The organism is Serratia sp. CY84636, assembly GCF_052166245.1.
Lineage (GTDB): Bacteria > Pseudomonadota > Gammaproteobacteria > Enterobacterales > Enterobacteriaceae > Serratia > Serratia nevei.
In genome coordinates this window covers 444,833-501,452 of the sequence record NZ_JBJNOX010000002.1, presented here as the reverse complement: position 1 = coordinate 501,452, position 56,620 = coordinate 444,833, and the positions used below count along the sequence as shown (strand labels likewise).

The window sequence follows — 56,620 nt, the reverse complement described above, 5'->3', positions numbered from 1 at the left end:
GACGCGCTGCACGCCATTTTCAAAGCGGTGCGCAAAGGGCTCAAGGATCGCGGTTGCAACCGGGCCATTATCGTGGCACACAACGCCAACTTCGATCACAGCTTCCTGATGGCCGCAGCCGAGCGCGCCGGCCTGAAGCGCAACCCGTTCCATCCGTTCGCCACCTTCGACACCGCCGCGCTGAGCGGCCTGGTGCTGGGCCAAACGGTGCTGGCGAAAGCCTGCATCGCCGCCGGCATGCCGTTCGACAGCAACCAGGCGCACTCCGCCCTGTACGACACCGAACAAACCGCCCTGCTGTTTTGCGAGCTGGTTAACCGCTGGAAACGTCTCGGCGGCTGGCCGCTGCCCGCCGGCGACCTCGCCGAATAAGCCCAATAAAAAAGGCGGCCCAGTTTGCACTGGCGCCGCCCATTGCGCGATAACCGCAAGCCTGTCGATTAAGACTGTTGGTCTTCCTGCGCTTTATACTTTTCCGCAGTTTCTTTGATCAGCTGCTGCAGTTCGCCGCGCTGATACATCTCGATGATGATATCGCAACCGCCGACCAGCTCACCGTCTACCCACAGCTGCGGGAACGTCGGCCAGTTGGCATATTTTGGCAGCTCGGCGCGGATGTCCGGGTTTTGCAGAATATCCACGTAGGCGAAACGCTCGCCGCAGGCGGACAGCGCTTGCACAGCCTGTGCGGAGAAGCCGCAGCTCGGCAGCTTAGGCGAACCTTTCATGTACAGCAGAATCGGGTTTTCAGCGATCTGGTGCTGAATTTTTTCAAGTGTCGTCGTCATTTATTGCTTCCTCAAGCCACATTTCATGGCTACAACATGCATCACGCGGGCTATTGTAGCGGCTGGAACAGTCGCAAGAAAACGCCATCTTTTGCAAGGATATTCGCCCGCCGCCGATCGCGTTTCACCGGCCACGTCATTCCGGTCAAAACATACGTCGAGAATAACATTTTTAATCCGACCATTTCACTAATATATTGCGTCGCGATGACGGCGCGGATTAATTATATCCCCACCGCCAACTGGCGCTTTTTCATACATCAACAGGCTGATTTTGAACCAAAAAAAATGTCATTAACGTTTTCTCACAATATGGATTATTATTTATGAGTTCTTCGCTGTTTTATATGGCGAAATTCGGGAATACTGTAACTCTTTCGATATCCGTTTCGGGGCCAAGGTTGGTGACGTCGACATGCGTTTAATTCTTACGCTCTTTGCGCTGCTGTTTACGCAGCTCTTCTTCAATTTGGCGCACGCTGCGCCACAGGCGCGTGTCGCCGCCGAGCAGCGTAAAAGCCATGCTAATGAAGCGCGGCCCGATGACCGCAGAAAAAAGAAAGCGGACAAAGCCGCCAAAAAAGCCAAAGTGACGGCCCCCGAGAAAAAAACCAAGACCGCCAAGGCAAAAAGCGAGAAAAGCGCGAAAAAGATCGTCAGCGCCAAACCCAAGGCCAAAGCGCAGAAAACCGCCAAGATTAAAGTCACCCCGCCGAAAAAAGGCTATAAAAAAGGCTATGGTCGCCACCGCGAAGCCGGTATGGCCACCGCCAAACTGGCGCGTGAAGAAAAGCCGTTGAAACTCAGCCCCGCGCACAAAAAACGCTACCAGCACGCCAAGCAGACCGCGATGGCCAAGCTGATGGGACAGATGGGCAAACCTTACCGCTGGGGCGGCAGCTCGCCGCGCACCGGCTTCGATTGCAGCGGCCTTATCTATTACGCCTATAAAGACGTAGTGAAAATCAAGATGCCGCGCACCGCCAACGAGATGTATCACCTGCGCGATGCGGCGCCGATCAAGAAAAGCGAACTGGAAAGCGGCGATCTGGTGTTCTTCCGCATCAACAACCGCGGCGTGGCGGACCATGTCGGCGTCTACCTCGGTAACGGCAAGTTCATCCAGTCGCCGCGCACCGGTGAAGAGATCCGCATCAGTCAGCTCGACAACGACTATTGGCAGAACCACTACATCGGCGCACGCCGCGTAGTGACGCCGAAAACCATTCGTTAATGCCCTGTTCTGCGCGGTTGCGGCCCCGGTCGCAACCGCCTGCTCAAGCTATCGCCCATCGCACTTCCCCACGCGCATTTCTCGCTTTTCCTCCTGTTTTTTATGATGAAAATTGTTAAGATTGAATGACCACAATAAAAAACGGCCCATACGGCTCTCGCCCCGGCGGGAAGCGAATGGCGCTGTAAAGGAGGAAGCAATGTCGTTTGAATTACCTGCATTACCGTATGAGAAAAACGCGCTCGAGCCGCACATCTCCGCCGAGACCCTGGAATACCACTACGGCAAACACCACAACACCTACGTGGTTAACCTGAACAACCTGGTGAAAGGCAGCGAGTTCGAAGGCAAATCGCTCGAAGAGATCATCAAGACCTCTAACGGCGGCGTCTTCAACAACGCCGCGCAGGTGTGGAACCACACCTTCTACTGGCACTGCCTGTCGCCACAGGGCGGCGGTGAACCGCAGGGCGAACTGGCGGCGGCAATCGTCAAATCCTTCGGCTCTTTCGCTGCGTTCAAAGAGCAGTTCACCGATGCCGCAGTGAAAAACTTCGGTGCAGGCTGGACCTGGCTGGTGAAAAAGCCGGACGGCGCGCTGGCGATCGTCAACACCTCCAACGCGGCCACCCCGCTGACCGGTGAAGACAAACCACTGCTGACCGTCGACGTGTGGGAACACGCGTATTACATCGATTACCGCAATGCGCGTCCAAAATACCTGGAAAACTTCTGGGCGTTGGTCAACTGGACCTTCGCAGCGGAAAACCTGGCGTAAGCGCAGGTTCTGAGGTGATAAGGCGCAGCCAGGCTGCGCCTTTTTTATAACCGGGGGTAAATCAGTTCAACGCGGCAACGAAGCTGAAAGCGATAATGACCGCCAATGCGCAGACGGTGGTGAACAGCGACATCTTCAATTCGGTATCCATGACAACTCCTTTAAAATGGGCTTTCCTAAGGATAAAAGGCGCACAATTAGTACGTCAAATCATTTTCCCACAGTTCGCCGATAAAATCTTGTTATCATTTCCCGGTTTATAATCTCGATTACCTCTTCCACTTTTGTTCAATATGCGACAAAATTCGCAGTTCACAACTGCGTACCGGCATCCATGCCCCTCCTGATTAAGCGCTGAAGACTTCAACACACTAAAAACTCAGTTTTCGCTTCTCTGGAGAAGGATCTACGTAGGCAAACGATTAACATCACACTTACATGCTGTAAACATGTGAGTTCAGGAGTCATTCCTTACATGGCAACGATTAAAGATGTGGCCAAACGCGCGGGCGTTTCCACCACCACCGTTTCGCACGTCATCAATAAGACTCGTTTCGTCGCCGAAGAGACCAAAGCGGCCGTGTGGGCCGCCATCAAAGAGCTGCACTACTCGCCGAGCGCCGTGGCGCGCAGCCTGAAAGTCAATCACACCAAGTCGATCGGCCTGCTGGCCACCTCGAGCGAAGCGCCCTACTTTGCCGAAGTGATCGAGGCGGTGGAAAACAGCTGCTACAGCAAAGGCTACACCCTGATCCTGTGCAACTCGCACAACAATCTCGACAAGCAGCGCGCCTACCTGGCGATGCTGGCGCAAAAGCGCGTCGACGGCCTGCTGGTCATGTGCTCCGAGTACCCCGATCAGCTGCTGGGCATGCTGGAAGACTACCGCAACATCCCGATGGTGGTGATGGACTGGGGCGCCGCGCGCGGCGACTTCACCGACACCATCATCGATAACGCGTTCGAAGGCGGCTATCTGGCCGGCCGTTACCTGATCGAGCGCGGCCACCGCGATATCGGCGCCATTCCGGGCCAGCTGTCGCGCAATACCGGCGGCGGCCGTCACCAGGGCTTTATGAAGGCGCTGCAGGAAGCGCATATCGACATTCGCGAAGAGTGGATCGTCCAGGGTGACTTCGAGCCGGAGTCCGGCTACAAGGCGATGCACCAAATCCTGTCGCAAAAGCAGCGGCCGACCGCGGTATTCTGCGGCGGCGACATCATGGCGATGGGCGCCATCTGCGCCGCCGACGAGCTGGGGCTGCGGGTGCCGCAGGATATTTCCGTGATCGGCTACGACAACGTGCGCAACGCCCGCTACTTCACCCCGGCGCTGACCACCATTCACCAGCCTAAAGAACGCCTGGGCGAAATGGCCTTCACCATGCTGCTGGATCGCATCATCAGCAAACGCGAAGAGTCGCAGGTGATCGAAGTGCATCCGAAGCTGATTGAACGCCGCTCGGTCGCCGACGGCCCGTTCATCGACTACCGCCGCTAATCCCCCGCGCCGGAAGCCTGCGCGGCTTCCGGTTCCGCCTCGCTCAGCCACTCCTGGTTCAGCGTCTCCCCATCGCCCAGATACGCCAGCAGCCAGCTCATCGCCGGTGAGGGTTTATCCTGCTGCCAGGTCAGGCAGCAAGGGCTGGCGGGAAACGGCTGCTGCAGCTGCAACGCCTTCAGCTCACCGCGCTGCACCCGCGGCAGCGCCCGATGTGCCGGCATCATGCCGACGCACAGCCCCGCGCACAAACAGTCGAGCGCCGAAGTCCAGTCCGGCACCACCAGCCGCCGCTGGTTATCCAGCGTCCAGGTGACGCGCTTGGGCAGATTGCGCGAGGTGTCCTCCAGGCAAAGCGAAGGGTACGGCCGCAGCTGATCGTCATTCAGCGGCCCTGTCAGTTGCGCCAGCGGGTGCTGCGGGCTGACCACGCACAGCCAGTTCATATAGCCCATGTCGCGGAAGGCGAAGCCGCCGCCGACCGGCACCGCACGGGTGGCGCCGATTGCCATGTCCGCCCTGCCGTCCACCAAGGCATCCCACACGCCGTTGAACACCTCGGGTTGCAGCATCAGTTCGACGTCGGGGAAATGACGGTAGAAATCCAGCACCAGTTGGCGACTGCGCTGCGGTTTGACGATGATGTCCACCGCGATATTCAGCTGGCCGCGCCACCCGTTGGCCACCTGCTGACAGTGGCGGCGGGTGTCGAGCATTTTTTTGATAACAACTCGCGCATCCTTGATAAACAGCGCGCCGGCCGGCGTCAACTCCACATCGCGGTGACGCCGCTCAAACAGCGGCACCGCCAGCCATTGCTCCAGCTGCCGTACGGTATAGCTCACCGCCGACGGCACCCGGTGCAGCTCCTGCGCCGCCGCGCTGAAACTGCCGGTGCGCGCCACCGCGTCGACCACTTCAAGAGAATATTCAGACCACATCGCTTTGCCTTCAATTTTTTTAACAGCACTTTGCAAATATTACCGTTTCACAAGCAGAGATCCAGCCGGATACACTGGCCGGCGCTAAAAACCTGCGACATTAAAATATTAACGAGAAATACCATGCGAAATTCCTTTGGCTTTATGTTCTACCTCGCCGGCCTGAGCATGCTGGGTTATCTGGCGACCGACATGTACCTGCCCGCCTTCGGCGCCATGCGGGAAGAACTGCAAATTTCCGCCGGCGCGGTGAGCGCCAGCCTGAGCATCTTCCTGGCCGGCTTCGCCTTCGCGCAGCTGCTGTGGGGGCCGCTCTCCGACCGTCTGGGCCGCAAACCGGTATTATTGATCGGCCTGACGCTGTTCGCCTTCGGTTGCCTGGGCATGCTGTGGGTAGAGAACGCCGTGCAGCTCTGGATCCTGCGCTTTATTCAGGCCGTCGGCGTCTGTTCCGCCGCCGCCATCTGGCAAGCGTTGGTGGTCGACCGCTATCGCGAAGGCCAGGCCAATCGCGTATTCGCCACCATCATGCCGCTGGTGGCGCTGTCGCCGGCGCTGGCGCCGCTGCTGGGCGCCTGGCTGTTGAACCACGCCAGCTGGCGCGCGATCTTCGCCGTGCTGCTGGCCATCACCGTACTGCTGCTGCTGCCGACGCTGATGCTCAAAGAGCGCGCCAAAACGCAGCCCACCGCCGAGGCGCCAAAAAACGGCGTCAGCTTCTGGCGACTGTTGAAATCCCCGGTGTTCAGCGGCAACGTCGCCATGTACGCCGCCTGCTCGGCAGGCTTCTTCGCCTGGCTGACCGGCTCGCCGTTCATCCTCGGTGATATGGGCTATGGCCCGAGCGACATCGGTCTGAGCTATGTGCCGCAGACGCTGGCTTTCCTGCTGGGGGGCTATGGCTGCCGCGCCGCGCTCAAGCGCATCAATGGCAAAACCCTGCTGCCGTGGCTGCTGGTAGCTTATGGTGTCAGCATGGTGGCGCTGTATCTGGTGGCGACCCTGACCGCACCGACGCTCACCACGCTGCTGATCCCGTTCTGCGTGATGGCGCTGGTCAACGGCGCCGGCTATCCGATCATGGTGGCGAATGCGCTGATGCCGTTCCCGGAAAGCAGTGGCAAGGCCGCCGCGCTGCAAAATACGCTGCAGCTGGGGCTGTGTTTTGTGGCGAGCATGCTGGTGTCGGCGTTCATTGCCCAGCCGCTGTTGGCGACGGTGACGGTAATGGTATCGACGGTGATCCTGGCCGCGCTGGGGTATTTCCTGCAGCGGGGAAAAGCAGTTGACGCGCAGCAAAAGGCGCAGCGGGAACATGCTAACTCAGCGTCATAATTACCAAGTTTAATAATCACTTAAAGAATATGCGTGCCGAGTGCGATTTACAGTTGAGTCAACGCCTCGGCACGCCTATACTCAAAAACAACCTTGTAAAGTAACACCTTATAATCTCTATATCTCAATTAGCACTTGTGTACGCGCTTTGCGTCACACTCTTTTTTAAGGATGCGTTTATCCCGCGCCGTTCGCGCCGGGTCGTTTCTTTAAATTTCCTCTGTTCATAGTCGGATATCAGACGCCGCGGGCCTATTTTCCGCCGGTAAACGTATGCACCCGCAGAAATTGTCTAAGCTGTTTCCTAACGGGTCATCAGTCAGAAGAAGGTGATGGAGAAGCTATGAGTTCATCGTGTATAGAAGATCTGAGCATCCAGGACAATCAGTGGTACCGTATCGCGCACGAAATGCTCGGTCTGGCCGGCATTGAAATCAACGGATCGCGCCCTTTCGATATTCAGGTTAAAAACCCCGATTTCTTTAAACGCGTCCTGCAGCAAGGGTCGCTGGGCCTGGGCGAAAGCTACATGGACGGTTGGTGGGAGTGCGAACGGCTGGATATGTTCTTCCAGCGCGTGGTCAGCGCCGGGCTGGAGAAGAAACTCCCCCACCACCTGAAAGATACCCTGCGTATCGCCGCCGCGCGCCTGACCAACCTGCAATCGAAAAAGCGCGCCTGGATCGTCGGCAAAGAACATTACGATCTCGGCAACGATCTGTTTACCCTGATGCTCGATCCTTACATGCAATATTCCTGCGGCTACTGGAAAGACGCCACCACGCTGGAGGAAGCGCAGGAAGCGAAGCTGCGGATGATCTGCGAAAAACTGCAGCTGCAGCCAGGTATGCGCCTGCTGGACATCGGCTGCGGCTGGGGCGGTCTTTCCGCCTATGCAGCGAAGCATTACGGCGTGTCAGTGGTCGGCGTAACCATTTCTGCCGAACAGCAGAAGCTGGCTCAGGCGCGCTGCGCCGGGCTGGATGTGCAGATCCTGCTGCAGGATTACCGCGATCTGCATCAGCAGTTCGATCGCATTGTCTCGGTCGGCATGTTCGAGCACGTCGGGCCGAAAAACTACCGCACCTATTTCAACGTGGTAGAACGCAATCTGGCGCCGCACGGCCTGTTCCTGCTGCACACCATCGGCTCCAACAAGACCGATATGAACGTCGATCCGTGGATCAACAAGTACATTTTCCCGAACGGCTGCCTGCCTTCAGTGAGCCATATTGCCGAAGCCAGCGAGGGCCATTTCGTGATGGAAGACTGGCACAACATCGGCGCCGACTACGACCGCACGCTGATGGCCTGGTTCGAGCGCTTCAAACAGGCGTGGCCGCAGCTTGCCCCGCGCTATTCCGAACGCTTCGAGCGGATGTTCAGCTACTACCTGAACGCCTGCGCCGGCGCGTTCCGGGCGCGCGATCTGCAGCTGTGGCAGGTGGTGTTCAGCCCGAAAGGCGTTGAAGGCGGCATTCGCGTCGCGCGCTGAACGTTTCCCCAATAAAAAAGCCCCGGTAACATCATCGCCGGGGCTTTTTTTTGCTCTTTCGGATGCTGCGGGTTAACCGCAATAAACGCGAATGATTTTATCGTTGCTATCGCCAAGGAAGTTCAGGCGGCGCAGGTTGAAATCCATGGTAACGGCAGAGTTGTACGGAATGGCGCGCACCTTGGCGTCGATCCGCACGCCTTCCAGCGAGGTCATCGGCTTACCGACGAAGTTTTGATACTGCGAAGCGCCGCAGGTATCGTCCGCATCGGCCATTTGCGCGCCGGCGCCCTGCTCAGGTGAGCTGCTGCAGGCGCTCAGCGCCAGCAACGCGGTTAACAACAACGTTTTCCCATAAAACTTCACGCGTTTCTCCTCTCTGCTTATGATTCGATGCCGGCGGCAACGCCAGAATCGCTGTCAGTCTTTGTGCGCCGGCGCCATCGCCGCCGCCAGCGTCGCTTCCCGGTTGGCCAGCACGCGCTCGACGGTATCCACCACCGCCTGCGTTTGCGGATCGATTTCGATGTTCACCTTATCGCCCAGGCGTTTCTTACCCAGCGTGGTGCGATCCAGCGTTTCCGGGATCAGGTGCACACAGAAACGATTATTCACCACTTCGCCGATGGTCAGGCTAATGCCGTCTATGCCGATGAAACCTTTGTGCAGCACATATTTCATCAATTCCGCATTCGGCATGCGCAGCCATACCTGGCGGTTATTTTCTGACGTATAAATCTTGGCCACTTCCGCCGTGCAGATAATATGGCCGGACATCAAATGACCGCCAATTTCGTCATTGAACTTCGCCGCGCGCTCGATATTGACGATGTCGCCCAGCGCCAGATCGCCGAGGTTGGTCAGGCGCAGCGTTTCCTTGATCAAATCGAAGCTGACGCGGTTGCCTTCCACCGCGGTCACGGTCAGGCAGCAGCCGTTATGGGCCACCGACGCGCCCAGCTCCAGCCCAGGCAACAGCTCGGCAGGCATCTCGATCACGTGGGTGCGGAAATTGGGTTTCTCATCAATGGCGACCAGCGGCGCGGTGCCTTGTACGATACCGGTGAACATATGTGCCTCTTCTTACTAATAGGTTAAAACGCTCCCGGCAGTTTGCCCCAGTTGGCGCTGAAAACCAAATCCGCGTAGGCAAAAAACGCGGGCCTGCGCATTTAATAACTATTTATCTGCGGCGTTTGCTTAACGACGCCGAGCAGGTACAATATTTTTGACAAAATTCCGCTATTTTAATTGTTGTCCTCTCGCGGCAGCCCTCCCTCCCACATATATAAATAGAAAGGTGTATGCGTGCAGAAGTACTTAATTGAAGCGCGTAGTTTATTGGCTCTCGCTATCCCGGTCATCATCGCGCAAATATCGCAAACCGCCATGGGCGTGGTGGATACCATCATGGCCGGCGCCTACAGTGCCACCGACATGGCGGCGGTTGCGGTCGGCACTTCAATCTGGCTGCCGGCCATCCTGTTCGGCCACGGCCTGCTGCTGGCGCTGACCCCGGTTATCGCCCAGCTTAACGGCGCCGGGCGGCGCGATCGCATCGCTCACCAGGTGCGCCAGGGTTTTTGGCTGGCTTCCGGCGTGTCCGTGCTGCTGATCGTGGTGCTGTATAACTGCAAGTTCGTCATCGACATGATGCACAACATCGACCCGCAGCTGGCGGATAAAGCCGTCGGTTATCTGCACGCCATCATGTGGGGAGCGCCGGGTTACCTGTTCTTCCAGGTGATGCGCAACCAGTGCGAAGGCCTGTCCAAAACCAAGCCCGGCATGGTGATCGGCTTCCTCGGCCTGCTGGTGAATATCCCGATCAACTACATCTTCATCTACGGCAAGTTCGGCATGCCGGAGCTGGGTGGCGTCGGCTGTGGCGTCGCCACCGGCAGCGTCTACTGGATCATGTTCCTGATGATGCGCTGGTACGTGAAGCGCGCGCCCTCGCAGCGCGACATCAAACGCCAGGCAGGCGATCTCGGCGGCCCGGATTGGGCGGCGCTGAAGCGCCTGATCGGCATCGGCATGCCCGTGGCGCTGGCGCTGTTCTTCGAAGTCACGCTGTTCGCCGTGGTGGCGCTGCTGGTTTCGCCGCTGGGGATCGTTGCGGTCGCCGGCCACCAGATCGCGCTTAACTTCAGCGCGCTGATGTTCGTGCTGCCGCTGTCGCTGGGCGTCGGCGCCACCATCCGCGTCGGTTACCGTCTGGGGGAAGGTTCGGTTGAAGGCGCCCGTGTCGCCGCCTACTCCGCCATCGGCGTCGGCATCACCATGGCCGTCTGCACCGCGCTGTTTACCGCCACCTTCCGCGAACCGATCGCCCTGCTGTACAACGACAGCCCGGCGGTGGTGGCGATGGCGTCGCAGCTGATGCTGCTGGCGGCGCTGTACCAAATCTCGGATTCTGTCCAGGTGATCGGCAGTGGCGTGCTGCGTGGTTATAAAGACACCCGCGCGATCTTCTTTATCACCTTCATCGCTTATTGGGTGTTGGGCCTGCCGAGCGGCTATCTGCTGGCGTTAACCGATGTGGTGGTGCCGGCAATGGGGCCAAGCGGTTTCTGGATCGGCTTTATCATCGGCCTGACCTTCGCCGCCATCATGATGGCGCTACGCATGCGCTGGCTGCAGAAACAGCCGACCGCCGTCATCCTGCAGCGATCCACGCGCTGAGCCCGCGCCCGGCCGGTTTCATCCCCGGCCGGGCTGCGGTTTGCGGAAAAAAACGCCGGACTGCGCACAACCTCAGCAATCGCGTGAAATACCGAATAAAATTGCGCTTTTCCCCTTGCCAGCACGCGGGTAGCTCGTTAATATTCGTCCCCGCTGTCAGCCATGACAGATAGGAAAAGATGCGTCCGTAGCTCAGTTGGTTAGAGCACCACCTTGACATGGTGGGGGTCGGTGGTTCGAGTCCACTCGGACGCACCAAATTCCTGAAGCCGTACAGTGCGTCCGTAGCTCAGTTGGTTAGAGCACCACATGGGCATGGGGTGGGGCGGTGGTGCGAGTCCACTCGGACGCACCAAATTTCAGAAGCAGTGCCGTACGTCCGTAGCTCAGTTGGTTAGAGCACCACCTTGACATGGTGGGGGTCGGTGGTTCGAGTCCACTCGGACGCACCAAATTTCAGAAGCAGTGCAGTGCGTCCGTAGCTCAGTTGGTTAGAGCACCACCTTGACATGGTGGGGGTCGGTGGTTCGAGTCCACTCGGACGCACCATATTGCTGATTCATCTCTCCCCCTATCGCGTTATACTTCCCGTTGTTTCGTCTCTGCCCGACCGCCTGACTTTTATGTCGATCGCGCCGTGCTACCGCCATCAGCCACCAGGAACGCCACATGACCACCTTTACCGCCAAAACCGCCTTTTTATCGCTCGACAATGGCCTTGCCCGCCGTGAAGGCGTGATGAGCGACGGTTCGCCGGCGGCAGAAGTGCGTTTCGAGGCCGGTGCCTTCGGCCAGCTGCAAAAGCCCCCGCACGCGCGGCAAACCCGGGTGATCTCCGGTGAATTCGAATTTACCCTCGGCGGCGACACCCGGGTGGTACGGGCCGGCGAGAGCCTGATATTGCCGGCCAACGTCGCCAGCGGCTGCTTCTGCCTGAGCGCCGGCGTGCTGCTGGAAATTCCCCAAACGCGTTAAACCTGTATTTACAGCATGGTTATTTGCGCAACAAGCGGCCCGCAACGCGTTGCATTTGCGCCACATTTGCCCCCGTTTTGACATATCCGCCGCGCCGCCGCGGTTTTTTATTTTGTTTCCCACCGCTTAGCCTTTATAATGCGCAACGTCTATCAGTTGAATGGTTTCAGCCCTTGATCTGCGAAAACGCTATAACAACACGATCTGATCTTACCCCGTTGCGCAGCATCCCCGCGCCCCCGCGCGGGCTGAATTTTTCCGCCCCGCTTCAACTGTCGTCACCTATCCTTAACTATGTTTTTCACCACCAGGCACGGCCCAAATTCCCTACCGGCGTAAACCGCGCCGGTCAAATTCGTTTTTTTATCCATCACAACTTGTAGAAAACTCCGCCATGAAAAAGACCAAAATTGTTTGTACCATCGGTCCAAAAACCGAATCGGAAGAAATGCTGACCAACCTGCTCAACGCGGGCATGAACGTGATGCGTCTCAACTTCTCTCACGGCGACTATGAAGAGCACGGCAACCGCATCAAGAACATGCGCGCCGTGATGGCGAAAACCGGTATCAATGCCGGCATCCTGCTGGATACCAAAGGCCCGGAAATTCGCACCATGAAACTGGAAGGCGGTAAAGACGCCTCGCTGGTCGCCGGCCAAACCTTCACTTTCACCACCGACCAGAGCGTGATCGGCAACAGCGATCGCGTAGCGGTCACCTACGCCGGCTTCGCCGCCGACCTGAAGATCGGTAACACCGTGCTGGTAGACGACGGCCTGATCGGCATGGAAGTCACCAACGTGACCGAAAACGAAGTCATTTGTAAGGTGCTGAACAACGGCGATCTCGGCGAGAACAAGGGCGTCAACCTGCCGGGCGTTTCCATCCAGCTGCCTGCGCTGGCCGAAAAAGACAAACGCGACCTGATCTTCGGCTGCGAACAAGGCGTCGACTTCGTGGCGGCATCCTTCATCCGCAAGCGCTCCGACGTGCTGGAGATCCGCGAACACCTGAAAGCCCACGGCGGCGAGCAGATCCAGATCATCTCCAAGATCGAAAACCAGGAAGGCCTGAACAATTTCGACGAGATCCTCGAAGCGTCCGACGGCATCATGGTTGCCCGTGGCGACTTGGGCGTCGAGATCCCGGTCGAAGAAGTGATCTTCGCCCAGAAGATGATGATCGAGAAATGCAACCGCGCGCGTAAAGTGGTGATCACCGCCACCCAGATGCTCGACTCCATGATCAAGAACCCGCGCCCTACCCGCGCGGAAGCCGGCGACGTTGCCAACGCCATCCTGGACGGTACCGATGCCGTCATGCTGTCCGGCGAGAGCGCCAAGGGCAAATACCCGCTGGAAGCGGTCAACATCATGGCCACCATCTGCGAGCGTACCGATCGCGTGATGCCTAGCCGCATCGATACCCTGAACGACCGTCGCAAGCTGCGCATCACCGAAGCGGTGTGCCGCGGTGCGGTAGAAACCGCCGAGAAACTGGACGCGCCGCTGATCGTCGTCGCCACCAGCGGCGGCAAGTCAGCGAAATCCGTGCGTAAATACTTCCCGAACGCAGTGATCCTGGCGCTGACCACCAATGAAACCACCGCGCATCAGCTGGTGCTGAGCAAGGGCGTTATCCCGCAGATGGTCAAGGAAATCGCCTCTACCGACGACTTCTACCGCATCGGTAAAGAAGCCGCGCTGGCCAGCGGCCTGGCGCAGAAAGGCGACGTTGTGGTGATGGTTTCCGGCGCGCTGGTGCCGAGCGGCACTACCAACACCGCCTCGGTACACGTGCTGTAATATAAAACGTGACATAATTACCTTGATCAAAACGCCGCTTTGCGGCGTTTTTTTTATCGGCAGTAAACTATTTTTCTCAAAACGCAACCGCGATCCGCTCATTATTTAGCTAATAACAAATCGGAGTAGTCCCATGGAAGCCGGCTGTTTTCCCTCGTTTTTTTAACTAATTTGTAAAACCAGATGCAAGTTTGAGCGAACGATCAAAATAAAGCACCTCAACACTAAAAAATTATTCTCTTTCGAAAAAAGTTTGTGTAATACTTGTAACGCTACATGGAGATTAACTCAATCTAGAGGGTGTTATAATGAATCGTACTAAACTGGTACTGGGCGCGGTAATCCTGGGTTCCACTCTGCTGGCTGGCTGCTCTAGCAACGCTAAAATCGATCAACTGTCTTCTGACGTTCAGACTCTGAACGCTAAAGTTGATCAGCTGAGCAACGACGTGAACGCAATGCGTTCTGACGTTCAAGCGGCTAAAGACGACGCAGCACGCGCTAACCAGCGTCTGGACAACCAAGCTCACGCTTACAAAAAGTAAGTTAGCTTTGGTTATTGAAAACGGCGCACATTGTGCGCCGTTTTTTTTGCCTGCTCATCGGCCCGGGGGTTCTCCTTCGGCAGACAAAAAAAAGAGGCTCAGCACGCTGAACCCCTCTTCGACCGCTCAGTCCTGCAAACTTAGTTCACTGAACTGATTGGCGCTGCCTTGAATGGGCTCTTATTCGCCACAGGCGCCGCTACAGGCGTTAAACTCACCTCAGACGGGCTCTCCCCCACGTTGACCAGCACCGGCATGCCAGAACGGCGTACAACCGCGCTATCGAACACGGCGCGATCGGTTTGCCCATCTGCAGCGAAGGCTTTCTCCGCTTTAGACAACGCAATCGGCATGGTCTGCGGATCGTCGCTTTCTACCCGCGACAGCGGCTGGTGCACTTCCACATAGCGTTTGCCGTCCGGCTCAACCGAAATCTTCACCGGATCGTTGATCACCTGCACCCGCGTACCGCGTGGCACCTGGTTGAACAGCGCTTCGATATCCGTCGGACGCAGACGAATACAGCCGGAGCTGACGCGCATGCCGATCCCGAAGTTGGCATTGGTGCCGTGGATCAGGTATTCACCGCGCCCCATCGCCAGACGCAGGGCGAACAGCCCCATCGGGTTCTCAGGGCCGGCCGGCACCACCGCAGGCAGCGTCACGCCCTGGGACTGATAGCGTTTGCGGATGTTGGCGGTAGGCGTCCAGGTCGGGTTGGGGATCTTCTGGCTCACGGAGGTCACTTCCAGCGGCGTGTGCATGCCGGTCTGGCCGATACCGATCGGATAGACGATCACTTTGTTCTCGCCTTTCGGATAGTAGTAAAGGCGCAGCTCGGCCAGGTTGACGATGATCCCTTCACGCTTGGTATCAGGCAGCAGCATTTGGGTCGGAATGGTCAGCACCGTACCCGGCTTAGGCAGGAACGGGTCGGTGCCGGGGTTGGCTTCCAGCATGCCCAGCAGGCCAATCTTGTAGTCGGCGGCGATCGCCTCCAGCGGACGGCCGTCGTTTGGCACGGTATAAGTGGTGTTTTCACCGATCAGACGGCTGTCCGGCGGCGGCAGCGGGTACTCGGTCGCATTGGCGGCCTGCGTGCCCGCCAATACGGTGGCGAAGACCATGCCCATTAAACTCAACGCACGTTTCATTATCATCCCTATATTTTTTATGACGGTTCGTCCCCAAGGCTAACGAGCGCCCGGCGGCGGGTAAATCAGACAATACCTGATTAATACTAGCAATGCTGGCATCAAAGGCAATAAGTTCTCTAAAAATCAACACGTTATAACGTAATCACCGCCGTTGATTGTCAACGAAACGTCAACGGATAAGCTGCTGAAATATCACTGAATTGGGGATGTTATCTGGGGGGAAAGCGTGGATTGTAAAGGCTCATTGACAAAACGAATGTATCAATGAGCCCTCAAGAACGGGGGCGTTCAGGCTCAGGCCAGCTGCGTGGCTTTACTGCGAATGGCGCGGATCATCGCCTCCAGCCCCTGTGAACGCGAAGGCGTCAGGTGTTGGCTGAGCGCCAGCTCGGCGAAAAACGGCCGCACGTCGAGCTCGACAATCTGCTGCGGCGTCAATTGGCGATACAGAATAAACACCACCGCCAGCAGGCCTTTGACGATCGCCGCGTCGCTGTCGCCGTGAAACTCGACCTGCCCTTGCTCATCGAGGCGCATCACAATCCACACCTGGCTCTGACAGCCGGAGATCAGGTTGCCGGCCTGCCGCTCAGCCTCGTCCAGCGGCGGCAATTTGGCGCCGAGTTCAATCACGTACAGGTATTTCTCCTCCCAGTTCAAACAGCGGGAGAAATTTCGCACCAATTTATCTTTGTCCGGCAAATTCGCCATGGGGATCCTTTTGTACCGCCGGGGACGCGCCCCGGCCTAGCCTAATAGCTGATGAATGCGTTGCAGCCCGGCCACCAACCGGTCCACCTCTTCGCGGGTATTATATAACGCCAGCGAAGCGCGGCACATGCTCGGCACCTGATAAAACGCCATCAGCGGCATGGCGCAGTGATGGCCGGTGCGAATGGCGATGCCGTACTGATCGAGGAAGCTGCCGACGTCATAGGCATGGTGTTCCCCCAGATTGAAGGCGATCACCCCGGCGCGATGGGCCGGGCCATAGACTTTCAGCGTCGGCACCTGGCTGAGCGCCTCCAGCGCGTAGTGCATCAGCGACTGTTCATAATCGTGGATCGCATTCAGGCCCAGGGCTTCAACGTAATCAAACGCCGCCCCCAGCCCCATGATGCCGGCGGTGTTCGGCGAACCGGCCTCGAAGCGCCACGGCGGATCGGCGAAGGTGGTGCCCGCCGTCAGGCTGACCTGGCGGATCATCGAGCCGCCCCCTTCCCACGGCGGCATCTGCTGCAGCAGCGCCTGGCGGCCATACAGCATGCCGATGCCGGAAGGACCGTACAGCTTGTGGCCGGAAAACACATAAAAATCGCAGTCCAGCGCCTGGACATCGACGCGCTGGTGCATCACCGCCTGCGCGCCGTCCACCAGCACCGTCAAATTCGGCGCCAGGGCTCTGGCGCGGGCGATAATGTCGCGCACCGGGTTGACGGTGCCCAACACGTTGGAGACCTCGGTCAGCGCCAGCAGTTTACAGGACGCATCGACCAGTTCCGGCAGCCGCGCCAGATCCAGCGTACCGTCCGGCTGTAGCGGCCACACCCGCAGCTGCAGCCCGAGCTCCTCCGCCAGCATCTGCCACGGCACGATGTTGGCGTGGTGCTCCATCTCGGTGATGAGAATCGCATCGCCCGGCTGCAGCAGGTGGCGGCCAAAGCTGTTGGCCACCAGATTGATGCCTTCGGTGGTGCCCTTGACGAACACCATCTCTTCCGCCGAGGCGGCGTTGATAAAGCGCGCCGCCTGCTCCCGCACCGCTTCCATCTGCTGAGTCGCCTCAGCGCTCAGGGTGTGGATGCCGCGATGCACCGCCGCATAGCCGTGGCGGTAGAACGCCAGCTCGCGGTCGATCACCGCCTGCGGTTTCTGCGCGCTGGCGGCGCTGTCGAGATAGGCCAGCGGTTGGCCGTTCACCTCACGCGCCAGCAGTGGAAAATCGCTGCGCACGCGTTCAATCGGATAACTCATGCAGCCTCCCCCGGCAGACGCTGGGCGATGCGCGCCAGCACCCGTTCCCGGATGATGTCGTTGGCGATGCCTTCGGTCAGCTCGGCGGCGAAGGCAAAGATGATCATCTGCTGCGCCGCGTGTTTGTCGATGCCGCGCGACTGCAGATAGAACAGCTGCTCTTCATCGATACGCCCCACGGTGGCGCCGTGGCTGCATTTGACGTCGTCGGCGTAGATCTCCAGCTGCGGCTTGGTATCCACTTCCGCCACCTTACCCAACAGCAGGTTATGGTTGGTCATCTGGCCGTCGGTTTTGATCGCGTGCTTGGCCACTTTGATCATGCCGTTGAACACCGCCTTGCCGCGATCGCTGACCACGGTTTTATGCAGCTGGCGGCTTTCGCAATAGCCTTTGTTGTGCTCCAGATAGGTGCGGGTATCGCAGATCTCTTTGCCCACCGGCAGCACCAGGCTGTTGATCACCAGGTTTGCGCCTTCGCCGTTCAGCTGTGCGCTGGTGTTGTGCCGCGTCAGGCCGGCGCCCAGCAGGAAGCTGTCGCTTTTCACCCGCGCGTCGCGGCCGATAACCAGATCGTTATGGGCAAAGTGGTAGCTCGGCTGGCTCTCAAACGCCAGCTTGCAGTGCAACAGCCCGGCGTTGTCCGCCACGTTGGCGGTCAGGCGCGCGCCGGTGAAGTGCGCGGCCTCGCCCAGGCTGACATAGTGTTCAATCACTTCCGCCTCGGCGCCGCGCCCGATCTCCAGATGGTGACGATGATGCACGGTGTTCACTTCCCCGGTGGCGCCGCGTCCGCTGCTGATGTGCAGCAGGTACAGCGGGCGGGCCGGGGCCTTGCCGGCCGGCAAACGAATCAGGCTGGTTTCCTGCGCCAGGCTTTCGGTCAGGTGCAGGAAAATCTCCGGCTGGATCGGCTCCGGCAGCGCCTGCGGCGTGCCGTAGGCGGTCAACTCGAACTGGTAGTCGCCCAGATCGCCATCGCTGAGCGCGGCGCTGTAGCGGCCGTCGATAAACACCAGCCGACAGGCATCGATGCCGAGCGCCAGCGCCTCAAGCTGCTCTGCGCTCACCGGCGCGGGCTGCGGATCGAGGAACTGCTGCTCCAGCAGGCTCTCCAGCGGCGTGTATTTCCAGTTTTCATGCTTGCGCGTCGGCCAGCCGAGGCGCAGCGCCTGCTGCCAGTGCGCCAGCGCATACGGCGAACGCTCGCCGCCGCGGCCTTCGAACAGGCGATACAGCTGCTGCAGCGCGTTTGAATTACTGTTGGTCGGTAAGCCAGCCATAGCCCTGCTCCTCCAACTGTTTCACCAGCGAGAAATCGCCGGATTTAACGATACGCCCCTGGGACAGCACGTGTACGTAATCCGGTTTGATGTAGTCCAGAATGCGCTGATAGTGGGTCACGATGATAAAGGCGCGCTTGCCGTCCCGCAGCGAGTTGACGCCGTTGGCGACGATCTTCAGCGCGTCGATGTCCAGGCCCGAGTCGGTTTCATCGAGAATGCACAGATCCGGCTCCAGCGCCGCCATCTGCAGAATATCGTTGCGTTTTTTCTCACCGCCGGAGAAGCCGACGTTGACCGAACGGGTCAACAGATCGGCCGGCATATCCAGCAGCGCGATTTTCTCTTCGATGAAATCGGCGAAGTCAAAGCGATCAAGCGGCTCCTGCTCGCGGTATTTGCGCACCGCGTTGACCGACGTCTGCAGGAAGAAGTGGTTGCTGACGCCAGGGATCTCCACCGGGTACTGGAAGGCCAGGAACACGCCTTCGCCGGCGCGATCTTCCGGATCCAGCTCCAGCAGATCCTTGCCCTTGAAGGTGACTTCCCCTTCGGTCACTTCGTACTCTTCACGCCCGGCCAGCGTGGCGGACAGCGTGCTCTTGCCCGAGCCGTTCGGCCCCATGATGGCGTGCACTTCGCCCGGTTTGATCTCCAGATCCAATCCCTTGAGGATCTCGTTGCCTTCCACGCTGACTTTCAAATTCTTGATGCTTAACATGCTGTGTCCTCAGATAGCGCCGACGGCGCTAAAAATGCGGCGATTAACCCACGCTGTGTTCCAGGCTGATGGCCAGAAGTTTCTGCGCCTCGACGGCGAACTCCAGCGGCAGCTCGGAGAAAACGTCCTTGCAGAAACCGTTGACGATCATCGAAATGGCGTCATCCTCGCTGATGCCGCGCTGCAGGCAGTAGAACAGCTGGTCGTCGCCGATCTTCGAGGTGGTGGCTTCGTGCTCCAGCTGAGCGCTGTTGTTGCGCGCTTCAACGTAAGGGAACGTGTGGGCACCGCTGTCCGGCCCGATCAGCATCGAGTCGCACTGGGTAAAGTTACGGGCGTTTTCCGCCCCCGGCAGGATTTTCACCAGGCCGCGATAGGTGTTCTCGCTGTGGCCGGCGGAGATGCCTTTGGCGATGATGGTCGACTTGGTGTTTTTGCCGATGTGGATCATCTTGGTGCCGGTGTCCGCCTGCTGATGGCCGCTGGTCAGCGCCACCGAGAAAAATTCGCCGATCGAATTGTCGCCCTGCAAAATCACGCTCGGGTATTTCCAGGTGATGGCCGAGCCGGTTTCCGACTGGGTCCAGGACATTTTCGAGCCGGCGCCTTCGCACAGCGCGCGCTTGGTGACGAAGTTGAGGATGCCGCCCTTGCTCTCGCCGCCGGAGAACCAGTTCTGCACCGTCGAGTATTTCACTTCGGCGTCTTTATGCAGGATCACTTCCACCACCGCCGCGTGCAGCTGGTAGCTGTCGCGCACCGGGGCCGAGCAGCCTTCGATGTAGCTGACATAGCTGCCTTCGTCGGCGATCAGGATGGTGCGCTCGAACTGGCCGGTTTTGGCGGCGTTGATACGGAAATAGGTCGACAGCTCCATCGGGCAGCGCACGCCTTTCGGCACATAGACGAAGGTGCCGTCGGAGGCCACCGCGGCGTTCAGCGCAGCGAAGAAGTTATCGTTGGAGGGCACCACGCGGCCCAGGTACTGACGCACCAGATCCGGGTATTCCTGGATAGCTTCACCGAACGAGCAGAAGATCACCCCGCTCTCCGCCAGTTTTTCACGGTAAGTGGTAGCGACCGAGACCGAGTCGAAGATGGCGTCCACCGCCACCTCGCTGCCCTCGCGCACCGGCACGCCGAGCTGATTGAACGCCAGCTCCACTTCGCTGGTCAGGTAATCTTTTTCCGTCGCCGCGCCCGGTTGCTGCTCGGCGCCGGGTTGCGAACCGCAGGCATCGTCGCAGCTGCCGCAGGACGGCGCCGAATAGTAACTGTAGTCCTGGTAGTTCAGGCGATCGTAATTGGCCTTCAGCCAGTGCGGCTCTTCCATCTGCAACCAGGCACGGTAGGCCTCGAGGCGGAATTCCAGCATCCACTCGGGTTCGTTGCGCTTGGCCGAGATGGCGCGCACCACCTCTTCGTTGATGCCTTTGGCCAACTCATCGGTTGCCAGCTGGGTGAAGAAACCTTCTTTGTAGCGACCTTCGCTGACCCAAGCCTGCACTTCATTAGGCATTTCTACATTGCTTCGTGTCATGTTGATTGCATCGCTCAAACGCCAAAGCTCTCGCCGCACCCGCAGGCATGCTGAGCTTTAGGGTTGTTGAATTTGAATATCTGATTCAGCCCTTCGCGGACATAATCTACCGTGGTGCCGTCGATGAACGGCATAGCCTTCAGCGGCACATAGAGTTTGGCGCCGTCGCGCTCAAACAGCAGATCGTCATCGGCGGGTTCGCGGGTCAGATCCAGCACATAGGCAAAGCCGGCGCAGCCGGATTGTTTCACCCCTAGCTGCAGCCCTTTCACCTGCGGATCCTGCTGCATCAGTTTCGTTATTTGTCGTACGGCGCTGTCGCTGAGCGAAATGCCTTGCCAGACATTTTCATCCAGAGAAAAAGTGCCGACATTTTCCGTTTGCATAGGGTCTACCTCACACTCGTGTTTGGCCACAGCCAATCTGGGTTGCTTATATGTTAGTGATAACGATTATCACTTCAACCGTTTGTTTTGCGGGGGTATCCGCCGCGAGCGCGGTTTTTCGCTGCGGCGCGCGGCAAGCCAACGGGACACCCGTGGCGGCTTGCGGCGTCAGGCGGCAAGGTGTGCATGCTATCCCTATGAATTCGTTATCTATCCTGCATCACCGTACCGCACTCCCCGGTGGCCCGTCAGCGTTACAGCGCTGCGGTGCGTTGCCGATCTAAACATTCATAGAAAATACCTATTTCTGCATTCTGTCTGTCGTAAATGTGCGTTTATCGGCATTTCGTGGCGCGGCGCAAGCGCGCGGCCCTCAGGTTAAAGTTTAGTCGCTCAGGATTAAGTTGGGTCGGCGGCGGTCTTTTACCCTCCTGAGCAATAAAAAAACGCCGCGCCGGGATTGATCGGCAACGCGGCAGTTTATATGATAATGATTATCATTCAATTTGAATTTGAGCGCGAAGCCAATGACTCTTTCGATCAACGCATGGTTGCTGGGCAAGATTGATGAATACAAATTCAGCGTGCGCGACGCCACGGTGGACTTTTATATGGCCGAAGCGGCGCTGCGGCGCCCGGAATGCAATATCGACCATCTGAAGCGGTACAACAGCGTCAGCCTCACCATGGCCAATCTGTGTCTGGAGAACGGCGACGACGACAGCTACCTGCACGCGCTCAGCAAGCTGCACAACCGGCTGATCGTCGAGATCAACAACCCACAGCGCTGCCAGCTGTTTCGGGTGCAAAGCTACCACTTCGCCCGCCACACGCTGACGCTGATCTGCCAAAAATATGCAATGGAAGGCACCTGGGAGAAGGCGAACGCGTTTCAAAAGGACTTCGTCAAACGCGTGCCGTTTCAGCTGTAAGGCGAAAGGCTCCGCAGGCCGAACGCCTGCGGAAACCGGCGGGAATCAGTCGATGACCGCCGTGGTCAGACGCGAGGTGCAGCACAGCCGATCGCGCGCGTCGAAGATCTCGATTTGCCACACCTGATGGCGACGGCCGACGTGCAGTGCGCGACACACCCCGCGCACCTGGCCATCGAACACCGCGCGCAGGTGGTTGGCGTTGATCTCCAGCCCCACCACTTTCTGCTCGCCTTCGCTGCACAGGTAGCCGGCCATCGATCCCATCGACTCCGCCAACACCACCGATGCCCCGCCGTGCAACAGCCCGAACGGCTGCCGGGTGCGGCCATCGACCGGCATGGTGGCCTCGAGGAAATCTTCGCCCAGTTGGGTAAACTCGATGCCCACATGGCTGACCATGCAGCCGTCGCCGGCGCGGTTCAGCTGCTCCAGCGATGTTTCACGTTTCCACAATTTCACTCAATCATCTCCAGAAGTGCCTGTAATGGGTGGCGCACGCCATTGCCCTCGATGCGTTTCACCTGGCTGCGGCAGGAATAGCCGGTCGCCAGGCAGCGCTGCCGCGGCAAACGCTGCAGCGTCGGATGCCATGATAGCTCATAAATGCCGAGCGAGTTTTGCAGGTTCTTGGCTTCATGGCCGTAAGTGCCCGCCATGCCGCAGCAGCCGACGCTGACGTTCTCCAGTTTGGCGCCGAAGCGGGCGAAGATCGCCGCCCACTGTTGGCCGCTGGCCGGCAGCGCGGTGGTTTCGGTGCAGTGGCCGAACAGATACCACGGCTCGCCGGTCGCCGGCTGTTCGGCGCGATCCGCAATCCGCTGCTGCAGCCATTCATGCACCAGCTGCACCTGGAAATCGCCGCGCTCGGCGCCGAGGATCTCGCGGTATTCGTCGCGGTAGCACAGCACCAGCGCCGGATCGACGCCCACCAGCGGCATGCCGAGCTGCGCCACACGGTTGAGGAAATCGGCGGTTTTGCGCGCGGTGCGGGCAAAGCGCGTCAGGAAACCTTTCACATGCTGCGCCTTGCCGTTCGGCGAGAACGGCAGCAGCACCGGTTGATAGCCGAGCTTCTCCACCAGCCGGACAAAGTCCGCCACCACTTTGGCGTCGTAATAGCTGGTGAACGGATCCTGGACGATAAGCACGTGTTCTGCGCGCTGCTCGGCGCTTAGCCCTTCCAGCTGCTCCAGCGTCAGCGTGGTCGCGCGGTGGCCGGACAGCTGCTGACGCAGCGTCGGGCTGGACAGCAGCGGCAGATCGACCATGCCGATGGCGTTGCGGCTCATCTCCCGCAGCCACGGCTGGCGGAAGAAGAAGTTGAACACCTTCGGCGCGCGGGCCATCAACGGGGTATAGCTCTCCACGCCGGCGACCATGTAGTCGCTTACCGGGCGCAGATAGCGGGTGTGGTAGAGCTGCAGGAAGCGCGAACGGAATCCCGGCACGTCAATCTTGATCGGGCACTGGGTGGAGCAGGCCTTGCAGGCCAGGCAGCCGGACATCGCCTCTTTCACTTCGTGCGAGAAGTCATACTCGCCCTTGCCCGCGTGCCAGCTGTTGCGGGTCTTTTCGATCAAACCGCGCAGGCTGACTCGCTGCTGCGGCAACTGTTTTTCCAGCGCCAAAGGATCGACGCCCTGCTCGGCCAACAGACGCAGCCACTCGCGCACCAGCGTCGCCCGCCCTTTCGGTGAATGAATGCGGTTGCCGCTGATCTTCATCGACGGGCACATCGGGCTGCGCACGTCGAAGTTGAAGCACAGACCGTTGCCGTTACACTCCAACGCGCCGCGGAATGAGGTGCGCACCTCGACCGGGATCTGGCGATCGAAGGTGCCGCGCTTGACCGCGTCCACCTGCATCATCGGCGCATCCACCGCCAGCGGCGAACAGATCTTGCCCGGGTTCAGACGGTTATCCGGGTCGAATGCCGCCTTGATGCGGCGCAGCTCTTCATACAACGTTTCGCCGAAGAACTCAGGGCTGTATTCCGCGCGGAACCCCTTGCCATGCTCCCCCCACAGCAGGCCGCCGTATTTGGCGGTCAACGCCACCACCCGATCGGAGATTTGCTTCATCAGCACCTCCTGCTGCGGGTCGCACATGTCGAGCGCCGGGCGCACGTGCAGCACCCCGGCGTCGACGTGGCCGAACATGCCGTAGCTCAGGTGGTGGTCGTCGAGCAGTTGACGGAATTCGACGATATAGTCCGCCAGGTGTTGCGGCGGCACGCAGGTGTCCTCGGCGAACGGAATTGGCTTGGCGCGCCCTTTGGCGTTGCCCAGCAGCCCGACCGCCTTCTTGCGCATGTTGTAAATGCGCTCGATGCCGACCAGATCGCCGCAGATTTGGTAACCGATCACGCCGCCCTGCCGCTGCGCGATCAGTTCGTCCAGCCGTTGGCACAGGGTTTCCATCTGGCCGTCGATCAGCGCCCGATCGTCGCCGGCGAACTCGACGATGTTCAGCCCGAGCATCTCTTTATCCGGCACGTCGGCGATCAGTTCGTTCACCGAGTGCCAAACGATGTCTTCACGCGCCAGGTTCAGCACCTTGGAATCGATGGTTTCCACCGACAGCGCCTTGGCTTCGACCATAAAGGGTGCATTGCGCAGCGCCGAGTCGAAGGAGTCGTATTTTACGTTAACCAAACGGCGCACTTTCGGCAGCGGCGTGATGTCCAGCCGCGCCTCGGTGATAAACGCCAGCGTGCCTTCGGCGCCGGTCAGGATGCGCGTCAGATCGAAGGTTTGCAGATCGTCGCTCAGCACGTGGCGCAGATCGTAACCGGTGAGGAAGCGGTTGAGCTTGGGGAATTTTTCCAGGATCAGCGCACGCTGCTCGCGGCAGCGGTTGAGCACAGTGCGGTAGATGCGCCCTTCGGCGGTCTCTTCCAGAGCAATCGTTTCCGCCAGCGCCGTCGGCATGGCGCGGGTATCGATCATCTCACCGCCCAGCAGCACCGCCCGCAGGCCCAATACGTGATCGGAGGTTTTGCCGTACACCAGCGAGCCCTGGCCGGAGGCGTCGGTGTTGATCATGCCGCCCAGCGTGGCGCGGTTACTGGTGGACAGTTCCGGCGAGAAGAAGTAGCCGAACGGCCGCAGATATTGATTCAGCTGATCCTTGATCACCCCGGCTTCGACTTTTACCCAGCCCTGTTCGACGTTGATCTCCAGAATGCGATTCATATGGCGCGACATATCGACCACAATGCCGGTATTGAGCGACTGGCCGTTGGTGCCGGTGCCGCCGCCGCGTGGGCTGAAGGTCAGCGTCTTGAATCGCTCTTCCCCGGCCAGGCGGGCGATCAGCGCCACGTCGGCGGTGGAACGGGGGAACACCACCGCATCGGGCAACAGCTGATAGATGCTGTTGTCGGTGGCCATCGTCAGCCGGTCAGCGTAGCTGGTGGCGGTGTCGCCGTTGAATCCGTTTTGCTTCAGTGCTTCCAAAAAGTCGAGCACCCGTTGAACGAGGCCGGGCGCCTGAGAAATCTGTGGGATCATTCGCTTTTTTGACCCTGTCCGTCTATTTTTTATGCGCTGATGTACGCTGAATCGGGCCTTTAATTCAGACCCACCCTATTTTTTAGTGACACTAAAAACTAACATACTCGTTTAGTGAAGGCATTCACATTATTACCGCCCTGCGAGCGCCGCCACAGGCGGCCGCCCGGAGGTGAGAAACCGACCGACAGGCACCCCGATTCTCCGGTGCCAGGGATTTAATTGACCAGGATGAGAAGCCACTGATGCCACTCCCGCAATCGCGTTACGACTTACCGCGAATTATTTTCGGCGTGCTGTTTATCGCCATCATGATCGTCGCCTGTTTTTGGGTGATCCAACCGTTTATTCTCGGCTTCGCCTGGGCGGGCATGGTGGTGATCGCCACCTGGCCGCTGCTGCTCAAACTGCAAAAACTGCTGTGGGGCCGCCGTTCGCTGGCGGTGTTGGTCATGACCCTGCTGCTGATCCTGCTGTTCATTCTGCCAATCTCCCTGCTGATCAGCAGCGTGGTGGATAACAGCGCGCCGCTGATCGCCTGGGCCAGTTCACCGGGCAAGCTGCACATTCCCGACCTCGCCTGGCTGCAGTCCGTGCCGATGATCGGCGACAGGCTCTACACCAGCTACCACACGCTGGTTAACGCCGGCGGCGCCGCGCTGCTGGCGAAGGTGCAGCCGTACTTCGGCCAGACCGCCACCTGGTTCGTGGCGCAGGCGGCGCATATCGGCCGTCTGCTGCTGCACTGCGCGCTGATGTTGCTGTTCAGCGCATTGCTGTATGCGCGCGGCGAGCAGGTAGCGCTGGGTATCCGCCACTTTGCGGTGCGCCTCGGTTCTGCGCGCGGCGATGCGGCGGTGCTGTTGGGCGGCCAGGCGATCCGCGCCGTCGCGCTGGGCGTGGTGGTGACGGCGCTGGTGCAGTCGGTGCTGGGCGGTATCGGTCTGGCGGTGAGCGGCATTCCGGCCGCCACCCTGTTGACGATGCTGATCTTTATCTGCTGCGTGGCGCAATTGGGGCCGCTGTTGGTGCTGGTGCCGGCCATTATCTGGCTGTACTGGCATGGCGATACCACCTGGGGCACCGTGCTGCTGGTCTGGAGCTGCGTGGTAGCCACGCTGGATAACGTGCTGCGCCCGGTGCTGATCCGCATGGGCGCCGATCTGCCGCTGCTACTGATCCTGTCCGGCGTTATCGGCGGTTTGCTGGCCTTCGGCATGATTGGCCTGTTCATCGGCCCGGTGGTGTTGGCGGTATCTTATCGCCTGCTGACCGCCTGGATGAATGAAGCGCCGGAGCCGACCACCGCGCCGGAGCAAGTCATCGAAGATCTGGAAAAACGCTAATCCCCCCTTCCGCCCGCATCGTCGGGCGGAATATTTCGCCCCGTCATTATTCCTACCTCATTCGAGTAATATCTACGCCAAATATAATGCCGCCCTATATTGATTGGGCCTCGGCGAATGAAAGGTGCAATGTAAATCCCTGTTTATTGCAAGCGGCAAAAAGAGATAACGACCGCAAATAAAATGTGATGCCGCTATCGATTAGGATGATTCTTAATGACTAGTCGCGTTCAAAAATCTAGTATTATGGCCATCTATTGCTTCAAATCACTGATTTTAAAGCAACCTTTCTGAACTATGTAATGCCATACATGTGAATTGCTGTGTGTAGTCTTTGCCCATCTCCTACGGTGGGCTTTTTTTTATTCTTTGTTCGCCAAATTGATTATTTTACGCGCCGTTATTTACATTCAGAAATAAAAAGGCCGCAGCGTAAACTGCGGCCTGGCGTTAATGCCTTAGCGATGCCGAGACATTATTTCTTTTTCGACAAATTGATCCAGGTCTGCACCACGGTGTCCGGATTGAGCGACAGGCTGTCGATGCCCTGCTCCATCAGCCACTCGGCGAAGTCTTCGTGGTCGGACGGGCCCTGGCCGCAGATGCCGACGTATTTGCCGTGGCGCTTGGCCGCCTGAATCGCCATCGACAGCAGCGCTTTCACCGCCTCGTTGCGTTCGTCGAACAGCTCCGACACCACGCCGGAGTCGCGATCCAGCCCCAGCGCCAGCTGGGTCATGTCGTTGGAACCGATGGAGAAGCCGTCGAAGTGCTCGAGGAACTGATCCGCCAACAGCGCATTGGACGGGATCTCGCACATCATGATCACTTTCAGCCCGTTCTCGCCGCGCTTCAGCCCCTGACGCGCCAGCTCGGCCACCACCGCTTCCGCCTGCGCCACGGTGCGCACGAACGGCACCATGATTTCGACGTTGGTCAGCCCCATTTCGTTACGCACGCGTTTCACCGCCTCGCACTCCAGCGCGAAGCAATCGCGGAAGCTGTCGGCCACGTAACGGCCGGCACCACGGAAGCCCAGCATCGGGTTCTCTTCGTGCGGTTCATACTTGTCGCCGCCCACCAGGTTGGCGTACTCGTTGGATTTAAAGTCGGACAGACGCACGATCACGCGCTTCGGCCAGAACGCGGCGCCCAGCGTCGCGATGCCCTCGGTCAGACGGCCGACGTAGAACTCGACCGGATGATCGTAACCCTGCATCAGCGCGCGAATTTCGTTTTGCAGCGCCGGCGTCTGCTGGTCAAACTCCAGCAGCGCGCGCGGGTGCACGCCGATCATGCGGTTGATGATAAATTCCAGCCGCGCCAGGCCCACGCCTTCATTCGGCAAACGCGCGAAGTCGAAGGCGCGATCCGGGTTGCCGACGTTCATCATGATCTTCAGCGGCAGATCAGGCAGCTCGGTCACTTCGGAGCTCTGCACGCTGAAGTCCAGCATATCGCTGTAAACGAAACCGGTGTCGCCTTCCGCGCAGGAGACGGTGACTTTCTGGCCGTCTTTCAGCACGTCGGTGGCGTGGCCACAGCCCACCACCGCCGGAATGCCCAGCTCACGGGCGATGATCGCCGCGTGGCAGGTGCGCCCGCCGCGGTTGGTGACGATCGCGGCGGCTTTCTTCATGATCGGTTCCCAATCCGGGTCGGTCATGTCGGTGACCAACACGTCGCCCGGCTGGATGCGATCCATTTCGCTGATGTCGTGGATCACTTTCACCGGGCCGGCGCCGATGCGGTGGCCGATGGCGCGGCCTTCCACCAGCACCGGGCTGGAGCCGTTCAGCTGGTAGCGCTCCATGGTCTGCTCGTTGGAGCGTACGGTCTCCGGGCGTGCCTGCACGATCAGCAGCTTGCCGGTATGGCCGTCTTTCGCCCACTCGATATCCATCGGGCGACCGTAATGTTTTTCGATCAGGATCGCCTGCTGCGCCAGCGCCTGCACTTCTTCATCCGTCAGCGAGAAACGGCTGCGCTGCGCTTCCGGCACGTCTTCGATGCGCACCTGCTTGCCGTGATCCTGCGACGGTGCGTACACCATGCGGATCTTTTTCGAGCCCAGGTTGCGGCGCACGATCGCCGGCTTGCCGTTTTGCAGCGTCGGTTTGTGCACGTAGAACTCATCCGGGTTCACCGCGCCCTGCACCACCATTTCGCCCAGGCCGAAGGCAGAGGTGATGAATACCACCTGATCAAAGCCGGACTCAGTGTCGATGGTGAACATCACGCCCGAGGAGGCCAGATCGGAGCGCACCATCCGCTGTACACCCGCCGACAGCGCCACGCCGCGGTGGTCATAGCCCTGATGCACGCGATACGAGATGGCGCGGTCGTTGAACAGCGACGCGAACACGTGCTTGATCGCCACCATCACGGCGTCGATGCCCTGCACGTTGAGGAAGGTTTCCTGCTGGCCGGCAAAGGACGCGTCCGGCATGTCTTCCGCCGTGGCGGAGGAGCGCACCGCAAAAGAGGCTTCCGGTTCGCCATCGGCGAGCTGTTGGTAAGCCTGATGAATTTCACGTTCGAACTCGGCGTGGAACGGCGTGTCGATCACCCATTGGCGGATCTGGGCGCCGGCCTTGGCCAGTTGTGCAACGTCGTCAACGTCGGTCTGATCCAGTAGCTGATAGATGCGCTGGTTAACACCGCTTTGTTCGAGGAAATCGTTAAACGCCTGTGCGGTGGTGGCAAAACCGTTTGGCACGGCCACGCCCAAATCGGAAAGATTGGTGATCATTTCACCGAGGGAGGCGTTTTTGCCGCCGACACGGTCAACGTCGTGCATGCCAAGCTGGTTGTACCAAAGCACATTACGCAAGTCTGGGCCATTGTTGGACATCGAGACAATCCTTATTGCTATCAGTAGGGTAAAGACGGATTTAATTCGCTTGCTTTACGGCGCCGCTAACACGGAGCCGAATCAGACTAGCACACTGATCTGGGGAAAATGGAAAGGTGAATCGATCAACCCACTGAAGAAAGTGGTTTTTAAGAGAATGTCCTAACCGGCTGATTTGCCTGGGAACCGTTCCCAATCGCACGATAAGCTTAATTCTCAACAAATTACGTTCTTTTTAAACTTCTGTTTTAATGACCACGCAAACGCTACCGTTTTTGGTGAAAATAGCGGCAAATTTGCGTTTCGGATCGAAAAGCGTCGCTGCGCCACGATTTTTACCGTCGTCAAAATGCACTTTTCTTCACGCGCCGCCGCAAGGCGGTTTACCGCCCCGCCGTCACAATTTTTTCCCTCGCCCCTTTACCGGCGAATCGTCTGCGGCTCATGATATTGGCAGTGATGACAGCAGGAACACCGTTCTCAGGTAAGGAGCCTCGGGTGGAAAGAAGCGTTTTTTATATTTCGGATGGTACGGCGATCACCGCCGAAGTGCTGGGGCACGCGGTGCTGTCGCAGTTCCCGGTCACAGCGACCACGTACACCTTGCCGTTTGTCGAAACCGAGGCCCGCGCACGCGCAGTTCGCCAACAAATCGATGATATCTATAATGAAACCGGCGTGCGGCCGCTGGTGTTTTACTCCATCATCTCGCCGGAAGTGCGAGATGTGATCGTCCAGAGCCAGGGCTTTTGCCAGGATATCGTGCAGGCGCTGGTCGGCCCGCTGCAGGGCGAGCTGGACGTAGAACCGACGCCGGTGCCGAACCGCACCCACGGCCTGACCGCCAGCAACCTCGGCAAGTATGATGCGCGCATCGCCGCCATCGACTATACCCTGGCGCACGATGACGGCATTTCGCTGCGCAACCTCGATCAGGCGCAGGTGATCCTGCTCGGCGTGTCGCGCTGCGGCAAAACCCCCACCAGCCTCTATCTGGCGATGCAGTTCGGCATCCGCGCCGCCAACTATCCGTTTATCGCCGACGATATGGACAATTTGCACCTGCCGGCTTCGCTGAAACCGTTTCAGCATAAATTATTCGGCCTGACCATCGATCCGGAGCGCCTGGCGGCGATCCGCGAAGAGCGGCGCGAAAACAGCCGCTACGCCTCATTGCGCCAGTGCCGCATGGAGATCGCCGAGGTCGAGGCGCTGTTCCGCAAAAACCAGATCCGCTATCTCAATACCACCAACTATTCGGTCGAAGAGATCTCCACCAAAATCCTCGATATCCTCGGCATGAGCCGCCGCATGTTCTGATCTTTTCCTCGCGGGGCCGTCGCGCCCCGCCGCCTGCCGTTTATTTCAGCAGCAGCTGATTTTTTTGTGCTTTTTTTCGCGGCTTTGATCAACAGAACGCAATCTCTACGGTTGAATTCAGCGCTTTTTGCGTTATTGTGATCGCCATCACTTCCCGGCACTCCTGCCGCAGAGAAGAACAGTTTCCAGGGAACAACATGTACAAAACAGATGAACTGCGGACCGCGCGCATCGACAGCCTCGTCACGCCGCAAGCGTTGGCAGACAAGCTGCCGATCTCGGCGGCCGTCGCCGATAACGTGACAGCGTCACGAAAACGCATTGAAAAAATCCTCACCGGTGAAGACCGCCGCCTGTTGGTGGTGATCGGCCCCTGCTCCATCCACGATCTCGACGCCGCCGTCGATTACGCCGGCCGGCTGAACGCCCTGCGCGAACGCTACCAGGATCGTCTGGAAATCGTGATGCGCACCTACTTCGAAAAACCGCGCACCGTCGTCGGCTGGAAAGGCCTGATCTCCGATCCGGCGCTGGACGGCACCTTCCAGGTCAACCGCGGCATCGAAATGGCGCGCCGCCTGCTGCTGGAAGTGAACCAGCTCGGCCTGCCGACCGCCACCGAATTCCTGGACATGGTGGTCGGCCAATACATCGCCGATCTCATCAGCTGGGGTGCCATCGGCGCACGCACCACCGAAAGCCAGATCCACCGTGAAATGGCCTCGGCGCTCTCCTGCCCGGTCGGCTTCAAAAACGGCACCGACGGCAACACCCGCATCGCCATCGACGCCATTCGTGCGGCGCGCGCCGGGCACATGTTCCTGTCGCCGGACAAACATGGCCAGATGACCATCTACCAGACCAGCGGCAACCCGTATGGCCACATCATCATGCGCGGTGGCAAAACGCCGAACTACCACGCCAGCGACATCGCTACCGCCTGCGACAGCCTGCGCGAGTTCGATCTGCCGGAGCACCTGGTGATCGACTTCAGCCACGGCAACTGCCAGAAGATGCACCGCCGCCAGCTGGAAGTGGCCGACAACGTTTGCCAACAGATCCGCGCAGGCTCCGCCGCCATCACCGGCGTGATGGCGGAAAGCTTCCTGGTGGAAGGCACGCAGAAAATCGTCGCCGGCCAGCCGCTGACCTATGGCCAGTCGATCACCGATCCTTGCCTGAGCTGGTCCGACAGCGAACAGCTGTTGGCGATGCTGGCGGATGCGGTCGATAGCCGTTTCTGACGCAACCTGGGCCGGGGCTTCGCCCCGGCTTTATCCCTCCCGCCCCGCTCATCTATACTGATTGCAACCTCTTTGCACCCGCCGAAACGCACCTGGAGCCCCGGCATGATTCACTCTCTGTTATCCATCCCCTGCGTCACGCTGCAGGGCGAGCAAAAAACGCTGGGCGATTTCCCGGCGCGCGCTTATCTGGTGGTCAACACCGCCAGCAAATGCGGCTTCACCCCGCAATACCGCGGGCTGGAAAATTTGTGGCAATACTATCGCGAACGCGGCCTGGTGGTGCTCGGCTTCCCCTGCAACCAGTTTGGTTCTCAGGAGCCGGGCAGCCCGCTGGAGATCGCCAACTTTTGCAGCCTCAACTACGGCGTCAGTTTCCCTCTGTTCAGCAAGATAGACGTTAACGGCCCCGGCGCGCACCCGCTGTTCAATGAGCTGAAACGCCTGGCGCCCGGCATTTTGGGTAGCCGCCGCATCAAGTGGAATTTCACCAAGTTTCTGCTTACCGCCGACGGCCAGCGCGTCACGCGCTTTGCGCCGATCACCAAGCCCGAACGTCTGTTTGACCGCATCGAAACCCTGCTGAAATAACGCCCCTTTTTTACGGGCCGAGTGCGCTCGGCCCGCCGCCGGATGTCCGTTCGACAAAAAGGTTCCATCGGTAAGAAAATTTTCCTTGATGTAACCTTTCCTTCACATGATAATGATTCTCAGTTTGATATTAATTACCATTTAATGGTCTGTTTTATAAGCACAATGATGATGGATACTGCCAACACGCCTACCCCCGCCGCCGCGGCCCCGACCGAGCACAGCGCAAACGCGCCGCCCAGCTACGACAGCGCACAGCTGCTCGGCACCGACGGCATCGCGTTCATTACCCATCAGGGCCAGCGCTATCAGCTACGGCAGACCAAAGCCGGGAAATTGATCCTGACCAAATAACCACAGAATCCTCAAACGCCAGCCACCCCGATCTTTTGATCCAGGCAGCCAGCAAATCTATTGATATGTTTTATTACATACGGAGAGTTGCACCATGCCTCTGACATTTTCCACCCGGCTGCGTTTTTCCGCTTTGAGTCTGGCGATTGCCTGCGCTCTGCCTACGGTGGCCTTGGCACAAAACACCAGCACAACATCCTCTTCCAACGCGGCGCCGGCTAAAAAAGCCAAAGCCGCCGACGAGACCATGACGGTGGTCGCCACCGGTAACCAACGCAGCAGCTTTGAAGCGCCGATGATGGTCACGGTCATCGAAGGCAACTCGCCGGAAAGCCAGACTGCCACCTCGGCCGCCGATATGCTGCGCCGCGTGCCGGGCATCACCGTCAACGGCACCGGGCGCAGCAACGGTCAGGACGTAACGATGCGCGGCTACGGCAAAAACGGCGTGCTGACGCTGGTCGACGGCATCCGCCAGGGTACCGATACCGGCCACATCGGCGGCACCTTCCTCGATCCGGCGCTGGTCAAGCGCATTGAAATCGTGCGCGGCCCCTCTGCGTTGCTGTACGGCAGCGGCGCACTGGGCGGCGTCATCGCCTACGAGACCGTCGATGCCGCCGATCTGCTGCTGCCGGGCCACGATACCGGGTTCCGCGTCTACGGCACCGCCGGCACCGGCGATCACAGCTTGGGCATGGGCGCCAGCGCTTACGGCAAGACCGATAACCTCGACGGCCTGCTGTCGTTCGGCACCCGCGACGTCGGCAATCTGCGTCAGGGCAACGGCTTCGATGCGCCAAACGACGAAACCATCAGCAACGTGCTGGCCAAAGGCACCTGGAAAATCGACGACAATCAGTCATTGAGCGGCGATCTGCGCTACTACAACAACAGCGCCCAGGAGCCGAAAAACCCGCAGACGCCGGGCAGCTCGAGCGGCAACCCGATGACCAACCGCTCCACCATCCAGCGCGATGCCGCTCTGAGCTATAAGCTCAAGCCGGTCGGCCAGGATTGGCTGGACGCCACCGCGAAACTGTACACCTCGGAAGTCAAAATCAATGCGCACAACGCCGGTGCGACCGACGAATTCCGCAAGCAGACCACCAACGGCGGCAAGCTGGAAAACCGCACGCGTCTGTTCGCCGACAGCTTTGCGTCACACCTGCTGACCTACGGCTCCGAGGTCTATGAACAGAAACAGCAGCCGGGCGGCGCCACCACCAGCTTCCCGCAGGCCAAGATCAACTTCGCCTCCGGCTGGCTGCAGGATGAAATCACGCTGCGCGACATTCCGATCACCGTGCTGGCCGGCACGCGCTACGACGATTACAAAGGCAGCAGCCAGGGCCACGAAGACGTCAAGGCCGACAAATGGTCGTCCCGCGGCGCCCTGAGCTACTCGCCGACCGACTGGCTGATGCTGTTCGGCTCCTATTCCCAGGCCTTCCGTGCTCCGACCATGGGCGAGATGTACAACGATTCGCGCCACTTCCCCGGTAACTATTGGGTGCCTAATCCGAATCTGCGGCCGGAAACCACCAGCACCACCGAAGCCGGTTTCGGCCTGCGCTTCGACGACCTGCTGCTGGCGGATGACAGCCTGCAATTCAAGGCCAGTTACTTCGATACCGACGCCAAAGACTACATCTTCATGTATGTCACTCGTACGCAGACCGCCTCAGCGAATATCTCTCGCGCCAAGATTTGGGGTTGGGACACCTCGCTGAACTACCAGACCAAGTGGTTTAACTGGGATCTGGCTTACAACCGCACACGCGGCAAGGACAAGTCTCGCAATGGCGAATTGAACGCGAAAAGCGGCGATTGGCTGGCCGACATCAGCCCGGATACCGTCACCAGCTCGCTGGACGTGCCGCTGGGCGAAACCGGTCTGTCCGCCGGCTGGGTCGCCACTTTCGCCGAACGCGCCACCCGCGTACAAACGGGGATGCCGGAGCAAGGTGGCTACGGCGTCAACGATTTCTATCTGAGCTACAAGGGCCGCGATCGGCTGCAGGGCATGACCACCACCGTGGTGCTGGGCAACGCCTTTGACAAAGAATATTACTCGCCGCAGGGCGTCCCGCAGGATGGCCGCAACGCCAAACTGCTGGTCAGCTACCAGTGGTAATCATTTGACTATCTGGCGGACAACCCGGTTGTCCGCCGTTCGCATTACAGCGCAGGAGAATCCCGCATGAGCAATACCCTATACGAACGCTACCAACAGGCTAAAATCGATCACCCCGGCAAATACGCCCGCGATCTGGCGGCGATCCTCGGCGTCAGCGAAGCGGAGCTAACGCACGCCCGCGTCGGCCACGACACTCGCCGCCTGCAGGCCGACGCGCGCACCCTGCTGACCGAGCTTGAGCAGGTCGGCGTCACCAAGTCCATCACCCGCAACAGCTATGCGGTGCATGAGCAGATGGGCCGCTACCGCAACCAGCACCTCAACGGCCACGCCGGGCTGATCCTCAACCCGCGCGAGCTGGATCTGCGCCTGTTCCTCAACCACTGGACCAGCGTTTTCGCCATGAGCGAAACCAACAAGCGCGGCGTGCGCCACAGCATCCAGTTCTTCGACCAACAGGGCGATGCGCTGCACAAGGTCTACACCACCGAAGAGACCGATCTGCCGGCCTGGATGGCACTGGTGGAACGCCACCTGAGCGAAGAAAACCCGGCGCTGGCGCTGCAGCCCGCCGAGGCGAGCACTGCGGATGAAACGACGCAAGATCATGCCAAAATCGACGGTGAATGGCGCGCGATGACCGACGTTCACCAGTTCTTCCAGCTGCTCAGCCGCAACAAACTGACGCGCCAGCAGGCGTTCCGCGCCGTCGGCGACGATCTGGCCTATCAGGTGGACAACAGCGCGCTGTCGCAGCTGCTGGAAGCAGCGCAGCAGCAGCAGAACGAGATCATGATCTTCGTCGGCAACCGCGGCTGCGTGCAGATCTTCACCGGCCAGATCGAACGTTTGATGCCGCAGGAAGGCTGGATCAACGTGTTCAACCGCCGCTTCACGCTGCACCTGATCGAAGACGCCATCGCCGAAAGCTGGATCACCCGCAAACCGACCAAAGACGGCATCGTCACCAGCCTGGAGCTGTTCGCCGCCGATGGCACGCAGATTGCGCAGCTGTATGGCCAGCGTACCGAAGGGCAGCCGGAACAAACCCAGTGGCGCGAGCAGGTTGCCGCGCTCGCCGTCAAGGACATCGCCGCATGAAATCTTCCTTGATCCGCCGCCTGGCGTTGATGATGTCGCTGGCGCTGCCGCTCACCGCTGCGGCGGCGCAGCGCATCGTCTCGATCGGCGGCGACGTGACGGAAATCGCCTTCGCGCTCGGCGCCGGCGACGAAGTGATCGCCCGCGACAGCACCAGTCTGCATCCGGAAGCGGTGAAAAAGCTGCCGGACGTCGGCTATATGCGCCAGCTGAACGCCGAAGGCATTTTGGCGCTGAAGCCGACGCTGGTGCTGACAACCGAGCTGGCACAGCCGGCGCTGGTGCTCAAACAGCTGGCGGACAGCGGCGTCAACGTGGTCAGCGTGCCGGGTGACACCACCCTGCAGGCGGTGCCGCAGAAAATCGCTACGATTGCCGCTGCGCTGCAGCGCGTTGAGCAAGGCAAACAGCTGAGCGAGCGCTATCGACAACAGCTGGCGGCGGTCGATACCTCCCCGCTGCCGGTCAAGGTGCTGTTCGTGATGAGCCACGGCGGCATCACGCCGATGGCCGCCGGGCAACACACCGCCGCCGACGCAGTGATTGCCGCCGCCGGCCTGAAAAACGCCATGCAGGGCTTTGACCGCTACCGTCCGCTGTCGCAGGAAGGCGTCATCGCCAGCGCGCCGGATCTGTTGCTGGTCACTACCGACGGCGTGCGCACCCTCGGCGGCGAACAGCAGCTGTGGACGCTGCCGGGCCTGGCGTTGACGCCGGCGGGCAAGCAGCGCCGCGTGCTGATCGTCGATGACATGGCGCTGCTGGGCTTCGGTCTGGAAACGCCGGCGGCGCTGGCCAAACTGCGCCACGCGGCGGAGCAAAAGTAATGCGCTGTCGCACCTCGCCTCAGTTGGCCATCATCGGTCTGCTGGTGTTGCTGACGCTGCTGGCGCTGGTCGCCGCCAACCTGGGCGCGCTGACGCTGTCGTTTCGCACCCTGTGGCGCGAACCTTTCAGCGACGCCGCCTGGCACATCTGGTTGAACATCCGCCTGCCGCGCGTGCTGCTGGCGGTGGTGATCGGCTGCGCGCTGGCGGTATCCGGTGCGGTGATGCAGGGGCTGTTCCGCAACCCGCTGGCGGATCCGAGCCTGCTGGGCATCAGCAGCGGCGGCGCGCTGTTTGTCGCCCTGTTCATCGTGATGCCGCTGGCGTTGCCGGTGACGATCGCGCTGTACGGCCATATGCTGGCGGCGTTCCTCGGCAGCCTGCTGGTATCGCTATTGATCTACGGCATCAGCCGCAGCGGGCACGGCAATCTGTCGCGGCTGCTGCTGGCAGGCATCGCCATCAACGCCCTGTGCATGGCGGCCATCGGCGTGCTCTCTTACGTCAGCAGCGATCAACAGCTGCGCCAGTTCTCGCTGTGGATGATGGGCAGCCTCAGCCAGTCACAGTGGCCGACGCTGGCGGTTTCCGCCTCGCTGATCCTGCCTACGGCGCTGCTGACGCTGCTGCAGGCGCGCCGGCTGAACCTGTTGCAGTTGGGGGACGAAGAGGCCCACTACCTCGGGGTGAACGTCCAGCGCGCCAAGCTGCAGCTGCTGTTGCTGAGCGCCTTGCTGATCGGCGCGGCGGTAGCGATGAGCGGCGTGATCGGCTTTGTCGGTTTGGTGGTGCCGCATCTGGTGCGCATGCGCCTCGGCGGCGATCACCGCTGGCTGCTGCCCTGCTCCGCGCTGGGCGGCGCCTGCCTGCTGCTGGTCAGCGATACGCTGGCGCGCACGCTGGTGGCGCCGGCCGAAATGCCGGTGGGGTTGATGACCAGCCTGATCGGCGGTCCTTACTTCTTGTGGCTGGTGATGCGCCAGCGGGAGCGAACCGGTGGATAACGCCGCCTGTCTGACGGCCCGAGAGCTGCGCTACAGCCTCGGTGCGCGCCGCCTGATCAACGACGTTTCGCTCAGCCTCGCCGGCGGCGAAATGGTGGCGATTATCGGCCCTAACGGCGCCGGCAAATCGACGCTGCTGCGCTTGCTGACCGGCTATTTGACGCCGGACTGCGGCGAATGTCGCCTGCTTGATCGCCCGCTGGAACAGTGGGCGCCGCAGCAGTTGGCCAAAGTCCGAGCCGTGATGCGCCAGTACAGCGATCTGGCGTTTCCGTTCAGCGTGGAGGAAGTGGTCAGCATGGGGCGGGCGCCGCACGGCAAACGCGACGAGCATCAGGCGATCCAACAGGTGATGGCGCAGACCGACTGCCTGGCGCTGGCGCAGCGCGACTACCGCCAACTGTCCGGCGGCGAACAGCAGCGGGTACAGCTGGCGCGGGTGTTGGCGCAGCTGTGGCAACCGCAGCCGTCTCCCGCCTGGCTATTTCTCGACGAGCCGACCTCGGCGCTGGATCTGTACCACCAGCAGCACACTTTGCGCCTGCTGCGTTCGCTGACGCGCCAACAGCCGCTGGGCGTCTGCTGCGTGCTGCACGATCTTAATCTGGCCGCACTGTACGCCGATAGGATCCTGCTGCTGCATCAGGGGCGTCTGGTGGCGAGCGGCACGCCGCAGGAGGTGTTGCAGACGGAGATCCTCACCCGCTGGTATCAGGCCGATCTCGGCGTGGTGCATCATCCCGAAGTGTCGCTGCCGCAGGTCTACCTGCGTCAATAACGTCAAGGGCGCCATTAAGCGCCCTTTTTTCATCTCAGCTGGAGCAGGAAATCTCCAGATGTTTGCCCCAGTCCGGCGGCAGCACGGCGAGATCGTCATATTCCGGCGCATCGTCGAACGGCCGCAGCAGGGCCTGATGCAACCGCTGCAAACGGCCCACGTCGTCTTGCTCCGCGTCTTCAATCGCCTGCTGCGCCAGATAGTTGCGCAGGATCAGGCGCGGGTTCACCGCCTTCATCGCCCGTTGCCGTTCCTCATCGCTCACCTGCTCCTGCTGCAAACGCTGACGATACTGCTGATACCAGGAATCGAACGCCGCGCGGTCGATAAACTCGTCGCGCAGCGGCGACTGCGCCTGTTGCTGTTCAGTGTCGCTCAACAGGCGGAACGTGCGGGTATAGTCCCGCCCTTCCTGCGCCATCAGGCTCAACAGCCCGGTGAGCACGTCATTGTCCTGCGCCGTCGGCGTGAAGAAGCCGAGTTTAGCGCGCATCTGTTCGCCGTAGGCGCGCATCAGCGCCGGTTCATACGCCGCCAGCGCCTGCTGCAGCTGTTCAGTGGTCATCAGCCCCGACAGGGTCTGCGCCAGGCGATGCAGGTTCCACAGCGCCACCGCCGGCTGATTGTCGAAGGCGTAACGCCCCTGATGGTCGGAGTGATTGCAGACATAACCGGGCTGATAGTCATCGAGGAAGCCGTAAGGGCCGTAGTCAATGGTGATGCCGAGAATCGACATGTTGTCGGTGTTCATCACGCCGTGAGCGAAACCGACGGTTTGCCAATGGGCGATCAGGCGCGCCGTCCGTTCCACCACGTCGGTAAACCACAGCAGGTAACGTTCAGCCTGATCCTGCAGCTGCGGCCAGTGACGGGCAATGACGAAATCCGCCAACTGCCGCACCTGCTCCGGCTGTTTGCGGTAGTAAAAGTGCTCGAAGTGGCCGAAGCGCACGTGGCTTTCCGCCACCCGCATCAGCATGGCGCCGCGTTCCGGCTGCTCGCGGAACACCGGCTGCCGGCTGGTCACGATGGTCAACGCCCGGGTGGTCGGGATCCCCAGATGATGCAGCGCCTCGGAGGCCAGAAACTCGCGGATCACCGAACGCAGCACCGCGCGGCCGTCCCCCATACGCGAATATGGCGTCAGCCCGGCGCCCTTCAGGTGCCAGTCGCGGTGGCTGCCGTCCGCCAGGACCTGTTCGCCCAGTAAAATGCCGCGGCCATCCCCCAGCTGCCCGGCCCATACGCCAAACTGGTGGCCACTGTACACCTGTGCCAACGGCTGCATGCCGGGCAGCAGCGTTTCTCCCGCCCAAATGGGGGTTTTATCCTGGGTAAACCAACTTTCATCCAGCCCCAGCTCGCGCGCCAGCGGCTCGCTGTGGTACAGCAGGCGCGCATCCTTGAGCGGCGTCGGGTTCAGGGCGGTGTAGAAACCGGGTAACTGTTGGTAGTAAGCGTTATCGAACTGCGGCATAGGCCCTCCGTTTCAGCGTAGTGTAGAGCCTGGACGGGCGGATTAACACCGAAGGAATGCAGGGAGAACGCATCCGCCTGTCGCCAGGACGGATGCGGGGAGTTTGGCGTTTCCACCTGGCGGAGGAAACGCGGTTTAACGCGGGCTGACAAAACGGTGTCATCAGCCAAAAAACGATGGCGAATAACGGCGACGGAATCACGGCAAACATCACCCCGCGCATTATTTACCTCATTGTGTGTAGTTTTTTATATCACTTCTTAATTATTGAACTCGCTGGGCTTCGCCAGCAAAGCTTGCAGATTATCCACACCAACGCTGGGCCATAAAAAACCTTGCAGGCCTAAAACACCGGCGTATCTGAGTTTATTAAAGTACTCTTTTTTCTCTATTCCTCCGACGATCACGCCTTTACACAACAGGTTGATATTCTTTAACAACGAGTCGATGACCACGTCATACCCCTGATGGGTAAACAGCTGCCAGTAAAAACGCTTGTCTATCTTTACATAGTCAAACAAACCATCATACAGCGCGGTCAAGGTGGCTTTACCGGAACCGAAATCATCGAGCCACAGCGTAAACATTTCGCTTAATCGCTGCACGTTCGGGTTGTTCTTCCCGGCCGAAAGATTCGGAAAACTCTCACTCATTTCGAATGCAATAAAAGGATATTGCCTGATCCATTGGCACAATGCCGGATCGGAAAGAATAAGTTCGACGATGGTTTCTTCGATATTGATGGTCAACTGCACGCTGTTACCGGTAAACCAGCCCGCGTGCCGCTCCGCAAGTTTCAATTGCTCATTAAATAACTCAATCCTTTGTTCAGGCGCCAATAAATTAATCCCAATTTCGGCCGGCATGGCTAAATCACCGTCGAGACTGTTGAAACGGCTCAACATTTCCACCGCCAACAGCCTGCCCTCCATTGAGTAAACAGGTTGAAAAACATAGCTACTAATAAAGTCAGCTTCGAGTTGGATGTTCATTTTAATGCCACAGGATGAATGGCTAGCGTATCATCGTATATCAATATATTTTATCGATCAATCCTTCTGGGATTAATCGGAAATATCAATGCAAATACCCATGAAATATCATTTAATTGATAGATTAAAGCTATACGACAATCGCGAAAGGCGCAAAAGAAAAGCAGCTGAACTTATGCCACCTTTCTCGCCTAACGCGTGATATGAAAAGGTATTTGGCTTAAGTGGATTGGATGACGGGCTAAATTTGACTTATCTCCGTTGTTTTATTTAAGAAAAATCTTAAATAAAGTAAAATAATCTTTCTGCCGTAACGCCGATTTTTCCTGTCGTTAACGATGACTGATTAAATTTAATAACACATCAATTCCGCCCGTTATTCTCAGCATTGAAAACGTAAAAAAATGCCCACCTTGATTTTCAGAAAATCTGCGCTACGCCCCTGCGAAACGTCGATTTCAGCGATAAAAAAAGGGATGAGCACGCTCATCCCCTTCACCATCCCATACCGGCTAACGGATCGTTTCGCTCAGCCATTGCCGCAGTTCGGTCAATTCCGCCGCCTGTTGCGGATAATCCGCCATCAGCCGATCGCAGCAAGCGGCAACGGGCTCGCTGCGATACGCGCAGCCCACCAGCGCTTCCGCCAGCCGTTGCAGCGGGGCGGGATTCAGGCTGTCGGTGAACACCTGCGCGCGAACAATCGTTCCCTTCTCCACGTCGAAGAACAGATCCACGCCGCCCCAGACGAAGCGCTCGTTAAGCAGATGGCTGAACGCCGGCGCCTTGCCGAAATTCCATTCCCAACTGCTCTGTTTGGCGAACTGCGCGGCAAAATCGGGCAAATCAGGGAATACGTCCGGCGAAATGATCTCCGGCTCGGCCGTCTCGCCATAGTGGGCAAAAAAGGCCTGCACGATGGCTTCGCACACCTGTTCATGGCTGATACCCGGCAAAAACTCCGCCAAATTGGCGACGCGCGAACGCACCGAGGTGATGCCCTTGGCCTGCAGCTTTTTGGGATCGGGATTGAGGTAGTCTGCCAGCCGCTCCAGATCGGCGTTCAGCAGCAGCGTGCCGTGGTGGAAACCACGGTCCTGGGTTTCTCGATAGGCCGAGCCGGATATTTTGCGCGGCCCGTCGGCGGTTTCCATCACCAGATCGTTGCGCCCCGACGCGCCGGCCGTGACGCCCAGCTGCCGCAGCGCTTGCAGAATGATGTCGGTCGAGACGCTTTTGTCGTAACCCGGTTTGCCGGCCATAAAGGTGAAACAGGTGTTGCCCAGGTCGTGAAATACCGCCCCACCGCCGCTGCTGCGCCGCGCCAGCCGAATGCCGTCCTGCTCCATGCGCCGGGTGTTGCACTCCTTCCAGGGGTTCTGCGACTGGCCAATCACCACCGTTTCGGCATTGCGCCACAGAAAGAGGATTTTTTGCGTGGTCATCTCGCGGAAGATGCACTCTTCCACCGCCAGGTTAAACCAGGGATCGTAGGAATCGGAGATCAGTAAACGCAGGCTGTTCATGGCAGGCACCGTTCAAAACACGTGATGCCGCCATGATACACCAAATCAATAGGTTAAGGCTAAATGCGTCGCGCCTGCCAGTATACCCGCTTCCAGTAGACATTATCGAGCGAGGAGCGGATCACTCCGCGGCTGGTCGAAGCGTGGATAAATTGGTCGTTGGTATCGTAAATGCCGACGTGCAGGCCGTTCTCACCGCCGCCGGTTTTGAAAAACACCAGGTCGCCCGGCATCAGCTCATCACGCGAAACCTTGGTGCCCAGCGAGGTTTGCTCTTCGGTCGAACGCGGCAGCTGCATGTCGAAACGATCGCGGAACGTGCGGTAAACAAAGCCGGAACAATCTACGCCGCCGCGATCCAGACCGCCGTAACGGTATGGCGTGCCGTACCACTGACGCAGTTGCTCGTTGAGCTGGGCCACCACCACGATAGAGTCCGCCAGGCGGCCGCTCGGCGGCGGCGCATGGCTGCTGCAGCCGGCGAGAATCAAACTGGCTAATAAAAACCACACACGCATCCGCATAATATTCCTTCATTGAACACGCTGCCGCATTATGCCAATCGGCACACCACCACCGCCTGCGAGGCGAAGCCGGCACCACGTAAGGAGAGCGCTATTTGGCGTTAATTTATCTCCCGCACGGGGAAAAAGGCAAGCGCCATGAGGGAGATAATAGCAGGATCGCCGGTTTTGACCCTATTCCGGCGATTTTGTCTCGGATTTGCTGTTAATCAGCCAGACGCCGAACAGAATAAACAGCGTGCCCAACGTTTTCAGCAGCGTAGCGGATTCGTTAAACCACGGCAGGATCACCGCCGCCAGATAGACCAGCGCGTAGCTGACGCTCAGCAGAGGATAAGCGCGGTTTAACGGCAGGTGGCGCAGCGCAAAGAACCAACACAGCATCGACAGCGCATAACCGAAGATGCCGCCGCCCACCGCCAGAAGCGGCAGCCAGTAGTCGCCGATCAACGCCAACGAGACGTCGGCGAACGACATCAGCGGGATTTGCACCATGCCCCACTTCATCAGCAACTGCGCCAGCGTCACCAGCAACACGCTGGCGGCGCCCCAGGCATAGCCCCTCATGAATGCACGCTCATCAGCAGGATCCCCAACATAATCGACGCTACGCCACACCAGTGGCGCACGGTCGTCGGCTCATGAAACAGCCAGCGCGCCGCCAGCGTCACCATCACGAAGTTCAGGCTGAGCATCGGGTAAGCCAGGCTGAGCGGCAGGCGTTGCAGCACATTGAGCCACACCGCCATGCCCAGCCCCAGCAGCAGCACCGCCAGCGCCAGCCAACGCAGCGTCTGCTTCAGCCGCGCTTCGTCCGCCCGCTCCCAACAGTGCGCCGCCTGCTTCTGGCACAGCTGCCCACCGCAGGTGAGCAGGCTGACCACTATCACCAACAGAAAACCCATCATGGTTGCTGTTTATACCACATCAGCACCAGGCGGTTCATACGATCCACCTTGTCTGCGGCAGGCAGTTCCTGCGGCAGCGCTTCGCCACGGGACAGCTGCAGCACCAGCGACACGTTCCCCTGTTTGCGCGCCTGCGCCAGCCACTGCGGGAAGTCGGCGTCGCTGATCAGGTGGCCTTTGGCGTCCGGATACTCCAGACCATAAGCTACCTCGCCTTTCTGGCTGTACATCAGCACGTCGCTACGCTTCAGTTCCCAGGCCAAACCGGCTGCGAGCCCGACGCTGTCGCTCAACACATAGCGGCTGTCGCCCAGCTCGGCCATCGTGGCACGCGCGAAGTTCTGCGGCAGCTTGGAATCGGTCACCTGTTGCGGGATGGCGTAGCCGATCACCAGGCACAGCAATACCGGGCAGGCCGCCGCCCAGCGCCATTGACGGCCGTTATCGCGTGCGGAAACCAGCGCGAACAGGAGCCAACCGCCGAAGGCGATCAGGCCGAGCACCACCTTCGGCCACTCTTGCGCGGTAAACAGATGGGCTTTCGGCAGCAGGCCGGAGCTCAACACCACCAGCGCCACGATGCCGATCAGCCCGAACAGGCCGTTCAGCCAGGCATTGGCCTTGAACAGCCTGGCGCGCAGGGTGGCGGCGTAGTCTTCCGCATAGGCGGTCATCAGCAGCGCCAGCGGCGCCATGCACGGCAGAATGTAGGTCGGCAGCTTGCCTTTGGCGATGCTGAAGAAGATCAGCGGCATCATCGCCCAGCTCAGCAGGAAGAACAGCTCCGGGCGCTGTACGCGTTCGCGCCAGCCCTTGAGCAGCGCACCGGGCAGCAGCGCCAGCCACGGCAGCACCGCCGCCAGCAGGACCGGCAGGTAATACCAGAACGGCGCCTTGTGCTGGGCATTATCTTCGGCGAAACGCTGAATATGCTCGACCCAGAAGAAGTAATTCCAGAAGTCGGGTTCACGTTGCGCGATCGCCAGCGCCCACGGCAGGCTGAGCAACGTAGCGGTCACGATCGCCACCGGGCCGTAGCACAGCAGATCCTTGATGCGACGTTGCTGGATGACGATCGGGATCACCGCGATCACCGGCACCGCCAGCGCCAGGAAGCCCTTGGTCATAAAGCCCATACCGCAGGCCAAGCCCAATAGCGCGTAGGCGCCCAGCTTGCCTTTGACCGAGGTGGCTTTCAGCGTCAGGTAGTAGCTGACCATCGCCGCCGCCAGCCACAGCGAGATCATCGGATCCAGCACGCTGTAGGTGCCGATGCTGAACACCAGCACCATCGACAGGAATATCAGCGCCGCCAGGCTGGCGCGGCGCGCATTGCGCCACATCAGCATCGCCAGCGCGAACACCAACAGTGCGGTCATGCCGGTGCTGAACACCGAGCCGAAGCGCACCGCAAAGTTGTTTTCGCCGAACAGCCACTGGCTGATGTTATTGAACCAGTAACCCGCCACCGGCTTTTCGAAGTAGCGCAGCCCCAGCAGGTGCGGCACAACCCAATCGCCGCGCTGCAGCATTTCACGGCTGATCTCGGCATAACGCGTCTCATCCGGCTGCCACAGCAGGCGGCCGTTAAGCGGGATCAGGTAAACCAGAGCAAAAAAAACGGCCAGCAGAATGGCCCAGGATCCTTTTAGCGCCTTCATGTAACGTCCTTCACATCGGTTTGACAGCCCAGCCAACCTTCGCGGCCGGGGAAAGGAGCACGCTTGATGCGGCCCAACGGCAGTGACGCCAAATCTTGTGGTAACAGCGCGCTAAGCGGACAGAATTCGATGCCCTGCTGCCGTGCGCGTTGCAATAACTGTTCGAACATCGCCGCTTGCGACATGCCTTCCACTTCGGTGTGAATGGTGTACACCGGCACGCCGCGATCGTTCTCGATGGCGCGCAGAATGTAGTCGTTGAAGTCGGCCATGCTGACTTCGCTGCCGATCACTTCGTCGAAGGTCGGCAACGTCACCGGGATCTGCACCGTGCCGTGACGCCCGTCGCTCAGCACCGGACGGAACGGATGGGTGCCGCGGCAATCGCTGTTGTAATGGAAGCCGAAGCGTTGCTTGACCTCCAGCACGCGCGTATCGGCACGCCAGCCCGCCACGGCGGAGCATTTCACCGGCTGGCCGGTGCTGGCGCTCAGGGCATCGACGCCCAGCTGCACTTGTTCGGTCAGCTGCGCCTCGCTCCACTTGCCGACCTTGGCCTGCCACCCCTGGTGATCCCAGGCGTGCAGCCCGACTTCATGGCCGGCTTCGGCGGTGCGCTTCATCAGCGGCCCCAACGCGCGTGAAATGTTGCGCCCCGGCCAGGCGGTGCCGGCCAGCAGAATGTCCAGGCCGTACAGCGAGGCGGCGTTCGAACGCAGCATTTTCCACAGAAATTTCGGACGCAAAAGGCGCCAAAGATGGCGCCCCATGTTGTCCGGTCCCACGCTGAAGAAGAAGCTGGCCTGAATGTCGTACTTGTCGAACAGGTCCAGCAACTGCGGCACCCCTTCACGGGTGCCGCTGAAGGTATCTACATCAACCCGCAGACCGACTTTCTTCATGCATCGTTCCCTTCCTGAACGGTAGTGCGCAGGAAGTAGTCCAGCGTATCGGCGACGGTTTGCTTCATCTCGATGGTCGGCTGCCAGCCCAGCAGGCGGTGAGCGTTCTTGATGCTCGGCGTGCGGTGCTCGACGTCCTGGTAACCTTTACCGTAGTAGCTGCTGCTCTCAACGTCCTTGAAGCCGGCAAACGGCGGGAAGCGGTCGCGCAGCGGGTGGTTGTTGAAGCTTTCCAGCAGCATTTCCGCCAGCTCGCGGATGCTCGCTTCGTTGGTCGGGTTGCCGATGTTGACGATCTGGCCGTCGCACAGGCCGTCGCGGTTCTCGATGATGCGGAACAGCGCTTCGATGCCGTCGTTGATGTCGGTGAAGCAACGTTTCTGCGCGCCGCCGTCCATCAGTTTGATCGGCGAACCTTCCACCAGGTTGAGGATCAGCTGGGTGATGGCACGGGAAGAGCCGATACGCGCAGCGTCCAGGTTATCCAGGCGCGGCCCCATCCAGTTGAATGGACGGAACAGCGTGAACTTCAGGCCTTCTTTAGCGCCGTAAGCCCAGATCACCCGATCCAGCAGCTGTTTGGAGACCGAGTAGATCCAGCGCTGTTTGTTGATTGGCCCGACGATCAGGCGCGAATGGTCTTCGTCGAACTCTTTGTCGTCGCACATGCCGTACACTTCTGAGGTGGACGGGAAGATGATGCGCTTGTTGTATTTCACGCAGTCGCGAACGATCTTCAGGTTCTCTTCGAAATCCAGCTCGAACACGCGCAGCGGGTTACGGGTGTATTCGATCGGCGTCGCGATCGCCACCAGCGGCAGCACCACGTCGCATTTCTTGATGTGATACTCGATCCACTCGGAGTGGATGCTGATGTCGCCTTCCACGAAGTGGAAACGCGGGTTGTCGAGGAAACGGCTGATGGCGTCAGAACCGATATCCAGGCCGTAGATGTCGTAGCGATCGTCACGCAGCAGGCGCTCGGTCAGGTGGTTACCGATGAAGCCGTTGACCCCGAGGATCAGCACGCGAGTGCGGCGTTTCATTACGGCGTTCGGCTTGGCGGCCAGGCGCACGTCGGTGACGATGCCCATTTCCTGCGCCAGGCGGCTGCCCTGCACGTACAGGCCGCTGTCGTTCTGACCGGCAACGATCTCCAGCGCGCCTTCGCCACAGGCGATGACCAGCGGCGAGGTGCTCAGTACGGTGCCCGGCTGCTTGTCGTGTTGGGTATCCAGCACGCGAGAGCGCCAGACGATCAGCTTGCGCTGGCCGAGGTAGCTGAAGGCACCCGGGTACGGTTCCGTGACGGCACGTACCAGGTTGTTGATCTCTTTGGCGGACTTGTGCCACAGGATCTCGCCGTCCGCCGCGGTGCGACGGCCGAAGTAGCTGGCCTGAGACTCATCCTGCTTGGTGAAGGTGGCGGTGCCGTTCTTCAGCTTCGGCAACTGCTCTTTCAATACGGCCTGCGCGGCTTCCAGCACTTTTTTGTGCAGCGTCAGCGCAGTGTCGCTGTCGGCGATGGTCACTTTCTGCTGACCGACGATGTCGCCGGCGTCCGGGCGTTTCACCATCTTGTGCAGCGTGGCGCCGGTTTCGGTTTCGCCGTTCACCAGCGCCCAGTTCACCGGGGCGCGGCCACGGTAATGCGGCAGCAGCGAACCGTGCAGGTTAAAGCCACCCTGCGGTGCCAGCGAGAGGATCTCGTCGCTCAGCATATGGCGGTAGTAGAACGAAAAGATCACGTCCGGCTGCAGGTCGCGAATGCGGTCAACCCACAGCGGGTGGTTCACGTCTTCCGGCGCATAGACCGGCAGATCCAATTCGGCGCCCAAACGGGCCACGGAGGAGAAGAAGTTGTTCTCACCAGGGTCGTCGGTGTGCGTGAATACGGCCTGCACGTCATAACCCGCCTCAGTCAGCGCTTTCAGACCTGCGCAGCCAATATCATGGTAAGCAAATACAATAGCTTTCATCATTCTTCTTCCTGAGTATTGTGGTCCTGCTGTACGCCGACCACTTTCTGAACAAAATAGCGAGGACGTGCGCGCACGTCGGTATAGATGCGGCCGATGTATTCACCCAGTAGCCCCATGCCAACAAACTGGGCGCCGATAAAGGTGAACAGCACGGCGAAGAGGGTGAACACGCCGCCGGCGGCCCATTCAGGGCCGAGCAGCAGACGCAGCGCAATCAGCACCAGCGCCAACACAAACCCGGACAGCGCCACGATGCTGCCGACCACGCTGAGCAAACGCAGCGGGGTGGTGGTCAGGCAGGTGATCAGGTCGTACATCAGGTTGATCAGCTTCATCAGGCTGTACTTGGAATCGCCAAACTCGCGCTCGGCGTGACGCACGTCGATCTCGGTCGTGCGGCGGGCGAAGGTGTTCGCCAGAATCGGGATAAAGGTGCTGCGCTCGTGGCAGTGCAGCATCGCCTCAACGATGTGACGACGGTAGGCGCGCAGCATGCAGCCGTAGTCCCCCATCGACTTGCCGGTGGCGCTTTGAATCATCATGTTGATCACGCGCGAAGCGCTTTTGCGGAACCAGGAGTCTTGACGGTTGGCGCGCACGGTGCCCACCACGTCATAGCCCTCTTCCGCCACGCTGACCAGACGAGGGATCTCCTCCGGCGGGTTCTGCAGATCGGCGTCCAGCGTAATCACCAGATCGCCGGTCACCTGGTTGAAACCGGCCATGATCGCCGAGTGCTGGCCATAGTTGCGGTTCAGCAAAACGGCGATGACGTGGCTGTCCGGCTTTTCCGCCGCCGCGGTCAGCATGTCCGCGGAGTTGTCGCTGCTGCCATCGTCGACGAGGATGATTTCATAAGGTTGAGATAACTGCTTGCAAGCGGCGGTAGTACGCTCCAGCAACGCCGGCAGACTTTCCTGCTCGTTGTATACCGGGATGACTATCGACACTTTTTTAATCGGTTCAACGCGAGACACGTAAAGACTCCACAACAGAAGACAAGGCATTGACCACGCGATCCACGTCGGCGTCGGTCATATCAGGGAATAGCGGTAAAGTGCACAGCCGCGCCGAGTTCCATTCGGTATTCGGCAAGGAAAGCTGCGGATAACGCTCACGGTAGAATTTCTGGGTATGCGCGGCGCGGAAATGCAGCCCGGTGCCGACGCCAACCTCTTTCAGACGCTCCATCAACCGATCGCGATCGATGCCGCAACGCTCAGGATCGACACGGACCATAAACAGATGCCAGGCGTGGTCATGCGGGTAATCCGGCACGCCCAACGGTTGGAACGGCGAGCCTTCGAGCGCGCTCAGGTAGCGCTGTGCCAGCGCCTTGCGGCGCGCGTTCAGCTCAGCGAAGCGCGACAGCTGCACCACGGCGATCGCCGCGTGAATGTCGGACAGGTTGTATTTGTAACCCGGCTCCACCACTTCGGCCTGCGGTTTGCGGCCAAGCTGCTGACGATCGAAGGCATCGACGGCCAGACCGTGGAACTTCAGGCAACGCAGGCGATCCGCCAGCGCATCGTCGTCGGTGGCAATCAGGCCGCCTTCGGCGCAGGTCACGTTTTTAATGGCGTGGAACGAGAAAATCGCCGTGCCGCGCGCACCGACCCATTCGCCGTTGTAGCGCGTACCAACCGCATGGGCGGCGTCTTCGATCAAAGGCAGGCCGTGGCGTTCGGCCACGGCACGCAGCGCATCCATCTGCAGAGGAGCGCCGGCGTAGTGCACCGGAACAATCGCTTTGGTTTTCGGGGTGATGGCAGCCTCAACATCGGCGGCGCTGACCATCAACGTATCACGGTCAACGTCGATCATGACCGGCGTGGCGCCCAGCAGCTCGATCATGTTGAGGGTGGAAACCCAGGTTTGCGAAGGGGTGATGACTTCGTCGCCGGGGCCGATGCCCAGCGCCATCAGCGTGATGTGCATGCCCGCCGTGGCGGAACTGACGGCGATCGCATGCTTACAGCCGAAGGTGGAACAGAAGTCGCTTTCCAGCTGCTGGTTTTGCGGCCCGGTGGTGATCCAACCGGAACGCAACACTTTCTCTACCGCGGCGATTTCTTCATCGCCGATGGCCGGACGAGAGAAAGGCAAAAATTGATCCATAGTTAACCCCAAACGTATCGAACTGCTTTTGATGACACTGTAAATCCCTTTCGTTTAACGGATATTAAACGCCAGAGAAGAATCGTTTCCGTGGATTAACTGCCAATGTAAGGCCGCAAGCTTAACTAAACCTTAAGACGAGACTTGTCATCAGTGGGTCAACTGATTGGTGGGTGCCGCCATCATCTATTTAAAATCATTATTAAAATCAATTTCTTATATTTATTAATAATTATTTACGTATTTTATTTTTGCCGAATCAAGCGTAGCACGTCATCGACGTTTTTCAAGAAAATCGATAAGAAAGTGAGAGGCAGCCCAATATTAACCGATGATTACCCGGCTATTTATATTCACTACGTTTAGTGTTCGTTTACGTTACGCTCCGCCGCCGCCGCGACTCAAGCCGTGCGGGTCATGATCCAACGCTGGTCCCCCACCCATTGCAGGTGGAAGTCCACTTCATAGATCTGCGACAGCAGCGCGGGTGCCATCACCTCACGCGTGGCCCCCTGTGCCACCAGCCGCCCGGCGTGCAGCAACCAAACCCGATCGGCCTGCTGTAAGGTATGATTCAGATCGTGCGCGCACACCAGCGCGCTGCGCCCGCTCTGGCAAAATTCCCGCAGCAGGCGATCCAGCGCGACTTTCTGCGCCACGTCCAGGCTGTTGGTCGGCTCATCCAGCAACAACAGCTGACTGTGCGGATTGACGCTGGGCCACACCTGCAGCAACACCGCCGCCAGCCGCACCCGCTGCCATTCGCCACCGGAGAGCTGCGTCAGCATGCGTGACAGCTTATCCACCAGCTTCAGCCGCTGGCACAAATAGAGAATGGCGTGTTCCACATCGGTTTGCGCCGCTGCCGCTGGCCGGTGCAAGGCCAAATACTGGAACACCGGCATCAGCGACACCGGCGGCTGTTGCTGGCTGAGATAGCCGCGCCGGCATGCCAGCGCGTTACCCGGATAATCGGCCAGCGCGCGCCCGTCCAGGCGAACCTCGCCCAGCCCCGGCAGCATGCCGGCCACCCGCGCCAGCAAGGTGCTCTTCCCGGCGCCGTTTGGGCCGATCAGATGAACCTGCAACCCGCCTTCAATCTGTGCCGAAAAAGGCGCCAGGCGCCCCGCCCCCCCAACCTCGACGAGTTGCAGCATCCGTCTTATCCTGCCAGCGCTTGTTTTACCGCCGCCACCAGCGCCGGATCTTCCGGCGTGGTGTCAGGCGAGAAGCGTTGGATCACCGTGCCGTCGCGCGCGATGAGGAATTTCTCGAAGTTCCACAGAATATCGCCGGCGTGCTTCGGCGCACGCCCTTTGCTGGTCATTCGCGCCAGGAACTCGCTGCCCTGCGGTGCGACAGCATCCGGCTGCGCGGCAATCAGCGCCTGGTACAGCGGATGCCGATGTTCGCCGTTCACCTCAATCTTGGCGAACATCGGGAATTGCACGCCGAAGGTGCCGCGGCAAAACGCCAGGATCTCTTCGTTGCTGCCCGGCTCCTGGCCCAGGAATTCATTGGACGGGAACCCCAAAACTTCCAGTCCCCGATCGCGATAGGTTTCGTACAGCGCTTCCAGCCCTTCATATTGCTTGGTCAGGCCGCACTCCGAGGCCACGTTGACCACCAGCAGCACCTTACCCTGGTAGGCGCCCAGCGTGGTCGCCTGATTTTCGATGGTGTGTAACGGCAGGTTGTAGATTGGCTTGCTCATCGGTTGTCATCCTTTGGTTTTTTAATGGCAGGTGAATGAAGAAAACTACCTTACGCCCTTTGTTCGGGTCAGTAACCAGATAAATAGCGGCGCCCCCAGCGTGGCGGTCACCACGCCGATCGGCAGCTCGGCCGCCAGCAGCGCAACGCGGGCGATCACATCGGCCACCAGCAACACCCCGGCTCCCGCCAGCGCGCAGGCCGGCAGCAGATAGCGCTGATCGGTCAGGCCGGTGAGCCGCAAAATATGCGGGATCACCAACCCAACAAAACCAATCACTCCGGCGAGCGCCACGCTGACGCCGACCAACCAGCCGATCGCCAGCACCAGCAAATTACGCCACAGCTGCAGCGACAGCCCAAGTTGCCGCGCCTGTACCTCGCCCAGCGCCATCAGGTTGAGCGCTCTGCCCTGGCCGCACAGCCACAGCAGCACCGGCAGCAGCGCCAGCACCAGCCACTTTTGCCGCCAATCGACGCCGCCGAAACCGCCCATCATCCAGTACATCAGCTGCCGCAGATCGAGGCTGGTGCTGAAATAGACCGCCCAGGTCATCAGCGCGCTGCACACGATGCCCAGCGCCACGCCAACCAGCAACAGCCGTGCATTGGTCAGGCGCCGACGCCGAGCGAAGCCCAGCAGCAAAAAGGTCATCGCCAGCGCACCGGCTATCGCGGCGGCGCTCATCAGCGCCACCGGCAACAAACCGTGCCCCAACAGGACCGTCAACACCAGCGCGACGCCGGCGCCGTTAGCCACCCCCAGCAGACCGGGCTCCGCCAGCGGGTTTTCAAACAGCGCCTGCATCACCGCGCCTGCCACCGCCAGGGCGGCGCCGACCAGCATCACCGCCAGCGCGCGCGGTAAACGCAGTTGCCAAACGAACAGCTGCGCCCGATCGCTGAACCACGCTGACGGCCATATCCATTGGTCACCGGCGCAGAGGCTGAACAGCAACGCCACCGCCACGCCCAGCGCCAGCAGAGTGACCTGGCGCTTATCGCGGTAGCGCTGATGTTGCAACAGTAAGGTGAAAGTACGGCTGGTTGGCATGGCGCGGCGGTTCCCTGCCGGCCGCTGTCGTGGCCGGATAATTGACGTCTGAGTCGAATATTAGGGGGTTAACGCCGCAAGGGGAAGCCTTGCGTAGGCGATGGCGCAGGAAAGCAGCGGCTGGCCCTGCCCGTCATCACCATGATGATGGCAAAACCAGCCGCCGATAAACTCAGGGATTAACGATGCGGGCCGGTGTTGCCCGGTGGATAAGGCTGACCGCGGCCGTCATCGCGCCGGTCATGGTCACCCCGATCGTCATGACGGCGGTCGCGATTATCGCGATCGCCATGGAACGGATTGCCGCTGCGCTCCGGCTCGCGATGCTCATAACCACGCGGCGGCGAAGGTTGCCAGCGTCCGCCGTCCCAGTACAAACCGCGCGCATTGCGCTCACCCAGACCGCGGCCCTGGTGCGCATGCCACCACTGCGGTGGACGCCAGTCGTAGCCATCCCAGTAGTAGCCGCGACGGTCCTGATCCCCCAGATGCAGGGAAACGCCCGGCACGTTGATATCGACGGACACATCGGCCTGCGCCGCCAGCGGCAGCAACAGCGGGAAACACACCAGCAACAGGATCTTTTTCATTTTACCTTCTCACTCTATTTTTCTTGCTGCAGTGGTTATATCAGCGTGCTTATTTAACGACTATCTCATCGATGCCTATTTTCAGATCGTTTTCGACGGCCTTACACAATCCCTACACTGTTTGCCGCCGCCTTTAATTATCATAACCACTGACAAGGTTTAACGAATAACTGACGTCTCTCAGACCTCAAGACAATTATAATTAAATGGATTCCCACCGGAGGATAATAAGATGATTAAACGTATCGGTATGTTGCTGGCCGTTGTGGCCCTGGCCTCAAGCCTCAGCGCCTGCTGCTGGGGCCCGCACTGGGGTGGAGGCCACCGCGGCGACGGCCCAGGCCATTATTATGGCCGTTATTGAAATGACAAATAAGGCCACCCATCAAATTAAATAAGATATAAGAATATTCCGCAAATAAGATTAAATAAATTTTCGCCGTAGTGCTTTAATGAATAAATTTAATTCTTACATTGCCCATTAGGAATAAACTGAATTTTCCCAAAAAAAAGAAAAAGGCCGCGCAAGCGGCCTTTTTTGATGTCACGTCACTCACCCTTTCGGGCTGGCGTTTTCTACCCGGCTTTTCAGCTTCTGCCCCGGACGGAAGGTCACCACGCGGCGCGCCGTAATCGGAATGTCTTCGCCGGTCTTCGGGTTACGCCCCGGACGTTGGTTCTTGTCACGCAGATCAAAGTTGCCAAAACCCGACAGTTTTACCTGTTCGCCATTCTCAAGGGCCCGACGGACCTCTTCAAAGAACAGTTCCACCAGGTCTTTGGCGTCCCGTTTGCTAAGCCCAAGCTTCTCAAACAGGTGTTCTGACATTTCAGCTTTAGTAAGCGCCATAGGTTCAATCCCTCAAGGATGCTTGGAATCGCTGTTTTAGAGCCTCTACGCATTTTGCAACGGTAGCGGCTATCTCCTCTTCTTCCAGTGTACGAGCGGTATCCTGCAATACCAGACTGATAGCCAGGCTCTTGTCACCTTCTGCCACGCCCTTGCCACGGTACACGTCAAACAAGTTTACGCCAACTACCTGATTTGCGCCAACTTTCTTACACTCGGCCAAAATATCTTCTGCGGGGACGTTTTCAGCCACCACAACGGCGATATCACGGCGGTTTGCCGGGAAGCGCGAAATCTCCCGCGCCTGAGGCACGGCGCGGCTCGCAAGCTTGTTCCACTCCAGTTCAAACACCACGGTGCGGCCGTTAAGATCCAGTTTACGCTCAAGTTCCGGGTGAACCACACCGATGAAACCTACGCGTTCGCCGTGCAAATAAATCGCCGCACTTTGCCCTGGATGCAGGGCCGGATTGGCTTCCGCTCGGAACTGAATTTCGGATAATTTACCGGTCAGCTCGAGGACAGACTCCAGATCCCCTTTTAAATCATAGAAGTCGACGGGCTTGCGCGCCAGATCCCAATGCTCATCGTGCGTATGGCCAGCGATCACGCCTGCCAGCATGACATCCTGACGGATACCCAGATCTGCCGCACTATCAGGCACAAAGCGCAGGCCGCTTTCGAACAGGCGCAGGCGCGTCTGCTGGCGGTTCTGGTTATACACCACCGCAGACAGCAGGCCGGTCCACAGCGACAGACGCATCGCCGACATCTCGACCGAAATCGGGCTCGGCAGGATCAGCGCTTCTTCATTCGGATGCAGCAATGCCTGCACTTTCGGATCGACGAAGCTGTAGGTGATCGCTTCCTGGTAGCCGTGATCGACCAGCATGGTCTTCACGCGCTTGAGCGTCAGATCGGCTTCGCAATGCTGGGTCATCACCAGATCGGCACGAACCGGCACATCCGGGATGTTGTCGTAGCCGTAAACGCGCGCCACTTCTTCCACCAGGTCCTCTTCGATCTCCATATCGAAACGCCAGCTCGGCGCGACCGCTTGCCAGCTGTCGCCCTGTTCGGTTACCTGGCAACCCAGGCGACGCAGAATGTCGCTAACCTGCTCGCTCGGCACCACGTGGCCGATCAGGCGATCCAGCTTCTCGCGGCGCAGC

General features: G+C 59.5%; 53 protein-coding genes, 3 tRNA genes and 1 other RNA gene (2 of these 57 cut by a window edge). 25 read left to right on the top strand and 32 right to left on the bottom strand.

The window, feature by feature from the left end; all coding sequences use genetic code 11:
- On the top strand, positions 1-372 hold the 3' portion of the coding sequence (gene rnt, locus ACJ8QI_RS06935) for a ribonuclease T (RefSeq protein ID WP_442532259.1). 312 nt of this gene lie to the left of the window's left edge; only the last 372 of its 684 coding nucleotides appear in the window; its start codon lies off the left edge, out of view; the stop codon is at positions 370-372.
- Positions 373-440: 68 nt separating this feature from the next.
- Here the strand turns inward: rnt and ACJ8QI_RS06930 are convergent, their stop codons facing one another.
- Complete coding sequence (locus ACJ8QI_RS06930) at positions 441-788, bottom strand: Grx4 family monothiol glutaredoxin (protein WP_004931329.1); 348 nt, start codon at positions 786-788, stop codon at positions 441-443.
- Positions 789-1,203: 415 nt separating this feature from the next.
- On the opposite strand from ACJ8QI_RS06930, the gene ACJ8QI_RS06925 reads away from it, so the two are divergent.
- Complete coding sequence (locus ACJ8QI_RS06925; protein WP_048233575.1) at positions 1,204-2,022, top strand: C40 family peptidase; 819 nt, start codon at positions 1,204-1,206, stop codon at positions 2,020-2,022.
- A gap of 199 nt (positions 2,023-2,221) precedes the next feature.
- On the top strand, positions 2,222-2,800 hold the full coding sequence (gene sodB, locus ACJ8QI_RS06920; RefSeq protein WP_004931333.1) for a superoxide dismutase [Fe]: 579 nt from the start codon (positions 2,222-2,224) through the stop codon (positions 2,798-2,800).
- 61 nt (positions 2,801-2,861) lie between these two features.
- Here sodB and cydH read toward each other — a convergent pair whose 3' ends face one another.
- A complete protein-coding gene (gene cydH / locus ACJ8QI_RS06915; protein ID WP_019455989.1) occupies positions 2,862-2,951 on the bottom strand; it encodes a cytochrome bd-I oxidase subunit CydH in 90 nt (29 codons plus the stop codon).
- Positions 2,952-3,275: 324 nt separating this feature from the next.
- On the opposite strand from cydH, the gene purR reads away from it, so the two are divergent.
- Positions 3,276-4,301, top strand: coding sequence for an HTH-type transcriptional repressor PurR (purR, locus tag ACJ8QI_RS06910; protein ID WP_033638375.1), 1,026 nt, complete (start codon positions 3,276-3,278; stop codon positions 4,299-4,301).
- Here the strand turns inward: purR and punR are convergent.
- The gene (gene punR, locus ACJ8QI_RS06905; protein WP_060419177.1) at positions 4,298-5,242 is read right to left on the bottom strand and encodes a DNA-binding transcriptional activator PunR; all 945 of its coding nucleotides are present in this window, start codon (positions 5,240-5,242) and stop codon (positions 4,298-4,300) included. The two genes, purR and punR, sit on opposite strands and share 4 nt — an antisense overlap.
- A 123-nt stretch (positions 5,243-5,365) precedes the next feature.
- Here punR and punC point away from each other — a divergent pair, with 123 nt between their 5' ends.
- Both punC and cfa read left to right on the top strand, forming a co-directional pair.
- Positions 5,366-6,577 carry a purine nucleoside transporter PunC gene (gene punC / locus ACJ8QI_RS06900; protein ID WP_070914913.1) on the top strand — a complete coding sequence of 404 codons (1,212 nt, stop codon included), beginning with the start codon at positions 5,366-5,368 and terminating at the stop codon, positions 6,575-6,577.
- A gap of 343 nt (positions 6,578-6,920) precedes the next feature.
- On the top strand, positions 6,921-8,072 hold the full coding sequence (gene cfa, locus ACJ8QI_RS06895; RefSeq protein WP_038874787.1) for a cyclopropane fatty acyl phospholipid synthase: 1,152 nt from the start codon (positions 6,921-6,923) through the stop codon (positions 8,070-8,072).
- 72 nt (positions 8,073-8,144) lie between these two features.
- Here the strand turns inward: cfa and ACJ8QI_RS06890 are convergent, their stop codons facing one another.
- Complete coding sequence (locus tag ACJ8QI_RS06890; protein WP_038874785.1) at positions 8,145-8,438, bottom strand: I78 family peptidase inhibitor; 294 nt, start codon at positions 8,436-8,438, stop codon at positions 8,145-8,147.
- A gap of 54 nt (positions 8,439-8,492) precedes the next feature.
- Entirely contained in the window at positions 8,493-9,143 is a 651-nt protein-coding gene (locus ACJ8QI_RS06885; protein WP_016927930.1) for a riboflavin synthase, read from the bottom strand.
- Between the two features lie 237 nt (positions 9,144-9,380).
- Here ACJ8QI_RS06885 and ACJ8QI_RS06880 point away from each other — a divergent pair, with 237 nt between their 5' ends.
- The 7 genes from ACJ8QI_RS06880 (at position 9,381) to ACJ8QI_RS06850 (ending at position 14,084) form a co-directional block, all read left to right on the top strand.
- Positions 9,381-10,757: an MATE family efflux transporter gene (locus tag ACJ8QI_RS06880; RefSeq protein WP_060419181.1), complete on the top strand. Its 1,377-nt coding sequence runs from the start codon at positions 9,381-9,383 to the stop codon at positions 10,755-10,757.
- A 181-nt stretch (positions 10,758-10,938) separates the two neighbouring features.
- A tRNA-Val gene (locus tag ACJ8QI_RS06875) sits at positions 10,939-11,015 on the top strand.
- Between the two features lie 20 nt (positions 11,016-11,035).
- Positions 11,036-11,112: transfer RNA gene (locus ACJ8QI_RS06870), tRNA-OTHER, on the top strand.
- 117 nt (positions 11,113-11,229) lie between these two features.
- A tRNA-Val gene (locus ACJ8QI_RS06865) sits at positions 11,230-11,306 on the top strand.
- Between the two features lie 120 nt (positions 11,307-11,426).
- Positions 11,427-11,732 (top strand): cupin domain-containing protein, encoded by a 306-nt coding sequence (locus ACJ8QI_RS06860; protein WP_060419183.1) that lies wholly within the window; start codon positions 11,427-11,429, stop codon positions 11,730-11,732.
- A gap of 394 nt (positions 11,733-12,126) precedes the next feature.
- Positions 12,127-13,539, top strand: a complete 1,413-nt coding sequence (pykF, locus tag ACJ8QI_RS06855; RefSeq protein ID WP_060419184.1) for a pyruvate kinase PykF — start codon at positions 12,127-12,129, stop codon at positions 13,537-13,539.
- Between the two features lie 308 nt (positions 13,540-13,847).
- Entirely contained in the window at positions 13,848-14,084 is a 237-nt protein-coding gene (locus ACJ8QI_RS06850; RefSeq protein ID WP_004931354.1) for a major outer membrane lipoprotein, read from the top strand.
- Positions 14,085-14,224: 140 nt separating this feature from the next.
- On the opposite strand, the gene ACJ8QI_RS06845 is transcribed toward ACJ8QI_RS06850, so the two are convergent.
- The 7 genes from ACJ8QI_RS06845 to sufA all read right to left on the bottom strand — a co-directional run bounded on the left by ACJ8QI_RS06845 (position 14,225) and on the right by sufA (position 21,145).
- Positions 14,225-15,238 (bottom strand): L,D-transpeptidase family protein, encoded by a 1,014-nt coding sequence (locus tag ACJ8QI_RS06845; RefSeq protein WP_197794550.1) that lies wholly within the window; start codon positions 15,236-15,238, stop codon positions 14,225-14,227.
- Between the two features lie 297 nt (positions 15,239-15,535).
- Positions 15,536-15,952: a cysteine desulfuration protein SufE gene (gene sufE / locus ACJ8QI_RS06840; RefSeq protein ID WP_060440061.1), complete on the bottom strand. Its 417-nt coding sequence runs from the start codon at positions 15,950-15,952 to the stop codon at positions 15,536-15,538.
- Between the two features lie 36 nt (positions 15,953-15,988).
- On the bottom strand, positions 15,989-17,215 hold the full coding sequence (gene sufS, locus ACJ8QI_RS06835; RefSeq protein ID WP_442532258.1) for a cysteine desulfurase SufS: 1,227 nt from the start codon (positions 17,213-17,215) through the stop codon (positions 15,989-15,991).
- Complete coding sequence (gene sufD, locus ACJ8QI_RS06830) at positions 17,212-18,498, bottom strand: Fe-S cluster assembly protein SufD (protein WP_442532257.1); 1,287 nt, start codon at positions 18,496-18,498, stop codon at positions 17,212-17,214. The genes sufS and sufD overlap by 4 nt, the downstream gene beginning before the upstream one ends.
- Complete coding sequence (sufC, locus tag ACJ8QI_RS06825) at positions 18,473-19,219, bottom strand: Fe-S cluster assembly ATPase SufC (RefSeq protein WP_004931365.1); 747 nt, start codon at positions 19,217-19,219, stop codon at positions 18,473-18,475. Before sufC ends, sufD begins: the two co-directional genes overlap by 26 nt.
- 43 nt (positions 19,220-19,262) lie before the next feature.
- Positions 19,263-20,759 (bottom strand): Fe-S cluster assembly protein SufB, encoded by a 1,497-nt coding sequence (sufB, locus tag ACJ8QI_RS06820; RefSeq protein WP_033638360.1) that lies wholly within the window; start codon positions 20,757-20,759, stop codon positions 19,263-19,265.
- A gap of 14 nt (positions 20,760-20,773) precedes the next feature.
- Positions 20,774-21,145 carry a Fe-S cluster assembly scaffold SufA gene (gene sufA / locus ACJ8QI_RS06815; RefSeq protein WP_004931368.1) on the bottom strand — a complete coding sequence of 124 codons (372 nt, stop codon included), beginning with the start codon at positions 21,143-21,145 and terminating at the stop codon, positions 20,774-20,776.
- A gap of 527 nt (positions 21,146-21,672) precedes the next feature.
- Here sufA and ACJ8QI_RS06810 point away from each other — a divergent pair.
- Positions 21,673-22,077, top strand: coding sequence for a hypothetical protein (locus ACJ8QI_RS06810; protein WP_047727659.1), 405 nt, complete (start codon positions 21,673-21,675; stop codon positions 22,075-22,077).
- 45 nt (positions 22,078-22,122) lie between these two features.
- Here the strand turns inward: ACJ8QI_RS06810 and menI are convergent, their stop codons facing one another.
- Positions 22,123-22,539 (bottom strand): 1,4-dihydroxy-2-naphthoyl-CoA hydrolase, encoded by a 417-nt coding sequence (gene menI, locus ACJ8QI_RS06805; RefSeq protein WP_016927938.1) that lies wholly within the window; start codon positions 22,537-22,539, stop codon positions 22,123-22,125.
- A complete protein-coding gene (gene ydiJ / locus ACJ8QI_RS06800) occupies positions 22,536-25,592 on the bottom strand; it encodes a D-2-hydroxyglutarate dehydrogenase YdiJ (protein ID WP_442532256.1) in 3,057 nt (1,018 codons plus the stop codon). Before ydiJ ends, menI begins: the two co-directional genes overlap by 4 nt.
- Positions 25,593-25,837: 245 nt before the next feature.
- Here ydiJ and ydiK point away from each other — a divergent pair, with 245 nt between their 5' ends.
- Together ydiK and rprA are read left to right on the top strand one after the other, a co-directional pair.
- On the top strand, positions 25,838-26,938 hold the full coding sequence (ydiK, locus tag ACJ8QI_RS06795; protein ID WP_055317060.1) for an AI-2E family transporter YdiK: 1,101 nt from the start codon (positions 25,838-25,840) through the stop codon (positions 26,936-26,938).
- A 256-nt stretch (positions 26,939-27,194) separates the two neighbouring features.
- An RNA gene (gene rprA, locus ACJ8QI_RS06790) (antisense sRNA RprA) lies at positions 27,195-27,304 on the top strand.
- Positions 27,305-27,413: 109 nt separating this feature from the next.
- Here the strand turns inward: rprA and ppsA are convergent.
- On the bottom strand, positions 27,414-29,792 hold the full coding sequence (ppsA, locus tag ACJ8QI_RS06785; RefSeq protein ID WP_060419199.1) for a phosphoenolpyruvate synthase: 2,379 nt from the start codon (positions 29,790-29,792) through the stop codon (positions 27,414-27,416).
- A 459-nt stretch (positions 29,793-30,251) separates the two neighbouring features.
- Between ppsA and ppsR the strand changes: the two genes are divergently transcribed.
- The 9 genes from ppsR (at position 30,252) to ACJ8QI_RS06740 (ending at position 39,151) form a co-directional block, all read left to right on the top strand.
- Positions 30,252-31,112 carry a posphoenolpyruvate synthetase regulatory kinase/phosphorylase PpsR gene (gene ppsR / locus ACJ8QI_RS06780; protein WP_162215433.1) on the top strand — a complete coding sequence of 287 codons (861 nt, stop codon included), beginning with the start codon at positions 30,252-30,254 and terminating at the stop codon, positions 31,110-31,112.
- Between the two features lie 197 nt (positions 31,113-31,309).
- The gene (locus ACJ8QI_RS06775) at positions 31,310-32,356 is read left to right on the top strand and encodes a 3-deoxy-7-phosphoheptulonate synthase (RefSeq protein WP_038871025.1); all 1,047 of its coding nucleotides are present in this window, start codon (positions 31,310-31,312) and stop codon (positions 32,354-32,356) included.
- Positions 32,357-32,461: 105 nt separating this feature from the next.
- On the top strand, positions 32,462-32,947 hold the full coding sequence (locus tag ACJ8QI_RS06770) for a glutathione peroxidase (protein ID WP_038871031.1): 486 nt from the start codon (positions 32,462-32,464) through the stop codon (positions 32,945-32,947).
- A 171-nt stretch (positions 32,948-33,118) separates the two neighbouring features.
- Positions 33,119-33,301, top strand: coding sequence for a hemin uptake protein HemP (gene hemP, locus ACJ8QI_RS06765; protein ID WP_043141213.1), 183 nt, complete (start codon positions 33,119-33,121; stop codon positions 33,299-33,301).
- 94 nt (positions 33,302-33,395) lie between these two features.
- A complete protein-coding gene (locus tag ACJ8QI_RS06760) occupies positions 33,396-35,438 on the top strand; it encodes a TonB-dependent hemoglobin/transferrin/lactoferrin family receptor (protein ID WP_060440065.1) in 2,043 nt (680 codons plus the stop codon).
- 66 nt (positions 35,439-35,504) lie between these two features.
- Complete coding sequence (locus ACJ8QI_RS06755) at positions 35,505-36,542, top strand: hemin-degrading factor (RefSeq protein WP_060419203.1); 1,038 nt, start codon at positions 35,505-35,507, stop codon at positions 36,540-36,542.
- Positions 36,539-37,369 (top strand): heme/hemin ABC transporter substrate-binding protein, encoded by an 831-nt coding sequence (locus tag ACJ8QI_RS06750; protein ID WP_033638352.1) that lies wholly within the window; start codon positions 36,539-36,541, stop codon positions 37,367-37,369. Before ACJ8QI_RS06755 ends, ACJ8QI_RS06750 begins: the two co-directional genes overlap by 4 nt.
- Positions 37,369-38,373, top strand: coding sequence for a FecCD family ABC transporter permease (locus tag ACJ8QI_RS06745; RefSeq protein WP_016927948.1), 1,005 nt, complete (start codon positions 37,369-37,371; stop codon positions 38,371-38,373). The genes ACJ8QI_RS06750 and ACJ8QI_RS06745 overlap by 1 nt, the downstream gene beginning before the upstream one ends.
- Positions 38,366-39,151 (top strand): heme ABC transporter ATP-binding protein, encoded by a 786-nt coding sequence (locus ACJ8QI_RS06740; RefSeq protein ID WP_049198604.1) that lies wholly within the window; start codon positions 38,366-38,368, stop codon positions 39,149-39,151. Before ACJ8QI_RS06745 ends, ACJ8QI_RS06740 begins: the two co-directional genes overlap by 8 nt.
- Positions 39,152-39,185: 34 nt before the next feature.
- On the opposite strand, the gene ACJ8QI_RS06735 is transcribed toward ACJ8QI_RS06740, so the two are convergent.
- From ACJ8QI_RS06735 to pheT, 17 genes are all read right to left on the bottom strand, one after another.
- Positions 39,186-40,628 (bottom strand): protein adenylyltransferase SelO, encoded by a 1,443-nt coding sequence (locus ACJ8QI_RS06735; RefSeq protein WP_084826322.1) that lies wholly within the window; start codon positions 40,626-40,628, stop codon positions 39,186-39,188.
- A gap of 260 nt (positions 40,629-40,888) precedes the next feature.
- A complete protein-coding gene (locus tag ACJ8QI_RS06730; RefSeq protein WP_084826323.1) occupies positions 40,889-41,620 on the bottom strand; it encodes an EAL domain-containing protein in 732 nt (243 codons plus the stop codon).
- A 512-nt stretch (positions 41,621-42,132) separates the two neighbouring features.
- Positions 42,133-43,146 (bottom strand): lipoate--protein ligase A, encoded by a 1,014-nt coding sequence (locus ACJ8QI_RS06725; protein WP_060419209.1) that lies wholly within the window; start codon positions 43,144-43,146, stop codon positions 42,133-42,135.
- 59 nt (positions 43,147-43,205) lie between these two features.
- Positions 43,206-43,670, bottom strand: coding sequence for an NlpC/P60 family protein (locus tag ACJ8QI_RS06720; RefSeq protein ID WP_016927954.1), 465 nt, complete (start codon positions 43,668-43,670; stop codon positions 43,206-43,208).
- A gap of 174 nt (positions 43,671-43,844) precedes the next feature.
- A complete protein-coding gene (gene arnF / locus ACJ8QI_RS06715) occupies positions 43,845-44,237 on the bottom strand; it encodes a 4-amino-4-deoxy-L-arabinose-phosphoundecaprenol flippase subunit ArnF (RefSeq protein ID WP_019456018.1) in 393 nt (130 codons plus the stop codon).
- On the bottom strand, positions 44,234-44,578 hold the full coding sequence (gene arnE, locus ACJ8QI_RS06710; protein WP_060419210.1) for a 4-amino-4-deoxy-L-arabinose-phosphoundecaprenol flippase subunit ArnE: 345 nt from the start codon (positions 44,576-44,578) through the stop codon (positions 44,234-44,236). The genes arnF and arnE overlap by 4 nt, the downstream gene beginning before the upstream one ends.
- Positions 44,575-46,239, bottom strand: a complete 1,665-nt coding sequence (gene arnT, locus ACJ8QI_RS06705) for a lipid IV(A) 4-amino-4-deoxy-L-arabinosyltransferase (protein ID WP_442532255.1) — start codon at positions 46,237-46,239, stop codon at positions 44,575-44,577. The genes arnE and arnT overlap by 4 nt, the downstream gene beginning before the upstream one ends.
- Complete coding sequence (gene arnD / locus ACJ8QI_RS06700) at positions 46,236-47,141, bottom strand: 4-deoxy-4-formamido-L-arabinose-phosphoundecaprenol deformylase (protein WP_047727670.1); 906 nt, start codon at positions 47,139-47,141, stop codon at positions 46,236-46,238. Before arnD ends, arnT begins: the two co-directional genes overlap by 4 nt.
- Positions 47,138-49,120 (bottom strand): bifunctional UDP-4-amino-4-deoxy-L-arabinose formyltransferase/UDP-glucuronic acid oxidase ArnA, encoded by a 1,983-nt coding sequence (gene arnA / locus ACJ8QI_RS06695; RefSeq protein WP_060419724.1) that lies wholly within the window; start codon positions 49,118-49,120, stop codon positions 47,138-47,140. The genes arnD and arnA overlap by 4 nt, the downstream gene beginning before the upstream one ends.
- Positions 49,120-50,100: an undecaprenyl-phosphate 4-deoxy-4-formamido-L-arabinose transferase gene (gene arnC / locus ACJ8QI_RS06690; RefSeq protein WP_442532254.1), complete on the bottom strand. Its 981-nt coding sequence runs from the start codon at positions 50,098-50,100 to the stop codon at positions 49,120-49,122. The genes arnA and arnC overlap by 1 nt, the downstream gene beginning before the upstream one ends.
- The gene (gene arnB, locus ACJ8QI_RS06685) at positions 50,087-51,241 is read right to left on the bottom strand and encodes a UDP-4-amino-4-deoxy-L-arabinose aminotransferase (protein ID WP_089185898.1); all 1,155 of its coding nucleotides are present in this window, start codon (positions 51,239-51,241) and stop codon (positions 50,087-50,089) included. The genes arnC and arnB overlap by 14 nt, the downstream gene beginning before the upstream one ends.
- Positions 51,242-51,642: 401 nt before the next feature.
- Complete coding sequence (gene btuD / locus ACJ8QI_RS06680; RefSeq protein ID WP_442532253.1) at positions 51,643-52,398, bottom strand: vitamin B12 ABC transporter ATP-binding protein BtuD; 756 nt, start codon at positions 52,396-52,398, stop codon at positions 51,643-51,645.
- Positions 52,399-52,403: 5 nt separating this feature from the next.
- On the bottom strand, positions 52,404-52,955 hold the full coding sequence (locus ACJ8QI_RS06675; RefSeq protein WP_100396326.1) for a glutathione peroxidase: 552 nt from the start codon (positions 52,953-52,955) through the stop codon (positions 52,404-52,406).
- A gap of 45 nt (positions 52,956-53,000) precedes the next feature.
- On the bottom strand, positions 53,001-54,008 hold the full coding sequence (gene btuC / locus ACJ8QI_RS06670; RefSeq protein WP_442532252.1) for a vitamin B12 ABC transporter permease BtuC: 1,008 nt from the start codon (positions 54,006-54,008) through the stop codon (positions 53,001-53,003).
- A gap of 179 nt (positions 54,009-54,187) precedes the next feature.
- A complete protein-coding gene (locus ACJ8QI_RS06665; RefSeq protein WP_442532251.1) occupies positions 54,188-54,598 on the bottom strand; it encodes a DUF2502 domain-containing protein in 411 nt (136 codons plus the stop codon).
- A gap of 553 nt (positions 54,599-55,151) precedes the next feature.
- On the bottom strand, positions 55,152-55,448 hold the full coding sequence (gene ihfA / locus ACJ8QI_RS06660) for an integration host factor subunit alpha (RefSeq protein ID WP_004931414.1): 297 nt from the start codon (positions 55,446-55,448) through the stop codon (positions 55,152-55,154).
- A gap of 4 nt (positions 55,449-55,452) precedes the next feature.
- Positions 55,453-56,620: the 3' end of a phenylalanine--tRNA ligase subunit beta gene (gene pheT, locus ACJ8QI_RS06655; protein WP_442532250.1), read on the bottom strand. The gene runs 1,220 nt beyond the window's last position; the window shows 1,168 of its 2,388 coding nt (coding positions 1,221-2,388); the start codon falls outside the window, past its right edge — the gene reads right to left on this strand; the stop codon is at positions 55,453-55,455.

What these genes read in the sequence shown, in the direction of transcription:
- ACJ8QI_RS06860 (WP_060419183.1), top strand. Translation starts at nt 11,427, where the DNA reads ATGACCACCTTTACCGCCAAAACCGCCTTTTTATCGCTCGACAATGGC.
- pykF (WP_060419184.1), top strand. Translation starts at nt 12,127, where the DNA reads ATGAAAAAGACCAAAATTGTTTGTACCATCGGTCCAAAAACCGAATCG.
- sufA (WP_004931368.1), bottom strand. Translation starts at nt 21,145, where the DNA reads ATGCAAACGGAAAATGTCGGCACTTTTTCTCTGGATGAAAATGTCTGG.
- arnA (WP_060419724.1), bottom strand. Translation starts at nt 49,120, where the DNA reads ATGAAAGCTATTGTATTTGCTTACCATGATATTGGCTGCGCAGGTCTG.
- arnT (WP_442532255.1), bottom strand. Translation starts at nt 46,239, where the DNA reads ATGAAGGCGCTAAAAGGATCCTGGGCCATTCTGCTGGCCGTTTTTTTT.
- sufE (WP_060440061.1), bottom strand. Translation starts at nt 15,952, where the DNA reads ATGGCGAATTTGCCGGACAAAGATAAATTGGTGCGAAATTTCTCCCGC.
- ACJ8QI_RS06675 (WP_100396326.1), bottom strand. Translation starts at nt 52,955, where the DNA reads ATGAGCAAGCCAATCTACAACCTGCCGTTACACACCATCGAAAATCAG.
- ACJ8QI_RS06775 (WP_038871025.1), top strand. Translation starts at nt 31,310, where the DNA reads ATGTACAAAACAGATGAACTGCGGACCGCGCGCATCGACAGCCTCGTC.
- ACJ8QI_RS06750 (WP_033638352.1), top strand. Translation starts at nt 36,539, where the DNA reads ATGAAATCTTCCTTGATCCGCCGCCTGGCGTTGATGATGTCGCTGGCG.
- ACJ8QI_RS06720 (WP_016927954.1), bottom strand. Translation starts at nt 43,670, where the DNA reads ATGCGGATGCGTGTGTGGTTTTTATTAGCCAGTTTGATTCTCGCCGGC.
- btuC (WP_442532252.1), bottom strand. Translation starts at nt 54,008, where the DNA reads ATGCCAACCAGCCGTACTTTCACCTTACTGTTGCAACATCAGCGCTAC.
- purR (WP_033638375.1), top strand. Translation starts at nt 3,276, where the DNA reads ATGGCAACGATTAAAGATGTGGCCAAACGCGCGGGCGTTTCCACCACC.
- ACJ8QI_RS06755 (WP_060419203.1), top strand. Translation starts at nt 35,505, where the DNA reads ATGAGCAATACCCTATACGAACGCTACCAACAGGCTAAAATCGATCAC.
- ACJ8QI_RS06925 (WP_048233575.1), top strand. Translation starts at nt 1,204, where the DNA reads ATGCGTTTAATTCTTACGCTCTTTGCGCTGCTGTTTACGCAGCTCTTC.
- arnF (WP_019456018.1), bottom strand. Translation starts at nt 44,237, where the DNA reads ATGAGGGGCTATGCCTGGGGCGCCGCCAGCGTGTTGCTGGTGACGCTG.
- ACJ8QI_RS06725 (WP_060419209.1), bottom strand. Translation starts at nt 43,146, where the DNA reads ATGAACAGCCTGCGTTTACTGATCTCCGATTCCTACGATCCCTGGTTT.
- hemP (WP_043141213.1), top strand. Translation starts at nt 33,119, where the DNA reads ATGGATACTGCCAACACGCCTACCCCCGCCGCCGCGGCCCCGACCGAG.
- ACJ8QI_RS06810 (WP_047727659.1), top strand. Translation starts at nt 21,673, where the DNA reads ATGACTCTTTCGATCAACGCATGGTTGCTGGGCAAGATTGATGAATAC.
- arnE (WP_060419210.1), bottom strand. Translation starts at nt 44,578, where the DNA reads ATGATGGGTTTTCTGTTGGTGATAGTGGTCAGCCTGCTCACCTGCGGT.
- ACJ8QI_RS06930 (WP_004931329.1), bottom strand. Translation starts at nt 788, where the DNA reads ATGACGACGACACTTGAAAAAATTCAGCACCAGATCGCTGAAAACCCG.
- punC (WP_070914913.1), top strand. Translation starts at nt 5,366, where the DNA reads ATGCGAAATTCCTTTGGCTTTATGTTCTACCTCGCCGGCCTGAGCATG.
- ACJ8QI_RS06745 (WP_016927948.1), top strand. Translation starts at nt 37,369, where the DNA reads ATGCGCTGTCGCACCTCGCCTCAGTTGGCCATCATCGGTCTGCTGGTG.
- arnB (WP_089185898.1), bottom strand. Translation starts at nt 51,241, where the DNA reads ATGGATCAATTTTTGCCTTTCTCTCGTCCGGCCATCGGCGATGAAGAA.
- ydiK (WP_055317060.1), top strand. Translation starts at nt 25,838, where the DNA reads ATGCCACTCCCGCAATCGCGTTACGACTTACCGCGAATTATTTTCGGC.
- ACJ8QI_RS06665 (WP_442532251.1), bottom strand. Translation starts at nt 54,598, where the DNA reads ATGAAAAAGATCCTGTTGCTGGTGTGTTTCCCGCTGTTGCTGCCGCTG.
- sufD (WP_442532257.1), bottom strand. Translation starts at nt 18,498, where the DNA reads ATGGCTGGCTTACCGACCAACAGTAATTCAAACGCGCTGCAGCAGCTG.
- cfa (WP_038874787.1), top strand. Translation starts at nt 6,921, where the DNA reads ATGAGTTCATCGTGTATAGAAGATCTGAGCATCCAGGACAATCAGTGG.
- sufS (WP_442532258.1), bottom strand. Translation starts at nt 17,215, where the DNA reads ATGAGTTATCCGATTGAACGCGTGCGCAGCGATTTTCCACTGCTGGCG.
- sufC (WP_004931365.1), bottom strand. Translation starts at nt 19,219, where the DNA reads ATGTTAAGCATCAAGAATTTGAAAGTCAGCGTGGAAGGCAACGAGATC.
- sufB (WP_033638360.1), bottom strand. Translation starts at nt 20,759, where the DNA reads ATGACACGAAGCAATGTAGAAATGCCTAATGAAGTGCAGGCTTGGGTC.
- sodB (WP_004931333.1), top strand. Translation starts at nt 2,222, where the DNA reads ATGTCGTTTGAATTACCTGCATTACCGTATGAGAAAAACGCGCTCGAG.
- ACJ8QI_RS06730 (WP_084826323.1), bottom strand. Translation starts at nt 41,620, where the DNA reads ATGAACATCCAACTCGAAGCTGACTTTATTAGTAGCTATGTTTTTCAA.
- ACJ8QI_RS06850 (WP_004931354.1), top strand. Translation starts at nt 13,848, where the DNA reads ATGAATCGTACTAAACTGGTACTGGGCGCGGTAATCCTGGGTTCCACT.
- ACJ8QI_RS06735 (WP_084826322.1), bottom strand. Translation starts at nt 40,628, where the DNA reads ATGCCGCAGTTCGATAACGCTTACTACCAACAGTTACCCGGTTTCTAC.
- punR (WP_060419177.1), bottom strand. Translation starts at nt 5,242, where the DNA reads ATGTGGTCTGAATATTCTCTTGAAGTGGTCGACGCGGTGGCGCGCACC.
- arnD (WP_047727670.1), bottom strand. Translation starts at nt 47,141, where the DNA reads ATGAAGAAAGTCGGTCTGCGGGTTGATGTAGATACCTTCAGCGGCACC.
- btuD (WP_442532253.1), bottom strand. Translation starts at nt 52,398, where the DNA reads ATGCTGCAACTCGTCGAGGTTGGGGGGGCGGGGCGCCTGGCGCCTTTT.
- ACJ8QI_RS06760 (WP_060440065.1), top strand. Translation starts at nt 33,396, where the DNA reads ATGCCTCTGACATTTTCCACCCGGCTGCGTTTTTCCGCTTTGAGTCTG.
- ydiJ (WP_442532256.1), bottom strand. Translation starts at nt 25,592, where the DNA reads ATGATCCCACAGATTTCTCAGGCGCCCGGCCTCGTTCAACGGGTGCTC.
- ACJ8QI_RS06770 (WP_038871031.1), top strand. Translation starts at nt 32,462, where the DNA reads ATGATTCACTCTCTGTTATCCATCCCCTGCGTCACGCTGCAGGGCGAG.
- ACJ8QI_RS06885 (WP_016927930.1), bottom strand. Translation starts at nt 9,143, where the DNA reads ATGTTCACCGGTATCGTACAAGGCACCGCGCCGCTGGTCGCCATTGAT.
- ihfA (WP_004931414.1), bottom strand. Translation starts at nt 55,448, where the DNA reads ATGGCGCTTACTAAAGCTGAAATGTCAGAACACCTGTTTGAGAAGCTT.
- ppsR (WP_162215433.1), top strand. Translation starts at nt 30,252, where the DNA reads ATGACAGCAGGAACACCGTTCTCAGGTAAGGAGCCTCGGGTGGAAAGA.
- ACJ8QI_RS06845 (WP_197794550.1), bottom strand. Translation starts at nt 15,238, where the DNA reads ATGAAACGTGCGTTGAGTTTAATGGGCATGGTCTTCGCCACCGTATTG.
- cydH (WP_019455989.1), bottom strand. Translation starts at nt 2,951, where the DNA reads ATGGATACCGAATTGAAGATGTCGCTGTTCACCACCGTCTGCGCATTG.
- ppsA (WP_060419199.1), bottom strand. Translation starts at nt 29,792, where the DNA reads ATGTCCAACAATGGCCCAGACTTGCGTAATGTGCTTTGGTACAACCAG.